At 41.5% G+C, this 57,671-nt stretch carries 31 protein-coding genes (2 of these 31 running past the window's edge); 27 read left to right on the forward strand and 4 right to left on the reverse strand.

Annotation, left to right across the window (positions count from 1 at the left end; translation table 11 throughout):
* The 4 genes in view from H148_RS0108425 to H148_RS0108440 are tightly spaced (at most 24 nt apart) and all read left to right on the forward strand, a layout consistent with a single transcriptional unit that may run on beyond the window.
* On the forward strand, positions 1-364 hold the 3' portion of the coding sequence (locus H148_RS0108425; RefSeq protein WP_083961614.1) for a TRAP transporter small permease. The gene continues 104 nt to the left of window position 1, outside the view; the window shows 364 of its 468 coding nt (coding positions 105-468); its start codon lies beyond the left edge, outside the window; its stop codon occupies positions 362-364.
* A complete protein-coding gene (locus tag H148_RS0108430) occupies positions 361-1,650 on the forward strand; it encodes a TRAP transporter large permease (RefSeq protein ID WP_425414071.1) in 1,290 nt (429 codons plus the stop codon). Before H148_RS0108425 ends, H148_RS0108430 begins: the two co-directional genes overlap by 4 nt.
* A 24-nt stretch (positions 1,651-1,674) precedes the next feature.
* A complete protein-coding gene (locus H148_RS0108435; protein WP_029034416.1) occupies positions 1,675-3,132 on the forward strand; it encodes a tagaturonate reductase in 1,458 nt (485 codons plus the stop codon).
* A gap of 5 nt (positions 3,133-3,137) precedes the next feature.
* Positions 3,138-4,754, forward strand: a complete 1,617-nt coding sequence (locus H148_RS0108440) for a UxaA family hydrolase (protein ID WP_029034417.1) — start codon at positions 3,138-3,140, stop codon at positions 4,752-4,754.
* A gap of 25 nt (positions 4,755-4,779) precedes the next feature.
* Here the strand turns inward: H148_RS0108440 and H148_RS0108445 are convergent, their stop codons facing one another.
* The gene (locus H148_RS0108445; protein ID WP_029034418.1) at positions 4,780-5,826 is read right to left on the reverse strand and encodes a LacI family DNA-binding transcriptional regulator; all 1,047 of its coding nucleotides are present in this window, start codon (positions 5,824-5,826) and stop codon (positions 4,780-4,782) included.
* 258 nt (positions 5,827-6,084) lie between these two features.
* Between H148_RS0108445 and H148_RS0108450 the strand changes: the two genes are divergently transcribed.
* The 18 genes from H148_RS0108450 to H148_RS0108560 all read left to right on the forward strand — a co-directional run bounded on the left by H148_RS0108450 (position 6,085) and on the right by H148_RS0108560 (position 42,332).
* Positions 6,085-7,527 carry a glycoside hydrolase family 28 protein gene (locus H148_RS0108450; RefSeq protein WP_029034419.1) on the forward strand — a complete coding sequence of 481 codons (1,443 nt, stop codon included), beginning with the start codon at positions 6,085-6,087 and terminating at the stop codon, positions 7,525-7,527.
* A gap of 104 nt (positions 7,528-7,631) precedes the next feature.
* The gene (locus tag H148_RS18835) at positions 7,632-9,467 is read left to right on the forward strand and encodes a pectinesterase family protein (protein ID WP_245583404.1); all 1,836 of its coding nucleotides are present in this window, start codon (positions 7,632-7,634) and stop codon (positions 9,465-9,467) included.
* 96 nt (positions 9,468-9,563) lie between these two features.
* Positions 9,564-11,390, forward strand: a complete 1,827-nt coding sequence (gene pelA / locus H148_RS18995) for a pectate lyase (RefSeq protein ID WP_083961618.1) — start codon at positions 9,564-9,566, stop codon at positions 11,388-11,390.
* Positions 11,360-11,722, forward strand: coding sequence for a cupin domain-containing protein (locus tag H148_RS0108480; RefSeq protein ID WP_083961620.1), 363 nt, complete (start codon positions 11,360-11,362; stop codon positions 11,720-11,722). Before pelA ends, H148_RS0108480 begins: the two co-directional genes overlap by 31 nt.
* Before the next feature lie 172 nt (positions 11,723-11,894).
* Positions 11,895-12,701 (forward strand): SDR family oxidoreductase, encoded by an 807-nt coding sequence (locus tag H148_RS0108485; protein ID WP_029034421.1) that lies wholly within the window; start codon positions 11,895-11,897, stop codon positions 12,699-12,701.
* A gap of 11 nt (positions 12,702-12,712) precedes the next feature.
* The gene (locus tag H148_RS0108490; protein WP_029034422.1) at positions 12,713-13,960 is read left to right on the forward strand and encodes a tagaturonate epimerase family protein; all 1,248 of its coding nucleotides are present in this window, start codon (positions 12,713-12,715) and stop codon (positions 13,958-13,960) included.
* A 915-nt stretch (positions 13,961-14,875) separates the two neighbouring features.
* Positions 14,876-18,955, forward strand: a complete 4,080-nt coding sequence (locus tag H148_RS0108500; RefSeq protein ID WP_169578556.1) for a hybrid sensor histidine kinase/response regulator transcription factor — start codon at positions 14,876-14,878, stop codon at positions 18,953-18,955.
* A gap of 638 nt (positions 18,956-19,593) precedes the next feature.
* A complete protein-coding gene (locus H148_RS0108510) occupies positions 19,594-22,704 on the forward strand; it encodes a SusC/RagA family TonB-linked outer membrane protein (RefSeq protein ID WP_037324866.1) in 3,111 nt (1,036 codons plus the stop codon).
* 11 nt (positions 22,705-22,715) lie between these two features.
* Entirely contained in the window at positions 22,716-24,305 is a 1,590-nt protein-coding gene (locus H148_RS0108515) for a RagB/SusD family nutrient uptake outer membrane protein (RefSeq protein WP_029034426.1), read from the forward strand.
* A 26-nt stretch (positions 24,306-24,331) separates the two neighbouring features.
* Positions 24,332-26,200: a hypothetical protein gene (locus H148_RS17535; RefSeq protein WP_051286314.1), complete on the forward strand. Its 1,869-nt coding sequence runs from the start codon at positions 24,332-24,334 to the stop codon at positions 26,198-26,200.
* A gap of 143 nt (positions 26,201-26,343) precedes the next feature.
* A complete protein-coding gene (galB, locus tag H148_RS0108525) occupies positions 26,344-28,812 on the forward strand; it encodes a beta-galactosidase GalB (protein WP_037324869.1) in 2,469 nt (822 codons plus the stop codon).
* A 58-nt stretch (positions 28,813-28,870) separates the two neighbouring features.
* Positions 28,871-31,249, forward strand: coding sequence for a glycoside hydrolase family 31 protein (locus H148_RS0108530; protein ID WP_425414074.1), 2,379 nt, complete (start codon positions 28,871-28,873; stop codon positions 31,247-31,249).
* Positions 31,250-31,375: 126 nt separating this feature from the next.
* The gene (locus H148_RS0108535; protein ID WP_029034429.1) at positions 31,376-33,379 is read left to right on the forward strand and encodes a glycoside hydrolase family 97 protein; all 2,004 of its coding nucleotides are present in this window, start codon (positions 31,376-31,378) and stop codon (positions 33,377-33,379) included.
* Between the two features lie 52 nt (positions 33,380-33,431).
* Positions 33,432-35,600 (forward strand): glycoside hydrolase family 3 C-terminal domain-containing protein, encoded by a 2,169-nt coding sequence (locus H148_RS0108540; protein ID WP_029034430.1) that lies wholly within the window; start codon positions 33,432-33,434, stop codon positions 35,598-35,600.
* Between the two features lie 9 nt (positions 35,601-35,609).
* On the forward strand, positions 35,610-37,847 hold the full coding sequence (locus H148_RS0108545) for a glycoside hydrolase family 3 C-terminal domain-containing protein (protein ID WP_029034431.1): 2,238 nt from the start codon (positions 35,610-35,612) through the stop codon (positions 37,845-37,847).
* 91 nt (positions 37,848-37,938) lie between these two features.
* On the forward strand, positions 37,939-39,450 hold the full coding sequence (locus H148_RS17540; RefSeq protein WP_037324871.1) for an alpha-L-fucosidase: 1,512 nt from the start codon (positions 37,939-37,941) through the stop codon (positions 39,448-39,450).
* Positions 39,451-39,472: 22 nt separating this feature from the next.
* A complete protein-coding gene (locus tag H148_RS0108555) occupies positions 39,473-40,927 on the forward strand; it encodes a cellulase family glycosylhydrolase (RefSeq protein WP_029034432.1) in 1,455 nt (484 codons plus the stop codon).
* A gap of 103 nt (positions 40,928-41,030) precedes the next feature.
* Positions 41,031-42,332: a serine hydrolase domain-containing protein gene (locus H148_RS0108560; protein WP_037324872.1), complete on the forward strand. Its 1,302-nt coding sequence runs from the start codon at positions 41,031-41,033 to the stop codon at positions 42,330-42,332.
* A gap of 99 nt (positions 42,333-42,431) precedes the next feature.
* On the opposite strand, the gene H148_RS0108565 is transcribed toward H148_RS0108560, so the two are convergent.
* On the reverse strand, positions 42,432-42,950 hold the full coding sequence (locus H148_RS0108565; RefSeq protein ID WP_029034434.1) for a DUF421 domain-containing protein: 519 nt from the start codon (positions 42,948-42,950) through the stop codon (positions 42,432-42,434).
* A 332-nt stretch (positions 42,951-43,282) separates the two neighbouring features.
* Here H148_RS0108565 and H148_RS0108570 point away from each other — a divergent pair, with 332 nt between their 5' ends.
* A complete protein-coding gene (locus H148_RS0108570) occupies positions 43,283-43,852 on the forward strand; it encodes a lipid-binding SYLF domain-containing protein (RefSeq protein WP_029034435.1) in 570 nt (189 codons plus the stop codon).
* 167 nt (positions 43,853-44,019) lie between these two features.
* Here the strand turns inward: H148_RS0108570 and H148_RS0108575 are convergent, their stop codons facing one another.
* Both H148_RS0108575 and H148_RS0108580 read right to left on the reverse strand, forming a co-directional pair.
* The gene (locus H148_RS0108575) at positions 44,020-44,796 is read right to left on the reverse strand and encodes a glucose 1-dehydrogenase (protein WP_029034436.1); all 777 of its coding nucleotides are present in this window, start codon (positions 44,794-44,796) and stop codon (positions 44,020-44,022) included.
* An 88-nt stretch (positions 44,797-44,884) separates the two neighbouring features.
* Complete coding sequence (locus tag H148_RS0108580; RefSeq protein ID WP_156877229.1) at positions 44,885-48,427, reverse strand: BamA/TamA family outer membrane protein; 3,543 nt, start codon at positions 48,425-48,427, stop codon at positions 44,885-44,887.
* Positions 48,428-48,865: 438 nt separating this feature from the next.
* On the opposite strand from H148_RS0108580, the gene H148_RS0108585 reads away from it, so the two are divergent.
* The 4 genes from H148_RS0108585 to H148_RS18735 form a co-directional block, all read left to right on the forward strand.
* Positions 48,866-51,628 carry a helix-turn-helix and ligand-binding sensor domain-containing protein gene (locus H148_RS0108585; protein ID WP_156877230.1) on the forward strand — a complete coding sequence of 921 codons (2,763 nt, stop codon included), beginning with the start codon at positions 48,866-48,868 and terminating at the stop codon, positions 51,626-51,628.
* Between the two features lie 379 nt (positions 51,629-52,007).
* Positions 52,008-55,220: a SusC/RagA family TonB-linked outer membrane protein gene (locus H148_RS0108590; RefSeq protein ID WP_029034439.1), complete on the forward strand. Its 3,213-nt coding sequence runs from the start codon at positions 52,008-52,010 to the stop codon at positions 55,218-55,220.
* An 18-nt stretch (positions 55,221-55,238) separates the two neighbouring features.
* Positions 55,239-56,951 (forward strand): RagB/SusD family nutrient uptake outer membrane protein, encoded by a 1,713-nt coding sequence (locus H148_RS0108595; protein WP_029034440.1) that lies wholly within the window; start codon positions 55,239-55,241, stop codon positions 56,949-56,951.
* Between the two features lie 28 nt (positions 56,952-56,979).
* Positions 56,980-57,671, forward strand: partial view of a hypothetical protein gene (locus tag H148_RS18735; RefSeq protein ID WP_211222984.1) — the 5' portion only. The gene runs 631 nt beyond the window's last position; only the first 692 of its 1,323 coding nucleotides appear in the window; it begins with the start codon at positions 56,980-56,982; its stop codon lies off the right edge, out of view.

A 57,671-nucleotide genomic window follows, 5' to 3' on the forward strand; every position in this document is an offset into this window, starting at 1 on the left:
CTCACCCAGTTCCTTTACCGAGGAACTCGCGAGATATCTCTTTATCTGGATAGGAATTCTGGGAGCTGCATACGCTTCAGGACAACAAACCCATTTATCAATCGATATTTTACCGCCAAAGTTGAATCCCAAAAACAGGATTAAACTAAGAATATTTATAAATATTCTGATCATCTTATTCAGTTTGACCGTGCTGGTTATAGGAGGAGGAAATCTTGTATATGTAAATGATCTATTGGGACAGTCTTCGGCAGCGCTCGGAGTACCATTATCCTGGGTCTACAGCATAGTTCCCATTAGCGGATTGCTGGTCATTTATTATAAAATACATGAAATAATTAATTCAAAAACGTATTTAGTATGATGTCAGAGGTTTTAATATTAGTGCTTTCCTTTGTGATCTTATTGGCAATAGGGGTTCCCGTTGCCTGGTCTATCGGGATTTCATGTGTACTTACTATCCTTGCATCTATTAATACCATTCCCGCTTTTACAACTGTTGCTCAGCGTATGGCTACAGGACTGGACAGTTTTTCGTTGCTTGCGATTCCACTTTTTATCCTGGCGGGACAAATAATGAATCAGGGAGGGATTGCAAACCGGCTCATTGCCTTTGCCAAGGCCCTCATGGGGGCTCTGCCGGGTGGATTGATCTATGTAAATGTTGTTGCCGCTATGCTTTTTGGTGCCATTGCAGGATCTGCTGTAGCCGCAACTTCAGCTATGGGTGGAATTTTGGGGCCGGCAATGGAGAAGGAAGGATATTCAAAAGAATTTGGTGCGGCAGTTAACATTACGTCTTCAACTACAGGGTTGGTAATTCCGCCGTCTAATGTGCTCATCGTTTATTCCCTTGCCAGTGGGGGAGTATCTATCGCCTCATTATTTTTAGCGGGATACCTTCCGGGTATTCTTATGGGGCTCGCTCTTATGCTTGTTGCAGCGGTATGGATCAAGAAAAAGAAGTATCCTGCCGGGGAACCTACGAATCTTAAGCATATTGCTGTTACTTTCTTACATGCCCTTCCCAGTTTGATGTTATTGGTGGTAGTTATCGGAGGTATCGTGACAGGAATATTTACTGCGACCGAGGCTTCAGGGATCGCTGTTTTATACTGTTTAATTCTATCTTTTATAAATCGCGAATTAAAGGTGAGTGATCTCCATAGCGTGTTTTTAAGCTCTGTAGGAACCACTGCAATTGTAATGTTACTCATCGCAACTTCCATGAGTATGTCCTGGGTGATGTCTTATGAAAATATTCCGCAGGCAGTTAGTGACGCTTTGTTGGGCTTGAGTGATAACATCTTTGTAATTCTTCTCATAATAAATTTACTCTTGCTCTTTGTGGGAACCTTTATGGACATGACTCCGGCGGTCCTGATCTTCACTCCCATTTTCTTGCCGGTAGTAACAGCATTGGGCGTTGATCCTGTGCACTTCGGAATTATGATGGTAATGAATTTATGTGTAGGATTATGTACTCCTCCCGTTGGTTCGGTGCTCTTCATTGGCGTTAGTGTAGCCAAAACCAGTATTCAAAAAGTGATTAAACCGCTAATACCTCTGTACGTGGCGATGTTTATAGTGCTATTGCTAGTCACTTTTGTGCCCGAAATTTCTTTGTGGTTGCCGAGATTGTTTGAGTAAAATTTATTTAAAAAGATTAGAAAAATGAAAAGATTAAATAGAGAAACGGCAGGAGTCACTTCAAACCTTCCAATAAAAGTCATTCAATTTGGAGAAGGGAATTTTTTGCGTGCATTTGTCAATTATCTTATTGATAAGCTAAATAAAGAAGCAGATTTTAATGCAGGTGTTGCCGTTGTTCAACCCATAGATGCAGGCTTGGTTGATATGTTGAATGAACAGGACGGCCTTTATAACCTGTTTATGAGAGGAGTTAAGGGCGATAAGGAAATTCAGGAGAAAAGGATGATCAGCTGCATTCAGAAATCAATCAATCCTTATAAAAACTATTCCACTTATCTTGATCTTGCCACCGGAGAGGACCTTCAGTTTCTTATTTCCAACACTACGGAAGCAGGCATTGCATTTGATGAAACAGATGAGCTTGAAAAAGTTCCTCATAATAGTTTTCCCGCTAAGGTCACTGCACTTCTGTGGAAGAGATACCAGCATTTCAACGGGGCTGCCGACAAAGGTTTGACCATTATCCCGTGTGAACTCATCAACCACAATGCAGATAATCTTAAAAAGATCATTTTGCAGTATGTTGATCTTTGGAAGCTGGATAATGACTTCCGAAACTGGATAGAACAGAGCAATACCTTTCATAATACACTTGTTGACCGGATTGTTCCCGGATATCCCCGAGCGGAAATTGACGAATACCAGAGTCAGCTGGAGTTTGAAGATAAACTAATTGTTACAGCTGAAGTATTTCTGCTTTGGGTGATTGAAGGGGGCGAGGCATTAAAAGCTAAAATTCCTTTTGATAAAATTGATGAGAATGTTGTCATCGTTGATGATATTCAGCCGTATCGTACGAGGAAAGTCAGAATTCTTAATGGTGCGCATACCACTATGGTGCCTTTCGCAATCCTTAGCGGAAAAGAAACTGTGAAAGAAACAGTTGATGATAATTTCACCGGAAAGTTTGTCAAAAATGCCATTTTTGAGGAGATAAATCCAACCCTGGATCTTTCTGAAAATGAATTGGACTCCTTTGCTTCCGAAGTGCTGGACCGTTTCAGAAATCCTTTTATAAAACATCAGCTGGCAAGCATTGCTTTAAATTCGGTATCGAAGTTTAAAGTGCGGGTTTTGCCCAGTTTACTTCAGTTTCAGGAGAAAAAATCGGCTTTACCGGTGCGACTGACCTTTGCTTTTGCCTGTTTATTAAGATTTTACAAAGGGACCTGGAAGGGCCAAAAATTGCCGGTTCAGGATGATCCTCAAATCATCGAATTCTTCAGTAAAGCATGGGAAATTGAAGACTTAGATGCTTTTGCTGAAAAGGTGCTTAATAAGGAAGATTATTGGGGGCAGGATCTTACGGCTATACCTGAGCTAAAAGAGCAGCTCGTGGTGGCATTGCAGGAGATGGAAGAAAAAGGCGTGGAAGAAGGATTTAGATCCTTCCGTGAAAAAACAACAGTGAAAAGTTAAGGAATATGCAGACGAAAATTATAAAAGTTCATCCCGGAGATAACGTAGCGGTTGCTCTCGCAAATTTGTGGAAGGATGAAACCCTACAGTTTGAAGGTACAGAGATTGAGGTGCTCACTGATGTTGAGGCCAAACACAAAATAAGTTTGGTGGACCTGGCAGTGGGTGACAAGATCTATATGTATGGGGTCCTGGTAGGTACTGCTACCGTTCCCGTAAGAAAAGGTGAAGTTCTAACTGTCGATAATGTAAAGCATCAGGCCGAACAGGCGCATCAAAAAACTGAAACTACTGGCTGGAATACGCCAGATGTTTCTCACTGGAAAAACAGAACTTTTAATGGTTATCACCGCCCTGATGGGCAGGTAGGGACAAAAAATGTATGGTTGTTTTTTCCGTTGGTTTTCTGCGAAAACAGAAATATAGAACTTCTAAAAGAGGTTTTTGAGAAGGAACTTTCCTTTAAAAAGCCTTCCCGGGAACGTTTACTTCTTCGAAAGCTAATTCAGGGGGAAGAGGTTCAGGAAACTCTGGTGCAGGAAGAAGAGGAAAATGACATTTTTGACAATATAGAAGTGAAATTCATCACCCATCAGGGTGGCTGTGGTGGAATAAGACAGGATTCAGCATCCCTTGCGAGGCTGTTGGCAGGATATGTCAACAATCCGAATGTGGCGGGAGCAACCGTACTTAGTTTAGGCTGTCAAAATCTACAAATTGATATTTTTAAACGGGCGCTGGAAAGGATCAATCCTAATATAGAAAAACCGGTGCTGCTTTTTGAACAGCAACAGGAGGGGACCATAGATGATATGATGAGTAAGATCATCAGCCAGTCTTATGCAGCAATTAAAGAGGCTAACGAGATTAGGAGAAAACCTGCACCGCTTTCGAAGATCAAATTAGGTTTAGAATGTGGGGGTTCAGACGGATTTTCGGGAATATCTGCAAATCCCGCTTTAGGTTATGCTTCAGATTTGCTTTCGGCATTGGGAGGTTCCCCTATTCTTTCAGAATTTCCTGAACTATGCGGAATCGAGCAGGAATTGATCAATCGCTGTGTCACCGATGATCTTGCTGAAAGATTTCTGAAATTAACGAGAGCTTTTGAAAAATCGGCAATTGATGCAGGATCTGGTTTTGACATGAATCCTTCTCCCGGAAATATTAAAGATGGTTTAATTACAGATGCCATGAAATCTGCCGGGGCAGCAAAAAAGGGAGGTACATCTCCAATTCAGGATGTTCTGGATTACGGAGATTATGTAACAAAACCGGGTCTTAACTTACTTTGTACTCCCGGAAATGATGTGGAAAGTACCACGGCCATGGTGGGGGCTGGTGCCAATGTTGTTGTTTTCACCACCGGACTTGGAACGCCCACCGGAAATCCAGTCGCGCCCGTAGTCAAAGTATCTTCGAATACTACCCTCGCCCGTAGGATGCCCGATATTATCGATCTCGACGCGGGAGGAGTTATTAAAGCTGAAAAAACCATTGAAGAAATGGGTGAGGAGATTCTTGAGTTTATTATTAAAGTGGCCAGTGGTGAAGTAACAACCAAAGCTGATGAGCTAAATCAGGATGATTTTATTCCCTGGAAAAGAGGGGTGTCTTTATAGAAACCTTTTCCTTTTTCTAAAGGATTTATTGAACTGCCACTTTTAGAAGGCTCCTGTCTGAAGAATTCCTAACAACGAGTTCGGGAGAAAGAACTACTTTTTTCTCAATAGTTAACTTTTGGGTGCTGTCCACTTGTTCAAGGAATACCTGTGCCGCAATCTTTCCCATTCTCAAGGGAGTTTGATCAATTGTGCTTATCGGTAATTCCATATATTTTGTAAAAGGTTCATTACTAAAGCCTGAAATACAAAAATCTTCGGGAATGCGTATCCCGAATTTCCGGAGTTCCTGAATAGCTCCCAGCGCTGTGTAGTCACTTGCAGAGAATACAGCATCGGGTTTTTTCTTTAGCTCCCACATTTTCCTGGCTGCAGCTGCGCCCGACTCTACGCTACTAAGGGTGGTAAAAATATAATCTGGATCTGCCTTTAAGCCATTGTCTTTAAGAGCGTTAACATAGCCGTCGTGACGATTTTTATAGATTTCGAGATTAAGATCTCCTGCAAAATGAGCAATACGTTTACAGCCCTGGGAAATAAGATGCTCTGTCGCTAAATAGCCTGCCTTAAAGTCATCAATTACTACTGAACTCACTCCCGGGATGTCTAACTTTCTATCAAAGAAAATCAAGGTTTTTCCTTCATTTAAAACTTTTCTGAAATGATCGGTTTTATTGGTGGTCTTAGAAATAGACATGAAAATACCATCCACTTGGGTGTTTAAGAGTGTATTAACCTGCTCTACTTCGGTCGCCATTTGTTCATGAGTTTGGCAAATGATCACGTGATATCCGTGAGGGCCCAGCTCTTCCTCAATTCCCCTGATAATGGAGGAAAAAAAGTTCCTGTTAATGTATGGAACAATTACGCCGACATTTTTGCTTTTTCCGCTCTTTAATGCCTGGGCAAGACGGTTTTGTTTGTAATTCATTTCCTTGGCTGCTGCAAAAACAAGCTCTCTTGTTTTACTGCTAATCTTAGGATTGTTGTTTAATGCTCTTGACACCGTAGCAGCACTCACATTAAGTTTTTTAGAAATGTCGTAGATGGTAACCTTACCGTTTTCTTTCATGGAATTGTAGTCCTTATAATGCAATAAATTGCATAACAAAGATATCAAAAAATGCAGTGACAGTGGCCAATTTGTTAAAAATTAATGGATTTAAATGAAGAGTTCTTACTTAAGTCTGAAATTTTGCCAAAGAACTCGTGCTATTAACCAAGTTTTAAAAACAAAATCTTGAAAACCCAGAATAAAACTCTTATTTTAGTGCAATCGATTACACCTAAACTAAGATGTTTGGGTATTAGAAATAAAACTCTATTTCAAATGAAAAATCTATTAAGATTAGCTTTTGGCCTTTTTATTGGCCTTTTAATCGTTTCCTGTAAGAACCAGAATGAACCTGTTGCCGTGAGTGCACCGCACCCGGCAGAAATTGATTTTGACGACCCATGGGCGCGTGCAGATGCTATAGTGGAAAGCATTATAGTGCCTGAGTTTAGAGATGAAGTGTTTAATATTCTTGACTACGGTGCATCGGCTGATGGTGTCATTAGCAGCGATGCTGCTTTTGAAAAAGCTATTGAGGCATGTGCCGAAGCCGGCGGCGGTGTAGTGCTCGTACCTGCGGGAGTATACCATACAGGTCCTATCCATCTAAAGAGCAATGTGAATCTTCACCTCGAAGAGGGTGCAGAAGTAAAATTTTCTACCGACCAGGCAGATTATCTACCGGTAGTTCATACCTCTTTTGAAGGTATGGAGCTTATGAATTATTCTCCATTAATTTATGCGTACAAACAACAGAATATAGCTGTTACGGGTAAAGGAACCTTCAACGGACAGGCTGGAAAGGATAACTGGTGGCCCTGGAAAGGTCAGGAAGAATATGGTTATAGGGATGGAGATGTCAACCAGCTGGATGCCCATAACCTGCCGCGCTTAAGCGAGATGGTGGAGAAGGGTACTCCCGTAGCAGAGCGTGTTTTTGGGGAGGGCCATCAATTCCGTCCTACTTTCTTTGAACCTTTTGAATGTGAAAATGTTTTAATTGAAGGTGTTACTTTTATAAATGCGCCGTTCTGGGTGATGCATCCTATCAAATCAAACAACGTAACGGTTAAGGATGTGAGTGTAATAAGTCACGGTCCAAACAACGATGGTTGTAATCCTGAATACAGTACAAATGTTCATATCACCGGTTGCCTTTTTGACACCGGAGACGATTGCATCGCTATTAAATCGGGTCGCGATAATGATGGTAGACGCGTAGGTATTAGCAGTGAAAATATTGTCATAGAAAACTCTACCATGAAAGATGGTCACGGAGGGGTTGTCATGGGGAGTGAAATTTCGGGCGGCGTACGAAATGTCTTTGTCCGTAATTGCACCATGAACAGCCCCAATTTGGATCGTGCCATCAGGATCAAGACCAATACCCGAAGAGGTGGTACTATTGAAAATATATTTGTTAAGGATCTTGAAATAGGCCAGGTAAAAGAAGCGGTGTTGAAGATAAATACCAAATACGCCATCTATGATAATCAGGAAGGGGAATTCCTTCCTACCATTAGAAATATCCTTCTCGAGAATGTGGAGGTAGAGAACGGGGGCGAATATGGAATTCTTATTATAGGGAGGGAAGAGTCTCCCGTTAGGAATGTGAAACTTAAAAATGTGACTATTAAAAGTGTAGAGGAGCCACTAAAAATAGAGCACGCGGAGGATCTTATATTTATAAACACTGTGATAAACGGAAAAGAGTATTAGGAAAAATCCACAGGAGTCCATTTTCGTTTCTTATAATTATTAGATAAGTGAAATCGTATTATACCTTTTTAATCCTTTTAACTTCCTGCTTCACATTTCAATCAGTGGCTCAGGAAAGGGAGGTAAAACCGTATAGTATTGCGACCACTTATGAAAAACTGAAGAATGAATATCCCTGGATTTCTCCTGTGGAATCACAGATTTCAGAAAGAATAGAGGCAAGTGAGAATGTGGTTTATAAAAGTACTTCGGAAAAAGATCTGGCTGCCGATATTTATCTGCCAATGGCTGAAAAAGGAGAAAAATTCCCTGCGGTTTTATTAATACATGGAGGAGGTTGGCTCACAGGAAGCAAAGAGAATTTACGACCCTTGGCACAGCAGCTGGCGGCTGAAGGCTATGTTGCCATAACTGCCGCTTACCGTCTTGGCACAGAAGCTACCTATCCTGCAGGTGTTATAGATTTAAAAGACGCCGTAAAATGGATGAAGAAAAATGCAGATCAATACAATATAAACCAAGATAAAATTGCCATTTTAGGAGCTTCAGCAGGGGCTCAACTGGCAACTTTACTGGGAGTAACTCCAGATTCCGAAACCTACAACTCCGGGAACTCTGAATTCTCAGATGAGGTACAGGCTATTGTCAATATCGATGGGATCGTATCATTCATTCATCCCAAAGCCGAAGAAGGCTGGATGGCTGCTACCTGGTTGGGAGGTTCAAAAGCCGACAATTTTATTACCTGGAAAGAAGCCTCACCTTTGGAATATGTCGACGGCAATACTCCTCCCACTTTGTTCATCAATAGTTCATATCCGAGATTTCATGCCGGGAGGGATGAGATGATTAAGATATTGATTGAAAACAATATTTACCACGAGGTGCACACTTTAGAAAAAACTCCTCACGCATTTTGGCTGGTGCATCCCTGGTTTGAAGAAACTGTTGAGCTTACCACAAACTTTCTCGATAGAATCTTTAGAAATTCCTCTTCAGCAAGAGAAAAAAACAGGGAAATATCAGTTTCAAAAGATGGCACTGCAGATTTTTCCAGTATTCAGGAAGCAATAAATTCTACGCGTGATCTGGGTCCCGGAGAAGTGGTTATCAAAATTGCATCCGGTATTTATAATGAGAAGTTGGAAATCCCTTCCTGGAAGCACCAACTTTCCTTGATTGGGGAAGACAGAGAAAATACAATTATTACAAACGACGACTATTCAGGAAAGATTGATTCACAAACAGGAAAGGAACTGAACACTTTTACTTCCTATACCGTTCTGGTGAGAGGTAACGATATAAAGTTTGAAAATCTTACTATCGAAAACACCTTTTGCGGAAAAGGACAGGCAGTTGCTCTTCACGTGGAGGGCGACAGGTTTGTTATAAAAGATTCCAACATTCTCGGCTGCCAGGACACGTTATACACAGCTACAGAAGGAAGCCGGCAATTATATTTAAACTGTTTCATTGAAGGAACTACAGATTTTATCTTCGGGGAAGCAACAGCGGTTTTTATCGAATGTACCATTAAGAGCCTGAAAAATTCCTTTATCACTGCCGCAGCAACTCCCCAAAATCAGGAATTTGGCTTTGTTTTTTTTGACTGTAAGTTCATGGCTGCCGAGGGAGTAAATGAAGTATACTTGGGCAGGCCGTGGAGACCGTATGCAAAAACCGTGTTTATCAATTCATATCTGGATGATCATATTCTACCTGAAGGCTGGGACCATTGGCCCGGAGATAAGATGTTCCCGAACAAGGAAAGAACTGCCTATTACGCCGAATATAATAGCAGCGGTCCCGGCGCTTCTCCCTCAACCAGAGCTATATGGTCTAATCAATTAAGTCCCGAGCAGGCACAAAAATACATTCTTAAGAATATATTTAGTGACGGCAGTGACTGGTACTGGGCCTCAAGAATTATGAATGAATAAAATTTTGCTTGGAAAAAATTTAACTTCTGTTATTGCCTTTTGCAGGAAGCATTTCAAATCTTTCTGCCTGAATACCAAGATTAAAAAAGCTCAACAATGAAAAATATAATTCTGTCCTTTATGATCCTTTGTACATTGACGATCGTGGCGCAGGAGAAGCCGACTCTCTTTCTCATTGGCGACTCAACAATGTCTGATAAAAAGGATCCTGAAGAAAATCCAGAGCACGGCTGGGGACAAATGCTTCCGGAGTTGATGTCTTCGAATATAAATATTGACAATCATGCCGTAAACGGCCGAAGTACCAGAAATTTTATTGCTGAAGGCCGTTGGGAAAAGGTAAAAGAGCAACTGAAACCGGGTGATTTTGTGTTTATCCAATTTGGACATAACGACCAGAAGGTAAACGATCCGGAACGCTATACCAATCCGTTTACTGCTTATCGTTACAACCTTGAGAAGTTTGTAAAAGAAACCAGGGATAAAGGAGCAACTCCGGTTTTATTTAGTTTCATTGTGCGAAGAAACTTCAATGAAAATGGAGTACTGGTAGATACTCATGGAGAATATCCTTTGGTGACACGAATGGTGGCTAAAGATCTTAATGTTCCATTTATTGACATGCAGTGGCTTACCGAAAGGCTGGAAACCGGGTACGGCCCGGTGAAATCTAAACAACTCCATCTTCATCTTGAGCCGGGAGAGGACCCTTATGAACCTGAAGGCATTCAGGACGATACCCATCTTTCGAAAAAGGGAGCTACTCTTGTTGCAGGTCTGGCCCTTCAGGAGATTGCAAGACAGGATCTGGAATTGAAAAAATATGTAGAGCAGGAAGTGTTGGAGCAGGAAATTCTTGACGGGAGATTTTACAGTCATCAAAATTCATCAGCCCAAAATATAGGACAGGTTTCCTGGAGAAAAGCACAAAATCAGGATAAGCAGTGGTACGCCTCTCAGGAAGCACAGCGAATTGCCGATAACGTTTTGCTATATCAGCATAATAATGGAGGTTGGAAAAAAAACATCGATATGGCAGTGCCTCTTTCGGAAGCAGAAAAGGAGGATTTAAGGGAAGAAAAATCAGATAAAATAGGAACTTCTATAGACAACGGAGCCACTTTTAGACAATTGCGCTACCTGGCCAAAGTCTATCATGCAACTAAAAAAGAGGAGTATAAAAAAGCTTTTTTGAAAGGTCTTGATTTTCTCTTTGGAGCACAATACGAAAGTGGAGGTTGGCCGCAGTTTTACCCTCTTAAAAAGGGATATTACGAGCACATAACATTTAATGACGGTGCAATGATCGGGGTGATGGAATTACTTCGGGAAGTAGCGCTGGAAGAGGAACCTTATAAATTTGTTGATCAAAATCGAAAAGAGAAGGCGCAAAGATCAATTGAGAAAGGACTTGAAGTCATTCTGTCCACGCAGGTAAAAGTGGATGGGGAGCCTACCGTGTGGAGCGCCCAGCATGATAAGGACGACTATTCTCCTGCCAAAGCCAGGGCTTATGAATTGCCATCTTTAAGCGGAAAAGAGAGTGCTGGGATAGTAGAATACCTCATGGAAATTGAAAATCCTTCAGAAAGAGTAAAAACCGCAATTCGTAGTGCAGTTAAGTGGTTTGAGGAAAAAAAGGTAATGGGCCAGAAAATAGTATGGATTGAAGACGCAGATGCTCCTGAAGGTAAAGACAGGATTATGGTAAAAGATCCTACCGGCGGCCCGTTATGGGGGAGATTCAATGAAATTGAAACCGGTAGGCCGATCTTTGTAGGTAGGGATGGAAAAATAAAATACCACTTAAATGAGATAGAAAGGGAGCGCAGGGTAAATTATAATTATATAGATAATTATGCTGAAGATCTCCTGAAAGAAAATTATCCCGAATGGGAACAAAAACATACCTCTCAAAAATGATAAACGGGAACATATTTTTTAAAGAAGCTGAAGCTGAATGGGAACCTGCAGGAGAGGGAATCTTGCGGCAAATTACCGGCTACAATACGCAGTTAATGATGGTCAAAGTGAAATTTGAAAAAGGCGCGGTAGGCTATGTGCATGATCATTTTCATTCCCAGGGCTCTATTGTGGCTTCAGGAAAATTTAAGATAACTATTGATGAAACAACTGAAGTTTTGGAAGCAGGCGACGGCTTTTTCGTGCCTCCAAACGCCAGACACGGGGCCGAATGTCTTGAGGCAGGGGTGCTAATTGATGTATTCAGCCCGGTGCGGGAAGATTTTCTGTAGTTGTCCTAATTAAAATTTCTCTGTATCTTAAGGAGGGGAAGGAGTAATTACATGACCTTCCAAAGAGGGCAAAATTTGATCATCTTTTCCAGCCGGATTAATGGGAACATCTGCGGAAGTTTAAAAATCGGTAGAATAGAGATTTGCTTCAGAAACAATAATCAGGAGTAAAATGAGTAATTTAAAAGATAAAGTCGCTGTAATTACCGGAGGGAATGGTGTTCTCGGTGGTGCCATTGCAATGGGACTGGCAGCCAAAGGAGTTAAAGTTGGTATTCTTGGCCGAAGCGAAGATACTGTACAGGCAAGAGTGAAGGAAATTGAAAACAATGGCGGAAAAGCCCTTGCACTGGTGGCCGATGTTCTCGACAAAAAGCTTTTGATCGCTGCAAAGGATAAAATAGAAGCAGCTTTTGGCAAAGTAGATATCCTGGTGAATGCTGCCGGCGGAAACCAGAAAGGAGCCACCATAACTCCCGATCAAAGTTTTTTTGACCTGGATCTGGATTCGTTTGATAAAGTAAATCAGCTTAATTTTAAAGGTACTGTGCTGCCCTCTCTGGTTTTTGCCCGCGGAATGGTGGAGCAGAAAAAAGGTAGCATTATCAATATTTCTTCCCTTGCTGCACAAAAAGCACTTACCAGGGTAATGGGATATTCTGCGGCAAAGTCGGCAGTTGATAACTTCACCAGGTGGCTGGCTGTAGAAATGGCTCAAAAATACGGAGATGGAATCCGAGTAAACGCAATCGCTCCCGGATTTTTTATTGGGGAACAAAATCGTGATCTTCTTTTAAAAGAAGATGGAACTCTAACCTCCCGTGGAGAAACTATTGTTAAGCAAACGCCTATGAACAGATTTGGTAAGCCTGAAGAACTGCAGGGTGCAGCCAACTGGCTGGCTGGTGACGGTTCCTCTTTTGTAACGGGAACTGTGGTCGCCGTAGACGGCGGTTTTGGGGCTTTTAGTGGAGTTTAAAATTCAGAAATATGGGAGTATTAGGAAAGTATTCATTCGGAGTAGGTGACAGGTTTGGGAAAGAAGGCAGAGCGCAACTTGAAGCCATATTGATGATCCGAAAGGAGGGAGTGGAGGTAACTCCGGTGTGGAACAAGTCGAACCGCGAACATGAAACTGTTGGTTCGGAACCCCAAAGTCTTCGACAAGAAGCAGATAAAGCAATCAAAGCCGCCGGTTTTGAAGGTGCATATTTCGTTGATGCAGATCATATCAATTTTACAACCGTAGATCCTTTTCTGCCTTTCAGTAACTTTTTCACAATTGATGTAGCAGAATTTATCGGCAAGCAGGCTCCAAAACAGGAAGAAGAGAGATTTCTAACTTTCTTCAAAAAGTATGCTGGAGAGCTCGCTGTTCCTGGGATAGAGCGAAAAATGCAGATCTCTAAAACCCACCTTCGGGAAATGCTGAACAAATTTCTCCTGGCTGCAAAGAATGCCGGTGAAGTTTACTCATATATTCAAAAGAATAAGAAAGAGGAGATCCATATAGAAGTATCCATTGATGAGGTGGAAAATCCACAATCTCCGGTGGAGCTTTTTTTTATTTTAGCAGCCCTGACTTTTTATAAGGTTCCGGTAAATACAATTGCTCCCAAATTCACAGGCAATTTTTATAAAGGCGTGGATTACGATGGAAAGGTGGAGAAATTCGAAAAGGAATTTGAAGAAGATCTAATGGTGATTGATTTTGCAGTTCAGGAGTTCGGTCTTCCGCAGGATCTTAAGATCAGTGTGCATACGGGGAGCGATAAGTTCTCATTGTATCCTTTGATTCACAATATAATTGAGAAGCACGATGCAGGTTTACATCTTAAAACCGCCGGCACCACCTGGCTTGAAGAGCTCATTGGTTTGGCGGAAAGTGGAGGAGAAGGATTTGATTTCAGTTTAGATTTATATAAAGATGCGCTGGAACGCTACGACGAGCTAACAAAAGATTATAAGTCGGTACTGTCAATAAATAAATCTAAATTGCCAACTTCCGAAGAATTCTCAACCGGAAAACAATTCGCAGATGCACTTCGTCATGAACCCAATTCACCGGATTATAATCCTAACTTCCGGCAGTTGTTACATTGCGCCTACAAAATAGCAGCAGAAAAAGGAGATCAATTTTTTCCTCTTTTAGAGAAGTATAGAGAAAGAATAGGAAATAACGTGACCGACAACCTCTATAGAAAACATCTAAAACCACTGTTCCTATTGAGCACATGAATTCAGCATTAACGCCTGAAAAAAGTTGGGAATGATAAGAAAATCAGGCCCTATTCAATACTTAATAATAAAATCGGATTTGTTATTAAATCCTTCAAAGAAAAAGATACTGCTCTTTCTACTAATCGAGCTCATAGACTTCCAAAAAGGTTTTAAGGGTACATTTAGATATTTCGCTTAAGAAGCGGCAGGTTGTGGTGTCGGCTTTATATTCCTGTTCAAGTGCGATTATTTAGCATAGAGGGAAATAGTATAATCTTTAAGTTCTACTATGTTTTCTTCTAGGTTTTCAAAAAACCATTTTGAATTATAATTCCCGGAATAACCTATCTTGTAATTTGCCACCAAATGCTTATTTTTATTATGCGATGTAAAAAATTTATTTAGATGAGTTCACAAATCGTCAACACTTTCGAAACTCATTTCACAAACTCAGCAGTCATGCAAGGTATGGGGAAAAGGTTCGATTCCTGGCGAGGCTACTTATAACGGTTTAAAAGAGTTACAAAACCCTGGGAATCAATTCGATTTTCAGGGTTTATTTTTACAGGAACTTATCAAATTTACACCTTACCTGATTTAAAAAAGAGCGTTAAAATTTTCACAACAATATTAATATGTCTTACATTTAATATCCTTTATGAAGAATGTGAAGCATAGATGTAACCGTGAGTGAATGTTAACGGTTCTCTTGCTTTAACTTTCTTTATTAGCCATAGCTTTTAGAAGGTGGTAAATTTTTGAACGCAACTAATTTTAGGAGCACCAAAATCTGTTTTATGAAACCTGTGGTATTTGAGGCAGGTCTTTTCTTTATAGGTATTGCTGCATAGAATCTTTACTATGAGATTAGTAGGTATAATTTTTCTCCTCTTCTCCTCAAACTTTTATTCTCAATCGTTTGAACAGAAAGGAATGCCCCAGACCCAATATCGATTTTCACATCTGGGTATTTCAGATGGTCTCTCTACAGGTTCAGTAAACTGCTTTTACAGAGATAGCAAAGGATTTTTGTGGATTGGAACTTCTTCGGGATTGAATAGGTTTGACGGTTATAACATTGAGATCTTCAATCCTGATCCTTCAGATACTTTAATTCTACAATCAAAGGATTACCACAAGATTTTTGAGGGGCCTTTTGGTAATCTGTGGGTTCAAAATGTCCTGGGTTTTAGCATTTTTGATTCTACTACGGAAAAATTTTCAGCAAATCAATTTGATCTACTTAAGAAAATGGGACTTCCTCAAAAGGAGGTAAAGGAAATGTATAAGGATTCAAAGGGAAATTACTGGTTTCTTCAGGAAGGAGAAGGAATTAGCAGATATTCAGCCAATACTGGGAAAGTCGATCGATATACCTCCTCCGGAGAGGAAGGTTCCGTAAGCACTAACGATATTTCATGGTTTTCTGAAGATTCGAAAGGGAACTTTTGGTTTATTCACACAAACGGGATTTTCGAAAAACTGAATGGGAAGACCCATGAGGTAGATTATAGGAATACAGAATTTTATGAAGCATTTGGAGGTGATCTTTACGATTACCGGCTAATTGTGGACAATGATAATGACCTTTGGATTCATCTTCATGAAGATTTTGGAATCTTTCATTTTGACGCAGAGAAAGATCTAATCAAAAACTATAATAAAAACACTACACCAATTAGCCTCAACAGCAATTTGATTAGGGATGTGGTAAAGGACCAGGATGGAAACATATGGATAGGGACAGATCATGGGGGGATCACTGTCATAAAAAAGGAGGACCTTACCGTTGATTACATAGTCACAAACCCCGAAATAGAAAACAGTTTATCCCATAACAGTCTAACTTCTTTATATGCCGACCCCAATGGGATCATTTGGGCAGGAACTTATAAAAATGGAGTTGATTATTATAATAAGAACATTAAGAGGTTCGCTCATCACCAGAATTTAATTTCAAATCCCGGCAGTCTCCCCTTTAACGATATTAACGTATTTGCAGAAGATGACAATGGCAATATCTGGATAGGCACAAATGGGGGAGGGCTTCTCTCTCTTGATCTTAAAACATGGAATTACAAGCAGTACCTGCACGACCCCGAAGATCCCACCAGCATTTCAAATGACGTTATTGTTAGTCTGCTTTACGACTCTCAGGGAAATCTTTGGGCAGGCACCTTTCTTGGCGGACTAAACAAATTTAATGGCAGAGAATTCAAGCACTATAATAAAAAAGATAAAGATCCCATAGGGATAGGAGGAAATAGCATCTGGGAATTATTTGAGGACTCCAGGGGGAATATTTGGGTTGGAACTCTCGACGGGGGTGTTGATGTTTTTGATCCCAAGACAGAAGAATTCCGGAACTCCAGTGAAAAAGGAGGGGTGTATTCTGTGCATTGCAATTATATTTCCGCAATAACAGAAGACCAAAATGGAAATATCTGGATTGGCGGGGTCAATGGTATAGATGTAATAAATCCTTTGACCGGAGAGTCCAAACATTTTCTAAATGACCCCAAGGACTGTGGAACTTTGAGCAGTAATCAGGTGCTATCCATTTTTAGAGATAGCGATGATAAGATATGGGTTGGGACACAGGAAGGACTTGATCTTTATAATCCCAAGACGCAGACGTTTTATCATTATACGGTTTTAGATGGACTACCGGGGAAAAAAGTGATATCGGTAAATGAAGATAATGAGAAGAACCTTTGGCTTTCCACGTCTTACGGTTTAGTACAGTTTAAAAAAAATAAAATTGAAAAAAGCACCGGCAGGATAGCTCCCAATTTTCAGAATTATGATGATGAGGATGGTCTTCAGGGGAAATTGTTTAATGAAAATGCTCTTTTCAGAACTAGGAACGGAACTCTCCTTGCAGGTGGACTTAATGGCTTCAACATGTTTAATCCTGAAAAATTTACTTTCAATAATGAGCCTCCCAATGTTGTTTTTACATCATTCGAGCTTTTTAATAAAAAAATAAAACCATTTCAAAAAATTAATGGAAGAGTTCTTCTGAACGCACCTATTCATCAAACGTCGGAGGTAAAACTCCAATATGATGAAAATCTTTTTTCGATAGAATTTGCAGCACTGGATTTTCTTCAGCCCTCTAAGAACAAGTACAGATACAAGCTGGAAGGGTTTGACCAGGAGTGGCAGGAAGTAGGAAGTAGCGATCGCCGTGTAACCTATACCAACCTGGATCCCGGCACATATGAATTTCAAGTGCAGGCTTCAAACAATGATAAGGTATGGAATATTGAAGATGCCAGTCTTATGTTAACTGTGTTACCTCCTTTTTATAAAACCACTTATGCCTATGTCGCCTATTTGTTTCTTGGAATCCTCATTTTACACTTTTCCAGAAGAAATATCATTAGGCGGCAGCGCAGGAATTTTTTATTTGAACAGGAAAAACGCGAAGCAGCCCATCTACATGAAATGGATTTGATGAAAATAAGGTTTTTTACCAATATTAGCCATGAGTTCAAGACCCCGCTTTCACTTATTATTGCTCCTATTGAAAAACTTAAAGCACGGGAGATCAATATAGAAGCCCGGGAACAGCTGGAAACTATTAATCGTAATGCTAAAAGATTATACGGACTTATCAATGAGATTTTGGATTTGCGCAAGGTTCAGAATACTCCTTTACTATCAACCTCCAGGGGAAATGTTATTGAGTTTGTAGAACAAATTGTTGAATCATTTAAAATCCTGGGAGAAAATAAAAACATTGATCTTAACATCCAATCGGAAACAAAGGAATTTGTAACCTCTTTTGATATGGACAAACTTGATAAGATCCTTTTCAATTTATTGTCCAATGCCTTTAAATTCACCCCTGAACAGGGAATTATTACCGTAAATTTAAGAATTGCAGACACTGCCACTACCTCCGGTAAAAAACTACTCCAAATTACTATTTCTGATACAGGAATAGGAATTTCAAGTGAGGACCAGGCAAAAATTTTTGACAGATTTTATAAAGTTCCACAGCCGGAAAATTATAACAGGTCTGGAAGTGGGATAGGCCTTTCTCTGGTAAAAGAATTTGTGGAGCTATACGAAGGTACCATTTCAGTACAAAGTGAGCTGGGGAAAGGTTCTGTTTTTTCTCTGAGTATTCCACTTGAAGACCTCCAGTGTCCTGACATGATCCGGGAGGAAACTGGTTCGGGGAATAAAGGGGCCAAAGTCGCGACGGTTAAAGGTGCTGTGGAGTCTATTGAAAACAGCGAAATCCCAAGGTTGTTAATTATAGAGGACGATCAAAACCTACTAACCTATCTAACTAAGAACTTCAATAATTCCTTTAAAGTTTTTGTAGCTGCAAATGGGCAGGATGGATGGAAAAAAGCATTGGCAGTTCAGCCAGATTTAATAATTTCAGATTGGTCTATGCCTGTGATGGATGGTACCGAGTTATGTACAAAAATACGCAACGACTCCAGGACCAGACATATTCCGTTCATTTTATTAACTGCCCATGCGGATGAAGAAAGTATTCTGTGTGGTTTAAAAACAGGCGTCAGCGACTACATTGTAAAACCTTTCAATCTTGAAGTACTTCATTCGCGTGTGCAGAATCTTATTTCTCAAAGGAAGTCATTGCAGCAGACTTACAGCAAAAAGATCGAGGTCGCAACAAAAAAGGTGGAGCTCGAACCCGAAGATGATGCTTTTATGCGCAAAGCTCTTAAAATCATTGACAAGAACATTGGGAATACTGAATTCTCTGTTGAAAAAATGGCAGCCGATTTGGGCGTAAGCAGGACATTTCTTTATAATAAAATGGTAACAAGGCTGGAGAAATCCCCTCACGAGTTGATTAGGGATATTCGTCTTGACAGGGGCAAAGAACTTTTATTGAAAAGTCAGCTCACCATCTCAGAAATAGCATTTGAGGTGGGTTATAACAACCCAAAATATTTCACCAAAAATTACAAGAAGAAATATAACGTATTACCCTCTGAGGTGAGAGCTCAGGTGCTCTGCAATTAATTATTATTTCTTTTAAACAGGATTTGTCTTTAAGGCTACTTCTTCCATTTTGCTTTCTTAAACTCACGTTTAATCTTGATAAGCTGCAATAAATCATACCAGGAACCCAAGGAAGGATTTTGTGGAGCATTTTATTTTTTAGGGAGAGCAATTGAGGATTCTGTACCTTCTTTTCACCTATTATAATTAAGATTATCTATCAGAAGAGATTTTCAAGATATTCTTTAATAAGACTTTTTAACCTCCTGCGCAGTCAATAATTTCTTGAATAGGGGACAATTTTTTTCAAAAAACGTGGAGTTAAAAATTGACTCAAAAATGGCAGTTCTATAAGAGAATTCGTCAATTTCTGTAACGCCCTTTAAATTTCTTTTATCATCCGTTAAGAAGAACTCAGGCAAACAAGGGCATCTTTGAATTCATTAATGTTTATAAGGGCTGCAGTGAAAGTCCGTGAACAAAAAGTCCTATCATATGATGATTTTATACTCTTATTTAAGGAGGGCATTGTGGACATTGCATCTAATTTAATAGATAAAGCGAAATCGTTTACGTTGAATGCAATATCAACCAAATCGAACCAAAAGACAATCAAAAAAAATCTAAACAATTAAATGCTTTATTAAACCTTATGTAAAATGAAGAAAAAAACTTTCACCAAATTGGGATTATTTAAAAGCTGCCTGGCCCTTCTTATAGGGTTTCTCTCAGTTTCTCCCGTTTGGGCTCAACAGAATACCGTCACCGGGACGGTATCCGGTTCTGATGGTTTGCCTATTCCTGGAGTTAATGTAATGGTAAAGGGCACCACTACCGGTACCACCACTAATTTTGACGGTTATTATGAAATTGATGTCGCACCAAATGCAGCATTAATTTTTAGCTATGTGGGATTTCAAACTCAGGAAATTCCTGTAAATGATCTTACCGAAATCAATGTTGTTTTGGAATTCGCTACATCTGAGCTTGATGAGATCGTTGTCATTGGGTACGGAACCCAGAGAAAGGCGCTGGTCACCGGTGCCAGTGTCCAGGTGGACGGGGAAGACTTACAGAATAGAAGTACAACAAGCCCTTTGCAGGCTTTGCAGGGTCAAACTCCCGGGGTGCAAATCACTTCGACTTCTGGACAGCCGGGCTCTGGTCTTAATGTGAATATCAGGGGATTGGGATCTACTGGTAGCAACAATCCTCTTTATGTGGTGGATGGAGTATTAACAGGAGATATCTCTTACCTCAACAGTGCCGATATTGAGTCAATTTCCATTCTTAAAGATGCGGCCTCGGCTGCTATTTATGGATCCCAAGCATCCAACGGGGTGGTTTTGGTAACCACTCGGGGAGGTAGAAAAAATTCTTCAAGAATTACTTTTGACTCCTATTATGGCGTCCAAAATGTAGAGAACCAAATAGAAATTCTTGACCCTTATGAGTACGGTGTTATTACCAATGAGGCGGCGCTGAATATGGGCAGGTCAGCAATTTTTAGCCCCGAGGATCTTGCTGAAATGGGAGAAGGTGTGGATTGGATAGATGAAATGCTGGTAGATGATGCAGTAACTCAGAACTATATTATAGGTTTTTCCGGAGGTAGCGAAATTTCTACTTTTTCTTCCTCTCTTGCTTATACACAGGAAGAAGGTATTGTGGGAGGTGAGGATTTTTCGAATTACGAAAGGGTCAACTTCAGGTTCAATTCAGAACATGAAATGTTTGACGGGTTAGTTACTTTTGGCGAAAACCTCACCTTTTCATATATCAACAGCAACGGGATTGCGGTTGGAAACCAATATAATAACACCCTTCGTGCAGCTTTCGGGACAACATCATTACTCCCAATGTATGATGAAGAAGGAAATTACTTCAACACCAGAGGTTCCGGTGAAATTTTGACAGGAGTGAGCAATCCATACGCAGCCATGGTGTACAATAACCAGAACGAGAACAACTCCCAGAAACTCCTTGGTAACGTTTACGCCGAAATCGAATTATTAGATGAATTAAGATTCAGGACCAGCCTTGGGTTGGATTATTTCGCAGGTGAAGGTCATTCTTACTTGCCTATATACGATCTTTCTGTTTATGCTTTTAGAGACAGGGACAGGGTGTATCAAAACCAGAGTAAAGGATATTCCCTTTTATTCGATAATCTTCTTACTTATAAGTTTGATTTAGCAGATGACCACCTTTTTGAAGTAATGGCCGGTACATCGGCCTATAAATTTCAGGGAACCTATATGAGTGGTACCAATGTCGACTTGATTTTCGATGATCTAAGACGTGCATGGCTTGATAACGCAAGAAGTAATGAAAGTGCACAAATGGATATAGGTGGTGGGCCATATGATGAAAATATGAGGATGTCCTATTTTGGAAGACTTAATTACAACTATAAGGATAAGTATCTTTTAAACACCACTTTTAGGGCAGATGGTTCTTCTAATTTTGCAGAAGGTAACAGGTGGGGTTATTTTCCATCTATTTCTGTGGGATGGATCGCTTCAGCCGAAGATTTCCTTGTAAATTCTGATGTAATCAGTTACTTGAAATTCCGTGCCAGCTGGGGACAGGTGGGAAATCAAAATTCAAGTGCTTTCCAATACCTTTCTCCGGTAAGTTTTAATAATATAAATTACATCTTCGGAAATGAAGAGGGGGTACTTACTTCGGGAGCTTTCCCCAGTAGACTACCAAACCCAGATTTACAATGGGAAACCTCTGAACAGACCAACTTTGGTGTTGACGCACGTTTATTCCAGAATACCCTTAGCCTTACTCTGGATCTTTACGAAAAAACCACTGAAGGCTGGCTTATAGTAGCTCCTGTTCCTGCCACAGCCGGTGCCGATGCGCCTTTTATTAATGGAGGTGACGTTACCAACAGAGGGGTGGAACTTGCAATATCGTTTAATAACAGTGTGGGTGATTTCAATTATAATATAGGTGTTAATGGAGCATACAACCAGAATGAAGTGGGTAACATTCCTACACCGGATGGAATAATTCACGGTGAGACAAACCAATTGTTTGACAACGCGCCCGAATTCTACCGTGCAGAAAGTGGTTACCCACTGGGATACTTCTGGGGACTTGAAACCGGAGGAATTTTCCAAACCGAGGAACAGATCAATAATTATGTAGCAAACGGAAGGCTTATTCAACCGAACGCGCAGCCGGGAGATGTTATTTACATTGACCAGAATAATGACGGGGTTATAAATGACCTGGACAAGTTAGATATTGGAGATCCTAATCCAGACCTTACCTATGGTTTCAATTTTAATGTTGAGTATAAAGGCCTTGATTTTACGCTCCTCGCCAATGGAGTGGCAGGAAACCAACTTGTGCAGTCATACAGGAATCAAACCAGTCAATTTGCCAACTACACAACTGCAATTCTAGAGCGTTGGACTGGACCGGGTTCATCAAATACAGTTCCCCGGGTGACTTTGGATAACAGGAATTATGCAAATTTTTCGGATCTTTATGTACAGGACGGGGATTTCTTGAGAATTAGCAACGTAACCCTGGGATACGACTTTGCACAACTTACAGATGAGTTTAAGGTTGACAAATTACGCCTTTATTTATCTGGTTTAAATCTTTACACTTTTACCGAATACAACGGTATGGATCCCGAAGTAGGATACGGTATCTCATCAGATAACTTTTCATTCTCCTCTGGAGTTGATCTGGGATATTATCCACGACCTAGAACTTTATTAGTAGGACTAAACGTAACATTTTAATAAAAAAAAGCATGAAAAGATTTAAAATTCCTTTCTTATTACTGCTCGGATTGCTCACAACGGTATCCTGCTCAAAGGATTTTCTTGATGCAGAACCTCTAACAGTACAAACCGATGCGAACTTTTATCAAACTCCCGAGGATGCATTCGCTGCTCTGGTAGGTGCTTATGATGGAATGCAGGCTGCCGTGGGAGGCGTAGCGGGATTGAGTTATCCCGTGGCCAGTATGGTATTATCAGACAACATGTATGGAGGTGTGGGAAATGCAGACCCATTTAATTTCCAGGCTGTAGACGAATTTGACATTAGTCGTGCCCCAACCTTCGCAAATCTATATGAACCATTATGGATTGCATATTATCGGGCGATCTACCGTTCCAATGTTTTGATTAGCAAAATGGACCAGATTGACTGGAGTGAAGATCCGGATCTACGCACACGATATGAAGCTGAAGCTCGTTTCATTAGGGCTTACATGTACTTCCAGATGGTAAAACTATGGGAGAATGTGCCACTATTAACAGAGCCTAATCCTGAAATTGTTCCACCGGCCACTCCAGATGAAATCTACGCTGTAATTGCAGAAGACCTTCTTTTTGGTGCCGAGAATCTTCCTATGGAGGATTACACTGCAATAGATGCAGGGAGAATCGATGTATGGGCTGCGAAATCTATGTTGGCACGGGTATACCTCTATTATACCGGTTATTACAGTCAACCTGATCTTGTCGGAATGGTGAGCCAGGCCGAAGTGCTTGCACATCTTGAAGATGTGATTGAGAATAGTGGTCATGGACTGGTCCCTGAATATGCCCAGCTTTGGCCTGCAGCTTCTCTGGAAGATTTTGCCGGAGAAAATAATCAGGAGATTGTATTTTCAGTGAAACATACCTTCACAAGTGATTATAATGGAAATACAGATGGTAATCACTGGATGGTCATGCTGGGAATGAGAGAATTCACTCATTACCCATACGCAAACGGTTGGGGAATCACCGTTACTCCTGAGCTTTACAATGCCTATCCTGACGGTGACAAGCGTAAAGAAGCCTCTATTATTGCAATCGAAGAAGAAGATATTCCATTTGATAAAATTGAAAATCAGCGGGAATATACCGGTTACTACACGAAGAAGTACACTCCAATGGCCACTGAAGACGGTGGAAGCCTTGCTGTGGAACTTGGTGGAACCGATTTTCAAATTGGTCAATACCAGGATTTCTATGTCATTCGGTATGCAGATGTACTACTTATGGCTGCAGAACTGGGAAGTGCAAATGCACAAAGCTACTTTGACCAGGTGAGGGAACGTGCTTACGGGGATGATTTCAATTCTTTGGCTGTGACTCTTGAGGGCATCCAGAGAGAAAGAAGACTTGAATTCGCCCTCGAAGGAATCCGTTACTGGGATCTGCTGAGAAGAGGAGTTGAAGAAGCTGCTGAAGAACTGGCGGTAAGTACGACCCTCCTTAATGGTGGTATTGAGGTGCAAAAAACAATTTCTGCATCAAATGTTATAACCACAAGGGGGTTGCAACAAATTCCCAATAATCAAATAACCTTGTCAGATGGTGTACTGGTGCAAAATCCAGGTTGGTAGACTAATTATCCTAAACTGAAATTATCATGAAAAAAATAAAAGGAATTTTAAGTTTCCTCCTGGTGTCAACGCTGGTTTTCACAGCCTGTCAGCCAGATGAGTACAGTCTGGGGGAGACTTTGGACCCCTCACAAATAGATTTTGAAGTCATTCAGGATTATGATATCGATCCGGGAGGGAACACTGTCATTCTAAAATTTAATACACCGGGAGCAACACCCGTGTGGAACTATGGAACGGGGAGATCAACCAGTGTTGTTGATACTATACGCTTTGCTTTCCAGGGAGAATATGTTATTGATCTGGATGTGATCACTCAAGGGGGTGTGGTAGATATGGAACCCGTCACTGTGACTGTAACCGAAGATAATCTTAGTTATGTGAACGATCCATTATGGACAGACCTTACCGGTGGTGTGGGAGAATCTAAAACCTGGTATCTTGACCTTAATGAAAATGGCGAATCCATTTACTTCGCCGGACCTCTGTATTTCTATGGAACAGACAATGGATGGCTTGCAGGAGGTATTGATGGTTGCTATGAAGAAGGTGGTGATTGCTGGAACTGGCAACCAGATTGGGCCGGTAACCAATGGCTAATGCCTGCGGGAGATTATGGATCTATGACCTTTAGCCTTGAAGGTGGACCATTTGTTACTGTAGATCATAACATGCTGCCGGCTCTGGGAGAACAAACAGGATCTTTTTACCTTGACAGGAATAGTTATACTTTATCTCTTACCGATGCCGAAATCCTGCACAACGAGAGCAATGATGCGTGCGTTGACGACTGGGGTAACATTAGAGTTTTCTCTCTTACAGAAGATACAATGCAACTCGGAGTCCTAAGGCGTGACGACTGCGATGGTGCTGCCATGCTCGTTTACAACTTTATTTCTGAAGAATATAAAGAAAATTACGTTCCGGTAGTTGAGGAGCCTACTATAGATGAAGGCTTTGATCCCGAATTTGCACCAGGTGAACTATTGCAAATGTTGACCGGCGGACCTTCTTCCGGAAGATATTGGGAGCTTGATGCCAGTGGAAATCCTGTAGACTGGCTGGCTTCAGGAATTGGATGGACAGAAAGTGCCGACAGCTCCAGAGATTGGGGTTGGAATGCAGATTGGGACGCAATGGCCGAAGGCTCCTGGATCAGGTTTGATCAATGGGGAGCTCAAACGTACACCAAATATAAGGATGGGCTTGAAACCTCCGGAACCTTCACCATTAATGAAGAAACCAACGAGGTTATTCTTGAAGAAGGAATGAGTCTTCTTGGGGTGGAAGGCCACTGGATGAGCCCTGCTACTAACGTTATCAAAGTTGTAAAGGCTTATGACGATTTCGAGACCAGGGGAATCTGGTTCGGTACCAGCTACAACAGCGAGACTGACGAATGGTTAGTTTTCCATTACATTTTAGGAAGTGACGGTGGCGACGGAAATGGAAATGGTAATGGTGATGGAGACGGTAACTCACAACCCACAGGATTAGATTTTGACAATTCCAAATTAGTAATTGGTGATCTTGAAGAGAATGGTAATCTTCGTCTGGAATTATTTAATGAGTATGGGTCTACCATGAATGATCCCGGTTTAGACCGCTCCCAAGTAGCTTTCAGTGACAGGATAGAAGTAACTTTCACCTTGAATGGAATCCCCACCACAGAGTCTTATGATGCAAAAATTTATTTTGCTGATGCCGATTGGTCTCCTCAGGGAGATGGAAATATTACAACTGTTAATGGAGATGGCACCTACACCGTAACCTTTGAAGCATCAAGTGCAGCTCAGGGAGCAATGGTTTTTGTCATAGATGTGGTTGGTTTAGCTGCAGATATAACCGATATGGATGCAGTCTCAGCTACCATTGAAGAAATTGTAATGTTTTAATCGGGTGATTCCCTTATAAAATGCTTAAATGCTGAAATTAAAAGAAAGAAGTTTTACAAATCTAAGGCTTCTTTCTTTTTGCTTCGGCTTACCAATATGAAGTCGGGTTTTTCTGAAAAGACCTTTTCTTAAATTAAATTTTGATGATCAAAAAGAGTTATTTTTTTCCTGCCTTATTCCTTTTTCTGAACTTTCTTTATTCTTGTGATAGTTCTTCTCCTGAAGAATTTCAAACTGAAAGAAAAACTTCTTTTAATGAGGACTGGCAGTTCAGGCTTGGAGATTCTCTCGAAAATGATGTTTCAGAAGAGGAATGGAGAACCTTAAATCTTCCTCACGACTGGAGTATTGAAGGGGAATTCAGCCCCGAGCATCCTGCCGGAGTTGGAGGTGGAGCTCTGCCCGGAGGTTTAGGCTGGTACAAAAAGAATTTTACAATTGCAGAAAGCGATAGCACAAAATTAACTACCGTAACTTTTGACGGGGTGTACCAGAACAGTAAGGTCTGGATAAACGGAAATTACCTGGGTAACAGGCCTAACGGTTATATTGGTTTTCAATACGATCTTACTCCTTACCTCAATTATGGAGATGAGCAAAATGAAATTCTCGTAAAGGTTGATAATTCAGATCAACCGAATTCCCGGTGGTATTCAGGCTCAGGAATAAACAGGAATGTTTGGCTGGGACAAACAAATAAATTACACGTGCCTCAATGGGGAACTTTTGTAACTACTCCTACCGTAAGCAAAGACAGCGCCCTAGTTCAGATAGAAGTTGAAGTGGCTAATAACTATAGCGGGGTCAAAAATGGCATTTTAGAGACCTCTTTATTTTATAAGGATCAGGAGGTAAATTCAGCGGCTGAAGAATTTGAAATTCAGGCGCAGGATACTTCCGAAGTAACTCAGCAAATAAAGGTTTTGCAACCTCAATTATGGTCGGTAGAAGACCCGCAACTTTATTCCGCAGTGACAAAAATTAAGGTTGACGGAGAAATTGTCGATGAATACACCACTCAGTTTGGGATCAGGGACTTTCGATTTGACCTGGAAGAAGGTTTTATCCTGAATGGGGAACAGGTAAAGATCAAGGGAGTCAATAATCATCATGATCTTGGTCCTTTGGGTGCCGCCGTCAATACAAGGGCTATTGAGCGCCAGCTTGAGATCATGAAAGAAATGGGAGTTAACGGAATAAGAACCGCCCATAATCCTCCGGCTCCTGAACTACTGGAACTAACAGACAAAATGGGCTTTATTGTAATGGCCGAGTCATTTGACATGTGGGAACAGGGCAAAACAGAAAATGATTACAGTAATTACTGGGAAGAATGGCATGAGCGTGATATGAGAGATATGCTCCTTCGCGATCGTAACCATCCAAGTATTTTTATTTGGAGCATAGGTAACGAGGTGCCCGAGCAATGGAGTGAACGTGGTGCAGAAATAGGACGGGAGCTGGCTCGAATTACAAAAGAGGTGGATCCTACCCGCCCTGTCACAGCCGGAATGAATCCCCCAATCCACACAGGCCAAGAGGACGTGACCCTACAGTTTGATGAACCTCAACAACCGAATGCTCTCGCCGGATCGGGTGCGCTGGATCTTATTGGTTACAATTATGCGCATCAAACTTACCCGAAACACCAGGTGAACTTTCCCAATACTCCATTTATAGCTACTGAAACTACTTCGGCTTTGGCTACGAGAGGTTATTACGAATTTCCTTCAGACACTATAAAGATCTGGCCGGTGCGCTGGGACATTCCTTTTGACGGAGGGAATCCCGATCACACGATTTCAGCTTTTGATCAGGTGAGGACGCCATGGGGCTCTACTCATGAAGCAACCTGGAAAGTCATTAAAAAACATGATTTCCTTTCAGGATTCTACATCTGGACAGGATTCGATTATTTAGGTGAACCAACTCCCTACGGATGGCCTTCCAGAAGTTCCTACTTCGGAATTGTGGATCTCGCAGGTTTTCCTAAAGACACTTACTACATGTACAAAAGTGAATGGACAGATGAACCTGTACTTCATCTTTTGCCTCACTGGAATTGGGAAGAAGGAAAAATTGTAGATGTTTGGGCATACTACAACAATGCTGATGAGGTAGAGCTTTTCCTGAATGGGGAATCTGTGGGTACAAAACGAAAAGAAGGAGATGACCTGCACGTGATGTGGCGATTTCCTTTCAAAAAGGGCACTTTGAAAGCTGTTTCCAGAAAAGATGGAAAAGTAGTTCTTGAAAAAGAAATAAAAACCGCCGGAGAGCCTGCCAAATTAGTTATGCAGCCGGACAGGAGTACCATCAAGGCAGATGGACAGGACCTGTCTTTTATAACGGTTGATATTACAGATGAAAATGGCACCCTTGCGCCAAGAGCCGATAATGTTGTTCATTTTGAGGTAACTGGCGGTGCGGAAATAATAGGAGTTGCCAGCGGTGACCCCACCAGTCATGAGTCTTTTAAAGGAACTTCACATTCCGCCTTAAGTGGAAAAGTTCTGGTGATAATCCGGGCCGGAAAAGAAGCAGGGCCGGTGGAAGTTACTGCCACTGCAGACGGTCTTCAGAAAGCAACAACAACGATTAATCTTGAATAGAAATATGAAATTTATAGCCCCAAACAATCAGAAAATGAGAAAGAGTTGGTTATCCGGCATGGCATTACTGGTAGGTACTTTAATTAGTCTCCCAGTCACGGCACAGCTTCAGGAAGTGGATATTTTGAACACTCCTGTGGACATCAGCGAAGATTTTGTTGACTACAACAATACTTTTTATTTTGCCGATGAACTAGTGGATTTTAATCCTCAAACCGGGATGGGAACAGTTAAGTACCTGCGGCACGATTACCAGACCAGGCAAGCCTTTAATAATATGCTTATGCGACCTGTGCCCGTTGAGGCTAATGAATTTCCAACGACTGAATACGAAGTCTCTCCCGAATTACCTCTCCAGATTCAATTCGTTTCTGACCGTACTATAAGGATAAAAATGGCCTCGGGACCACAATTCCATAAGCAGGAAGAATCTTTAATGCTAGTTGATGGTACTGCACCAAACCGCCCGGAACTTTGGAACTACTCAAAGATTGAAGGCGGTCACAGTTACTCCAATGAATACGGAAGAGTTGAAATTCTGGCTAAACCCTGGCATGTTAAACTATATGATGAAACCGGGAAATTGCTCACCAGTACCTTGCACAGTTCAGATGTGACGAGTACATATACTCCGGTGCTTCCGTTCTCTTATGTACGAAGGAACAGCGATTACTCTCGTAGTATGGCAGCCGTTTTGAGCCTTGAGCCGGGTGAAAAGATCTTCGGACTCGGAGAATCTTTTACTCAATTCAACAAGCGGGGTCAAAAAGTGGTTTTATGGGTTGATGATGCAAACGGGGTTCAGAATGAGACCATGTATAAACCTATCCCGTTTTACATGAGCAGTCGCGGGTACGGAGTCTTTATGCACACTTCATCTCCAATTACAGTTGACTTCGGAAAATATTTTAACGCCGCCAACAACATGATGATTGGTGATGATGTCGCCGACCTTTTCTTCTTCCTTGGAGAACCAAAAGAGATTCTTGACGAATATACCGACCTCACCGGGAAAGCAGAAATGCCGCCACTGTGGTCCTTTGGTTTCTGGATGAGCCGAATTACCTATTTTTCTGAAAAAGAAGGGCGGGAGATCGCTTCAAACCTTCGGAAATATAAAATTCCGAGTGACGTGATCCATTTTGATACCGGATGGTTTGATGTGGACTGGAGAAACAACTATGAGTTTGCTGAAGATCGTTTTGATGATCCCGTTGATATGATGAAAGACATGAAAGAAGATGGTTTTCACATATCACTTTGGCAACTACCATATTTTACTCCTCAAAATACCCTTTTTGACGAGATAGTGGAAAAAGAACTGGCCGTAAAAGACAGAAAAGGAAATATTCCTTTTGAAGATGCCGTATTGGATTTTTCAAATCCCGAAGCTGTGGAATGGTACCAGGGAAAACTAAAACATTTGTTCGATCAGGGTGTGGGAGTTTTTAAAGTTGACTTTGGAGAAGCTGCCCCGGCGACCGGGCAATATCATTCCGGCCGCACCGGTTTTTATGAGCACAACCTTTATCCGTTGCGTTACAACAAGGCCGTGGCAGAACTTACCAAAAAAGAAAAAGGTTATTCCCTTATTTGGGCTCGCAGTACCTGGGCCGGTAGCCAACGTTACCCATTACATTGGGGAGGAGATGCGGCTACAACAAATACGGCAATGTCGGCTACCCTTCGCGGGGGACTGTCACTTGGGTTGAGTGGTTTCAGTTTCTGGAGCCATGACGTGGGCGGCTTTGTAACAGCAGCGCCTGAGGGTCTTTATAGAAGATGGACTCCCTTTGGAATGCTTACTTCTCATGTGAGAAGTCATGGAGAGCCACCTACAGAGCCATGGCTTTACAACGAAAGTTTCCTTCAAGCCTTCAGGGAAGCAGATAACATGAGGTATGAATTGATGCCTTACATCTACGCCCAGGCAAAAGTAAGTGCAGAACAGGGATTGCCAATGATGCGCGCACTCTTCGTCGAATTTCCCGATGATCCAGGCTCCTGGTTAATTGATGATCAATACCTTTTCGGCTCCAGCATGCTGGTGGCGCCACTTTTTGAAGAAATTACCGAAAGGGAAGTATATCTTCCTCCCGGAAAATGGATCGATTACCAAACAGGTAAAGTGTACGACAGCGGTTGGCATACCATCAAAGCCGGGGACATCCCAATTATTGCCCTTGTGAAGAATGGAACGGTAATTCCGCATATAGAATTGGCACAATCGACTCAGGACATGGACTGGTCAAAACTAGATCTGAAGGTTTATGCAGCTGAAGAAACTAATGAGGCAACCGGAAAAATTTATTTACCTGAAGGAGATGCAGTGGAAACCATTTCGGTTTCAAAAAGAGGGAGCAATTTTGAAGTTACCGAAAATCCGTTGAATGGAAAAACCACCTTCAGAACGCAGTGGCAAAACCAGGAAAGGTAAACCAACCTTCATGGGATAGTCCTCCTGAGCTTATTTCAGGATCGCATTCTCCTGACCACCATATAAGATTAGAAGCAGAATTTTTATCGTAGTAAGCATATTTGAAGACAATTTAAGTAATAAAAAATGATCACCAGATTTATACTAATCCCCGCATTTGTTCTTTCGGTTTTTTCCTGTAATGAAGAGACAGCAAAGGTTCACGAGCTTAGTTCACCCGATGGCCAAAACAAAATAAAGCTTGAGCTCACCAATAACAATCCAAAATATTCTGTTAGCAGGGGTGAGACCGAAATAATCACCCCTTCAGAGATGGGTTTTGTTTTTAAAGACAACGACACCCTTGGGAATAATTTTGAAATCACCGGGATTGAAGAAACCTCAAAAGATGAAACCTGGGAACAGGTTTGGGGTGAAAAAAAGCAAATAAGAAATCATTATAATGAGATGGTTGTTAATCTTCAGGAGAAATCAGGAAAGCAGAGGAAACTTCAGCTGGAGTTCCGGGCGTTTGATGATGGAGTTGCTTTTAGATATGTTTTTCCGGAGCAGGGAATTGAGGACAGCATATTTATTATGGATGAACTTACCAGCTTCAACCTTAAGGATGACGGAAAAGCCTGGTGGATCCCGGCTTATCACGAACAACGCTATGAGAATTTATTTGAAGCTTCACCGGTTAGTGAACTGGATACGGTACACACTCCTCTTACGATCGAAAGCAACAGCGGACTGGCAATCAGTTTTCACGAAGCAGATCTCGAGGATTATGCCAGTATGACTTTGACTAATACTTCCGGAAATATTCTAAAGGCCGATTTAGTTCCTTGGGCAGACGGAGTGAAAGTGCGTACTACTAATTCATTTACTACTCCATGGCGAACTCTTCAAATTGGGGAAGAACCCATAGATCTTATAACTTCTTATTTGATTCTTAACTTAAATGATCCAAATACAATAGACGATACCAGCTGGATAGAGCCTGTTAAATATCTTGGGATTTGGTGGGGAATGCATATTGGGAAATACACTTTTTGGGAAGGTCCCGATCATGGAGCGTCTACTAAGAATGCTAAAGAACATATTGATTATGCCAACCAGCTGAGAATTGACCACTTATTGATCGAGGGTTGGAATAAGGGCTGGACGCCGGATTGGTACCAAAATGCGATGCATCAATTCAGTTTCACTGATGCTACAGATGACTTTGATCTTAAAGAAGTGACCGATTATGCTGCAGAAAACGGGGTGCAAATCATTGGCTACCATGAAACCGGGTCCAACATTGACAACTACCTGCAGCAGATAGACAGTGCTTTTGCATTGTACAACAAAATGGGAATTCGTGATGTGAAAATTGGCCACGTAGGTTCTATGCTAAATATGAAGGAATGGCACCATGGACAGTTCGGGGTAAATTATTTCAGATATGTTCTGAAAAAAGCTGCCGAATATAACCTCACGGTGCTTTTCCATGAGCCGATCAAAGACACAGGAGAAAGACGTACCTATCCTAATATGATGGCCCGTGAAGGTGCCCGCGGAATAGAATATAATGCGTGGAGTGAAGGTAATCCTCCCGACCATGTGACTATTTTACCATTTACTCGCTTCCTTGCGGGACCTATGGATTTTACCGCCGGAATTCTGGATGTTGAGATAAGCCAGGGCTACCCCGGAAGAAGGGTTCACTCCACTTCTGCCAAACAATTGGCGTTGTTAGTGACCGTGTATTCTCCAATCCAGATGCTGGCCGATCTACCGGAAAATTACGTAGGTAAACCCGAATTCCAATTCCTAAAGGATGTGCCGATAGACTGGGCAGACACAAAAATTTTAAACGGAGAAATTGGAGATTACATCACGACAGTAAGAAAGGATATCGACAGCGATGACTGGTATCTTGGCAGCATTACAGATGAAAATGCACGCGACCTGGAAATTTCCCTTTCCTTCCTGGATGATGATGCTAAATATGAAGCACAAATCTATGCGGATGCTGAAGGAACAGGACTTGACAATAATCCTGAAAAGGTGGAAATAACCTCCAGGGAAGTAACTGCATCAGATTCTCTAACTCTTGAACTGGGTGCCAGTGGTGGAACTGCAATAAGATTTAAGAAAATATAAGATAGCCGGGGAAAAGTCTGGTTAAGCACCGGCATCTCTAGAAATTAAAATCATGTTCAAAACTTTTAAATATATTCTTTTGTTTGTTTTTGCCCCAACCCTGTGGGCACAACAGGGCTATGAATATCCTTTTCAGGATCCATCTCTGGACACTGAAGAGCGAATCGATAATCTGCTGTCTGTGATGACACTGGATGAGAAGATTAAAGCTTTGAGTACTAATCCTTCAATACCAAGATTAGGCGTTAAAGGGACGGGACACGTGGAAGGACTTCACGGACTTGCCCTGGGTGGACCTGCAGGCTGGGAAGGCAGAAATCGGGAAGTACAGGTCACCACCACCTTTCCACAAGCCTATGGACTTGGGGAAACATGGGACAGGGAATTAATTCAAAAAGTTGCTGCGGCTGAAGGTCTTGAGGCCCGATATGCCTTTCAGAAATACAACCACGGCGGACTCGTTGTTCGTGCCCCCAACGCCGATCTCGCAAGAGATCCACGATGGGGACGTACTGAAGAAAGCTATGGAGAAGACGCATTTTTGGCAGGGGAATTAACAGTGGCTTTTGTAAAAGGCCTGCAGGGAAATGATTCAAATTACTGGCAAACCGCTTCTTTAATGAAGCATTTTCTGGCAAACAGCAATGAAGATGGACGTACTTATACTTCATCAGATTTTGATGAGCGGTTGTGGAGAGAGTACTACGCTTTACCTTTCAAAAAGGGCATTCTGGAAGGAGGTTCCAGGGCATATATGGCTGCTTATAATAAAGTCAATGGAATTCCTGCCACCGTTCATCCCATGCTCAAAAAGATCACGGTGAATGAATGGGGACAAAACGGGATCATTTGTACAGATGGTGGTGCGTTCAAGCTGCTCCTTTCAGATCACAAATATTATGAAGATAAATACCTGGGAGCCGCTGCTGTTATTAAAGCCGGAATCAACCAGTTCCTGGACGAATATACCGAAGCTGTTTACGGCGCAATCGCCAACGGTTACCTTTCCGAAGCTGATATTGATGAGGTAATCCGTGGAAATTATCGTGTCATGCTCAAGTTGGGAATGCTGGATCCTGCTGAAAATAATCTTTTCACCAAAATTGGGACCGGAAAAGATACTATCGATCCCTGGACTACTGAACAGCATAAGCAGTTGTCCTTGGAAGCAACCCGAAAGTCTATTGTACTTCTTAAAAATGATCCTAAACAGAACCTTTTACCGCTCAACAAAAATAGGATTAAGACCCTTGCCGTAATAGGTTCACGTGCAGATGAGGTGCTTTTGGACTGGTACAGTGGAACTCCGCCGTACCGGGTAACTCCTTTGGAAGGAATTAAAAATAAAATTGGTGAAGATGTGGAAATCCTTACTGCCGAGAACAATGCAGATGGAAAAGCTGCTGAAATTGCAGCAAAGGCCGACGTTGCTATTGTTCTGGTAGGAAATCATCCCACTTGTAATGCAGGTTGGGCCGATTGCCCCGTGCCAAGCGAAGGAAAAGAATCTGTAGACCGGCAGTCGCTTATTCTCGAATACGAAGACCTTATAAAAATTGTTCATCAGGCAAATCCAAATACGGCCGTAGTCCTTATCAGCAGTTTTCCTTATGCTATTAACTGGACAGAGGAGAACATTCCGGCTATAGTGCATATGACGCAGAACAGTCAGGAATTAGGCAACGGACTGGCAGATGTGCTTTTTGGAGACTACAATCCGGCAGGAAGACTCACGCAAACCTGGGTAAAAAGTATAACAGACCTGCCTCCATTGATGGACTACAATATCAGGAATGGAAGAACCTATATGTATTTTGAAGGTGAGCCGTTGTATGCATTTGGCCACGGTTTAAGTTATACCGACTTCAGGTATGAAGGAGTTGAGGTGGATAAAAATACTCTTCAGGAAGGTGAAACTGCTACTGTAAAAGTAAAAATCTGGAACACCGGGAAAATGGACGGCGAGGAAGTCGTTCAGCTCTACGTGAAGCACTTAGATTCTTCAGTAGAGCGACCTATTAAAGAATTAAAAGGTTTCCGACGAGTGCCGGTACCCGCGGGAAAAACTGTGACAGTTGACCTTCCGCTTAAAGCTGAAGATCTAACATACTGGAACGTCCATACACAACAGTTCGAATTGGAAGAAGGAAAAATTGAAATCCAGGTAGGTGGAGCTTCAGATATGGTCTCCAAAACTAAAATAATAAGCATTCAGAAATAAATATTGATTATGAGAAACAAATTATTAGCTCTTTCAGTTGGTTTTAGCCTTATCGCCTTTACAGGATGTCAGGATGGATCGGCAACTGATACAACAAATACAGAAGAAGCGAAGGAAAAAGACATTTTTGAGGGGAAACCCCTTAGCATGGAATACGAAGATGAAATTGACAGTTTAATTTCACTAATGACCCTGGAAGAAAAATCGGGAATGTTGCATGGGACAAGCATGTTTGCCACTTCAGGTGTTCCACGCCTGGGAATTCCGGAATTAACCATGGCCGATGGACCCCTGGGAGTACGTGAGGAGATCTCCCGGGACTCCTGGGCACCTGCAGGATGGGAAAATGATCATGCAACTTTCCTACCTGCCGGCGGCGGGCTCTCAGCAACGTGGAACCCTGAGCTGGCGTACACCTTTGGCAATGTCATAGGCGCAGAAACACGTGACCGCAATAAACATGTCCTACTGGCGCCTGCTTTTAATATCATCAGGACTCCGCTGGGTGGCCGCACCTACGAATACTTTTCTGAAGATCCATTTTTGAACAAGCAAATTGCTGTCCCGTACATAGTTGGGATTCAGGAAAATGATGTAGCTGCCAGTATCAAGCACTACGCCGTTAACAACCAGGAAACAAACCGTGGTACCGTGGATGTACTCCTGGACGAGCGAACCCTTAGGGAAATTTATCTTCCTGCTTTCGAAGCTGCCGTTGAACAAGGACATGCCTATAGCGTCATGGGCGCTTATAACAGATTACGTGGAGATTACCTAAACGAAAATGAATATATGCTCCAGGAGGTTTTGAGGGACGAGTGGGGTTTTAAAGGATTTGTGGTTTCAGACTGGGCTGCAATCCATAGCACGGTTAAGGCCTTAAAAGCCGGAGCAGATGTTGAAATGGGAACCAACGCACCTTTTGAGGAATACTATTTCGCCCAACCGCTTATAGAGGCTGTAAAATCGGGAGAACTTTCTGAAGATGAAGTAAATGAAAGTGTTAGAAGAGTGCTTAGGGTGATGTATAACATTAAAGCAATTGATTCCACTGGACGCGCTGAAGGCAGCCGTAATACTGAACAACACTTGAAGGATGTTTACAATATCGCTTCAGAATCTGTGGTTCTCCTAAGAAATGAAAAGGACTTGCTTCCCATAAATGCTCAGGAGATTAATAGCATAGCTGTGTTAGGAAATAACGCCACGAGAACCTATGCCCAGGGAGGATTTGGTGCCGGAGTTAAAACAAAAACTGAAGTTACGCCGCTTGAAGCACTTCAGAATAAACTACCGGAATCTGTTACAATAAATTACGCCAAAGGTTACGAGGAAAATTATGTTCCTGCGGAAGACGGAAACCAGAATTACGGCCGCCAAACTATTGATGAACTGGACGAAGCGATGGTGCAGGAGGCAGTAGAGGCTGCAAAGAAATCTGATATTGCAGTGGTTTTTGCCGGTTCCAACCGGGATTATGAATCTGAAGCAGCAGACCGTCGGGACCTTCAATTGCCATTTGGCCAGGAAGAATTTATCGACAGGATCAAAGCAGCAAACCCAAATACAGTCGTTGTAATGATTGCCGGTGCTCCTTTTGATCTTCGAAAAGTGGAAAAAGACGCTTCCACTCTAGTATGGAGCTGGTTCAATGGATCAGAAGGTGGAAACGCTTTAGTAGATGTGCTTTTAGGAAAAATTAATCCATCGGGGAAACTGCCATGGACTATGCCGATGGCATTGGAAGATTCTCCCGCTCATGCTACTAACAGCTTCCCGGGGGGCGAATCTGTAACTTATGAAGAAGGAATTCTGGTTGGTTATCGCTGGTTCGATACTAAAAATATCGATCCTATGTATCCCTTTGGCTACGGACTTTCTTACACAGATTTTGATTTTTCTAACGCCCGAGTAAATAAAACTGAAGCTTTTACGGACGATGAAACTATTCAGGTTTCTGTAGATGTTACCAATATCGGGGAACTTGATGGGAAGGAAGTGGTTCAGCTTTATGTTTCCAAAACAGATTCTAATGTAGAGCGTGCCGCTCAGGAACTTAAAGGTTTTGAGAAAGCAATGATCGCTGCAGGGGAGACAGAGACTGTGACTATTGAAGTGCCGGTAAAAGAACTTGCTTACTATAATATTGAAAATAAAAAATGGACCGTAGAACCGGGAATCTACACTCTAAAATTGGGGAATTCTTCCCGCAATATTTTGCAGGAAGTAAAGATTGAAATAGAGTAGGAAGTTTATAAAAGAAGTTTCAAAAATGCCCTTTTTGGATAGGCATTAGTTGAAGGTCAAAGGTTAACTAGTTTCGGAAGAAATAAAAATTATGCAATACTTAAAAAATACAGCTATCCTTTTCGTGCTATTGATATTGGCTTGTGGCCGTAGTAATCAGCAGGAAAGTGTTGATGAGCTTCAGAAGGAAACTTATGTTGCCGACTGGGATTCCCTTGCAAAATATGATGAGACTGCTGAATGGTTTAAAGATGCCAAATTCGGGATCTATTTGCATTGGGGAGTTCTGTCCGTTCCGGCGTATGCAAACGACTGGTATCCCAGGAATATGCACATAGAGGGTACAGATGAATATCGGCATCACGTGGAAACGTACGGAGAACATTCCGAATTTGGATATCACGATTACGTGCCCATGTTTAAAGCCGAAGAATTTGATGCCAATGCCTGGACCGATTTGTTTGTAAAGGCAGGTGCGAAATTTGGGGGGATTGTGGCGATTCATCATGACGGCTGGTCGAACTGGGATAGTGAGATCAACCCCTGGAATTCTGTTGACATGGGTCCCGAAAGGGATATTGTAGGGGAGCTGGAAAATGCCTTTAAGGAGCGTGATATGAAATTTGTCACCACCTTTCACAAGGCGAGGAACCTTCAAATTGCACAACAGGATTCTACAAAATGGCTGGATGACACCTCGTATTTTCCATACAATCCGGAGTTGCCGACTTCTTCCGAAGATTCTTTGCTGTCGATCATGTATGGCAATATTTTGAAGGAACAATTTTATAAAAACTGGCTGGGGGAATTAAAAGAAGTCATTGACAACTACAGCCCCGATCTTATTTATTTTGATAGCAAGCTCGACAAATTACCCGACTCCCTGAAGAGAGAATTTGTTGCGTACTATTTCAATCATGCTGAAGCCAAAGACAAGCAGGTGGTGATCACCCATAAAGAGGGAGAATTACCTAAATCTGTAAGTCTGGAAGACCTTGAGAAAGGACGAATGAAAGACAAGACTGAGGAATTCTGGCTTACCGATGAAACGGTTTCTGTAGGCAGCTGGAGTTACACGAATGATCTTGGCCTAAAAACTTCTGATGAAATTATTGACCTATTGGCCGATATCGTGAGTAAAAACGGAGCTTTAATGTTGAATATTTCTCCTAAGGCAAATGGCGTTATTCCGCAGAATCAGCAGGATATTTTATTGGAAATTGGAGAATGGCTGGATACCAACGGCGAAGCCATTTACGGCACACGCACATGGGAAGTGTATGGTGAAGGTCCTACTAAACAGGAGCGATCGGGAATGTTTCTGGACAAATTGACTTACACCGCAGAAGATGTGCGATATACCCAAAAAGGGGAAAACATCTATGCTATTTTCCTGGGATGGCCGGGGAATAATAAACGAGTCACTCTAAGCTCTTTTTCACAAGAAGTGCTGGGGACAAATGTTCCCAATGTTAATTCCGTTTCAGTTTTAGGTGGCGGGGAGATAGCTTATGAACTTAATGAACAAGGACTACATCTTACAACTCCTGCAAATACAATAAATGAAAAGGCATTTGTAGTCAGGATTTCAACCGGAGACTAACATTAACTTAATACTTTTAATCATGTTGAAGACAAAATTTACATCGTGGACATTCCTGCTACTAATGTTAGTAGCGGGTTTTACTTCCTGTTCGCAGGAGGATGATAACGACCCCGTAATTGTAGATCCCTCGCTCAGCGTTAGCCCTGCGGCTATGGCATTTAGTGCTGAAGGTGGGGCAAAAGGAATGCAGATATCCAGCAACACCCTCTGGACTATTACAGGAGTTCCGGACTGGCTAAGCCTTTCGGAAGTTGCCTCTGAAGGAACCTTGAATATTCAGGTTACCGCACAACCGAATGAGATGTTGGAGAGCAGAGCTGTAACTTTAACGATATCTGGAGATAATGGAGATCTTGTGGATGAAGTACAGGTAACCCAGGAAGCAGCCGAAGAAGAGGTGCCCGATGAAGGAGTTGAAGCTTCTATTCCACCGGATAATTCTGGGATGAGAGATATGACAAGTGTTCAATTATCAGATGAGATGGGAATTGGCTGGAACCTTGGAAATTCTCTTGAGGCCATAGGCGGAGAAACCGCCTGGGGAAATCCGGTCGTTACTGAGCGACTTATCGATTCAGTAAAAGCAGCAGGTTTCAATACCGTTCGAATTCCAGTAGCATGGAGTAAATTCTCAGATCCCGAGAATTTTATAATTCAGGAGCAATGGATGAATCGCGTAGAAGAAGTTGCAAATTATGTGCTGGATAATGACATGTATGCAATCATCAACATCCACTGGGATGGCGGATGGATGCAACCGACTTATGATGACCAGGATTATGTAAATGAGCGTTTAGATGCCATGTGGCAACAAATTGCTATTCACTTTAGAGATTATGACGATAATTTACTTTTTGCCGGCACCAATGAAGTTATGGTCGAAGGTGATTACGGCACTCCTACCGAGGAATATTATACCGTTCAAAACAGCTTTAACGAGACTTTTGTTAACACGGTGAGGGAAACTGGCGGTAGAAACCACTACAGGCATCTCGTAGTACAGGGATTTAATACAAATATCGACCATACCGTGAATTATGTTGTTGTTCCCGAAGATGTTGTAGACAACAGGTTATTCATGGAAGTTCACTACTATGATCCCTACAATTTTACGCTGAATGAAAATAGTACAGTTTACCAGTGGGGTGAAGACGCACCGGAATCTGAAGATTGGGCAAATGAATCTTATGCCGATAGTCAATTTGAAAAAATGAAGACCAATTTTATCGATCAGGGAATTGGAGTGATTTTGGGAGAATATGGCGCTATTAGGAGAGAGGGAGTTGAAGGACATGAAGCGTATCGGGAATATTATAATGAATATATAACCGCGGCTGCCCTGGAACACGGATTGGTACCGGTATACTGGGACAACGGAGATGTAGATGATCTCGGTTTTGCCCTTTTTGACAGGAGTACGGGAGAAGTTCTTTATCCCGGGCTACTGGATGTTTTAATGGCCACAGAAAATTAGTTGTTAGTTAGTTTCTAATTGTTGAAAAGCTTATTCTCCTCCTGTGGGGGAGAGTAAGCCTTTTCTTTTTTTCTACTTTAGTCATTCATTTTAGATTCTGGATATGCTACAAAAGATATTTAATTCACAGAAGTACGTAGTGATAATGCTTCTGCTGGTGACCACACTGGTATCAGCTCAGAACCCTTCTAATTCCGCACTTACTTCAGCAGCTTCTGTAGCGGAAGCGGGGATGAGTGAATCGCGACTGGATAAAATTGATCAAATGCTCAAAGAAGCTATTGCTGAAAAAGAAATTCCGGGAGCTGTAGCTCTAATAGCGAAAGATGGCAAGATTGTCTACCATAAAAGCTTTGGAACGGCTAATGCTGAAGGCAGTGAACTGCAAAAAGATGACATTTTCAGAATTGCGTCTCAAACAAAAGCTATAACCTCGACTGCCGTCATGATGTTGTGGGAGGAAGGGAAATTCAGGCTGGATGATCCCATTTCCAAATATATTCCGGAGTTTAAGGATCCTCAGGTCATTGAAACCTTTAATGAAAAGGATTCTACTTATACTACAAAACCGGCAGGTAAGGAAATAACTATCCGGCAGCTACTCACCCATACCTCCGGCCTGGGATATGGCAGAATAGATTCTGATGAAAAAATTAGAAAAATATACGCTAAGGCGGGGATTGTTGACCTTTTTACCACAGATAATGTAAGCATTGAAGAGAATGTGAAGAAATTAGCAGAATTGCCACTGTACGCAATGCCCGGTGAAGAATGGCACTACAGCGAAGGTCTTGATGTGCTTGGTTATTTTGTGGAAAAGATATCAGGCCAAGCATTTGACCATTTTTTAAAGGAAAGGATTTTTGAGCCCTTGGGAATGGACGATACGCAGTTCTATATTTCTGAAGAAGATGAGGATCGTCTTGTAGCCGTGCAGCACAAAAAAAATGGAGAATGGCAGAATTTTCCCATTACTTTTTACGACCCCGATTATCCTTTCAAAGGTGCAAAGGAATTCTTTTCGGGTGGGGCCGGGCTTACAAGTACTGCGGAAGATTATGCCCGTTTTCTTCAATTGTACCTGAACGGGGGTGAACTTAACGGCAACAGGATACTAAGCAGGACCACTGTAGATCTTATTCTGAAAAATCACGCAAAAGAACTTTTTGGAGATCCAAATAAAGATCACGGATTGGCATTTTCAGTCCTGAATGAAGAAGGAGCTCGAACCGGAGGTTTGGGAAGTGAAGGCACATTCGACTGGGGAGGTTATTTCAACACCCAGTATTTTGCAGATCCCGAAGAAGATGTGATTGGAATTATTCTAAAACAAACTCAGGGAGACACCGGCGATGAAACCGGATGGAAGTTCCGGCAGATGGTGATGGCGAGTATTTCTGATTAGATCAGGAAGTTGTCTGGAGAGAATTCTCCGATATAAAGAACTTCTAAAGTTGGAAATGCAGAGCTTTATTAGCCACTAAAAGATACTGGAATTATAATTTTACTGTTTAACATCTTCCATCAGCCACTTTTCCACCTCCTGATCTTCCTGTCCATGTAAAACCGAAATATCGCCTGTTGTTTCAAATACTACAGCCTTGACCTGGGAAAGTTGGATAACATTTGCCTCCCGTAGCTTCGCACGCAGGTCTCCTTTTGTAACTCTTGCTTTTTTTAAATTCTCTTCCAGAACCCGGGAACCCTTCATTAATAAAAATGGTTTATTCTCCACAAGCTTTCCGAAGGAGTCAAACCTTCTTAAATAAGCAACCAGCTGCTGTAGAAGATAAACAGATGCAAGGCCAATTATTCCTGTTACAAGATTCACAGAGGCTAATAAAAGAGTACTACCTATAATCGATCCAATCGCAATGGTCATTGCGAAATCAAAACTGGACATCTTAGAGAAGCTTCTTTTTCCTGCAATCCTGGTGAATAAAATCACAGCACAGTAAATTCCTACTGCCGACAAAAAAACGGCTAATAAAGATCCGCCTGAAATACCAAAATATTTGTCCATACCGAGTAATTTTTAGTATAAGGATAGTTGTACAAGATAATAATTCCTTTCAGTTCCAATGGGAGCTAAAGCTTTTTAGTTTTAGTCCTGATTGAGCTCCCTGAATAAAATCTTGTTAGGCACCAATAGATTAGATTCAAAAGAAATATTTAGCTGCAAAATTTAAATAATCTAACCCCATTTTGATGTCCAATTGAAGCCGGATATCCTTTTTAACTATCGAGGGCCATGAGAGCATCAAACCTTAAGATTTCGTGAAATAACGTGCGGTTAACAGTCTTGCGGGTTATTATTCAGTACTTTAAGGTTATAACCTTAAAACAGATATAATTATGAAAAGAATATCTTATAATTTTTACAGCGCACTTATAGTTTTGATGCTACTCTTTACCTCGGCCAATGTTAGTGCCCAGGATAGGGATATGCTAATGGACATGGAAAAGCGGGAAGTAATACAAACTGATGCGATGGATGCGAAAGCTGCTTTTAAAAGGGCCAATCCAGAATTGGAAAATATGCTAAATGAAGCTGCCGGTTATGCAATTTTTCCTAATGTAGGAAAAGGAGCCTGGATCCTAGGTGGTGCAGCAGGAAACGGTATTGTTTATGAAAACGGCGAAGTTGCCGGTTATGCTGAGCTTAGACAAATAGATATAGGATTCCAGTTTGGAGGAAAGGCTTTTAGAGAATTGATTGTTTTCCAGACTCAGGAAGCTCTCGACACGTTCAAGGAAGGTAATTTTGAATTTGGCGGTAGTGCTTCTGCAGTGATCTGGGATGAAGGAGCGGGTGAAGCCCTTACTTTTGAAAATGGTGCCGGAGTAGCAATTATGCCCAAAGCCGGACTTATGGCAGGTATATCTGTAGGAGGTCAGGAGTTTGACTATCGTGCAGTTGAATAAATGCCTAAGAAAACTCACTTTTTAAACCGGATCGTTTTGATCCGGTTTTTTTATGCGTTCAATAGAATCGGCTTTTGGTCTTATGTGGTTGCAGTTTTCAGGAGGATAATCTGAAGTAGAAATTAAAATCCTACTGGCTACTGATTACTGACCACTGCGTACTATTTTTAGGCTCCCTGTCCCACGTTCTGCATCAATCCGCCGTCCATGACGTAGGTGGAGCCGGTAACGTAATCGGAATCTGATGAAGCAAGAAAAACTGCAAGTTTTGCTATTTCTTCAGGTCTTCCTGCGCGTTTCATGGGGATGTGTTGCACCTGATCCTCCCTTTTTTCCCTGTCTTCAACAGCCTCCTGATTCATCGGGGTGAGGATCATTCCGGGTGCGATATTATTAACATTAATTCCTTCTTCTGCCAGTTCCAAAGCGAGAACGCGCGTAAAGTTGCGAACTGCACCTTTAGAAGCGCAGTATTCTGCTGTTCCCGGGGCAGGAATCTCTTCATGAACAGAGCTTACATTAATGATCTTTCCTTTTTCTTTTTGCTTTCTTAGCTCCTTTATAAATCGGCGGGTACAGAAAAAGGTGCCGTACAGATTTATTTTAATGGCTTTATCCCACTTTTCCGTTGGCATCTCCGCTACTTTATAACCCTGCCCGTTAATAGCAGCGTTATTCATTAAAATATTCACCTTTCCGAATTCTTTCAAAGCCTTGTCAAACATGTTTTCCACTTCCTTTTCTTCAGAAATATCAACTTTAAGAACCATCCCTTTTCTTCCTGCTGCTTCAACTTTTTGGAGGGTTTCTTTGGCACCTTCTTCATCGGTATGATATGTTACCACTACGTTCGCTCCTTCTTGTGCAAAAGCAATTGCTGAAGCCTGTCCTATTCCCGAATCGGAGCCAGTGATGAGTGCTACTTTTCCTTCTAATTTTCCCATGGCTATGTCTTTTATGCTATTTTTCAATAGCTTATGAAGCTAGTAAGTAATCCTTAAAGCAGGCGTTAAGGAAAAGGTAATTTCAAAATCAAAACTTGAAGTTAAGCATCATGCTCAGGCGATTTCCGTCACCGCCATGATAAAAGCCGATATTCCCGGTTATTGCAAGGCCGGCACTTATCCAGACGGAACCTCCGTAGTTGTTGTGCCATTGCTCTGAGTTTTCACCAGGCGTCCAGACCCGTCCATAATCGAATCCTACAGTAGCTCCATAAACAATGGGTATAAACCGGTTTTCCCATAATCCTAATGCGGTTCTAAGATCGGTACTGTGGTAAAAGGCTTGTTTTCCATTAAAACGGTGATTCCTGTAGCCCCTTAAATTTTGATTTCCGCCAATAGTGGCAGCATGGTAGATTTCATAATTATCGCCAAAAATGGCCTCTCCCCCTACTTTTGTAGCAAAGACTGCATAGCCGCTGGAGATTAAGGGATAATTAATTGAAACTGACGGTTCCAGATAAGCAAATTTATTTCCCGCACCGTCTATGCTACTCTTGTAGCCGCTGGTAAGCCTAACATCAGATCCCAGGCTGGGGAAGGCAGTTGTGTTTTTACTATAAAAACGGTAGTTAGCTTCTAGGCCGGCATATAATTGAGAGTCAAAAATGTCATTTTCGGGAGGTAATATTTCCCCGAGAAAAGTATCGGGGTCATATTCCACCTTGAATGATTCAACCAAAGTCCTTAAATCAAAAATACTTCCGGCATCGTTGCGCCAAATAAGAGCAGGCGAAAAATGCCATTCTTGGATCTTTAGCCGGTTGTAGTTTCTATTTACTTCCTTTCGAAAATATTCAGCTTCACTTCCGCTTCCGAAGTAATTGAGGGTATAATTGGGGCTGGTATACCGGGCGGTAATTCCCAGGTTCCAATTGTAAAACAGGTGTGCAAATTCTCCGTTATAGTTTAAAGAAAATCCATTGGTATCATAATAATAGTTGGCCAAAAGCTCATGTTGAGCCTGGAACGGATTATTAACCAATCCATATTTGGTCCAGATAGCTTCAGCGCCCAGGGTGAAACCTAAATCGGTTTCAAAATTTACGTAAGGAAGTGCCTTAAAGGTGCTGTATTTAAATTTTTTATAGTAAAAATTATTAATCTTGTAAGAATCCACCAGGAGTTTACGGGAACCCGGCTGCACGATCTCATTTTTGGAACTTTTAAAATCGTAGAGTTTTACTTTCTTTTTATTCTGAAAGTCGTAAACATCCTCTCCCGGACCTCCCAGTACCCTAATCTTAACGGGATCATCGCCCTCTCCTGAAACTATGAAAGTATCCTCACCGGACATTCCATAGATCCAGATCTCATCTGTCTCATCTGAATCGTAAGTGTGCATGAAGATCTCTTCGCCTTCTGATGTTTGTGTGATCTCGGTCATTCCGTCTTCTTTCCTTAGGATCTCGAATTCTTCATCTTCATCTGTACCAGTGATCACAATGAACTCATTCATACGCTCGTAATATTCGCGGGCGATCTCCATAAGATTACCACGACGAGCTTTTAGCTTTTGTTTAATATCCTCTATGCTTTGATCCTGTGCTGCTTCAGGCAATTCAGCAAAGGCAGCAGCGATTTGTTCATCTGTAATTTCATTTTGAATAAATTTCACTTGTTGTTCCCAGGTTTCCCAGTCACTCTGGAAAAGGATTTGCAAGTCTAATGGATAACCGGACCAGTTAAACCATTTTACATTGTCGATATCTTCATCATACGTCTGCATCTTTCTTAGATTTGGCACTGCCAGTTTAATGGCATCAATAAGCGGTCCATCGTATTTAGAGAAAGCCTGATCCCTGTCGCGGGGAATAGGAACAAAAAGCTTGGATCCATCTTCTTCATATTCTGCCCATCGCCAATTGTCCTGGTGACGATCCCAATCCCCAATTAACATATCAAAAAGCCGGGCTTTGATATATTCATTTCTGTCTACACCTGCTGTGGGTTCTTCCCCAAGTTCTTCCAAAAGGTCAAAGGTGCTAAGGATGTCCTGGGGTTTCCTAAACTGTGGGAAATCCTTGTTCTCGTCCCCTGCGTGTGCCTGTAACTCATAAAGCTCATCTCCATATTCATCATTATGGATCCCGAGTGCCGGTTGTCGCGGTACGTAATAGATTTCCGGTTGTATGTGAGGTAAACCCAGAGCTTCGGCGAAGTTGTCAAGAGCAAACTTCGCATAGGGATGGGAAGTAGTAAAATAATCCAGTACAAGGCGCTGGGGGAAGGTGTTGTTGATCCTGTCGCCCACAAAAGAAGTAGGGAGGAGATCTGCTTGTATATAGCGGGTGGGACTTTTGCGCAGAGCCCGGAGCGTATATTCATGTTCATCTTCATTGATAAATCGAATGGAACGGGATTGTTGACCGCCACCTTCCTTGATAGGACGTAGTCCGTCGTAGATAGTATCCAGGAGCAGTACCGGCACCTCAATATTCCTGCTGTAGACTTCGCGGTAGTGGTCTCCCCATAGAAAACGGTAAAGTCCGCTCTTGCTGGTTTCTTCGGGAGTGTAAATGGAAGCCGAAAATGTGTTCCCAATTTCCTCCCATTGGTTTTTTTCCAATTCTATTTTAGTATTTCTTTCCCTCGGAATTTCTTTACTGAAAAGTGGCTCTTCAGCTGATGCCTCAGCTTGGAAAAATTCTACTTTGGAATTGCCGTTTTTGAATACTGTAAGTTTAGCATAGCCGGGTTCTTCGGAAGCAAAGTGATCTTCTTCTGTAGCTTTGGCAGATTCAGTTTCTGCGGCGGTGGCGCTAATGATTTGCGGATTTCTTCCATTGGATAGATACTGTAGATTTTTGTGATTTCCTGAAACAAAGATCACATCGTCGAATTGGCTTGCAAGCGTTTCCACGGTCTGCCGAAATTCACGGTACAGGGGATTTTCAAATTTCTGTTTCGAAAATGGGAATAATTTGTTCAGAAATCCTGGAGTAGTATTACTCAGTATAGGATGATGTAACACTACTATTTTGAGCTTTCCAAAGTTATCCTTTAAGTCATCTTTCAATTCGATAAAGAATCTTTCCCTGGTTCTAATGTCACATTTCACATTGAATTCACTGCTAAAATCCCAATCTTCCAGGTACCATTGAGAATCAACGATGATAAGGGCGATTTCATCATTTACCTGGATCTCTTCCACAGGACAACCATCATCTGGTAAAAATTCGCGATTGCTGTTTTCCTGTAAAAAGCTCTCCAGGTCATCCAGACTTTGAGGTGCAGATTCATTCCATTCATTTTCACCGGGAGTAAAGATTACATTTCCGTTGAAGTTATTTAAAGGCTGTAGGAGGTTCTTTGTGAGAAATTCCTGAGTTTGTTCCCTTTCCTGTTCTCCTTTAGGATAGCCCTGGTTCGGAGTTAAGTTTCCCGGCAGGAGGAGGGTTGCATCTTCATCATCCTGAGAAGCTTCCGAAATTCTTTCAAAGAGGGCAGGAGTGGCCATATCGGCACCCGGTGCTGTGTTTGATAGAATATAAAAAGTATGGGAAACACTAGAGGTATCTGCTTCCTGTACCTGTGCCTGTGCGAGTGAAAAGGAGGAAACAAGAAGCAAAATCAAGATTTGATAACAAACGGACCTGAAATAGTGGTCGGGGGAAACCAATTTTTGGATCATATAAAAATTCCGGTTTAATTTTTCTTTTTGTGAGAACCTTCTGCTCCACAAAAGTTCCAATTTCTAAAAAAAAGTAACCAATCTATTGCAGTTTAACCAGTCTCTAACAATAAAAATGGGTTTTCCTAAAGGAAATCCTAACCTATAGGTGCGAAAAGTGGCAAAAAGGAGGACCTTTTAGTAATCTTTACTTTTTAGAATATCTATAAAATCCATTTCTATCTTATAAGGTGATGCTTAAGGAAGGAGTAGATTTAGATAAAAAAAGATGACTTAATTTAAATAAGGCCACTAAAATAGAATTCTCTAAAAGTTTTCTTAAATCCAAATAGGAGTTATATTTGTTTTACAGGCTTCGAATTAAATCTACCACTGTTGAGACACCTCTTTTTACTCTTTTTGTTGCTCAGCCTTACACTTGAGAGTCAGGAACTTCCACCTGTCACAAATTTTTCTCCCAGTCAATATGGCGCCGGAAACCAGAACTGGATGGTTTCTCAGGGAGCTGATAAGAAGATCTATGTCGCAAATAATTCAGGACTGCTTCAATTTGATGGGGAGCACTGGAACCTTTATGAAGTTCCCGGGGAAACCGCTGTCCGTTCAGTTTTGGCTACAGAGGATCATATCTACACCGGAGCCTATATGGAATTTGGTTTTTGGACGGCAGAAGAAAATGGAAGGCTTGAATATACTTCTTTAAAAGATTCAGTAGTTACGGGTCTTGTTGACGGAGAACAGTTCTGGGATATAAAGGAGGTGGATGATCACATTGTTTTTCAGAGTCATCAGCAGCTCTACAGCTTTAATAAGAAGACCGGAAAAGTGACCACTGTGGTTACCGAAAGAAATATTTCTAACCTTTTCGGGGTAAGGAATAAAATTTATTACCAGGTAGCTGAAAAAGGCCTTTTTGTCATTGAAGATGGAATTGGAAGATCTTTTGTTTCGGAAGATGAGATCGGGAACAAACAAATTGTAGGTTTATTTCCTTATTCGGATGATAAGATGCTGGCAATTACCCGTGATGACGGAGTCTTCATTATTACCGGGAATAAATGGGAAGCCTTGCCAATAGAAAATTATCCTACCTCTGTAAGTTTTTTTTCAGCCCTTTATCTAAGGGATGGTTCCCTTGCTCTTGGAAGTATAGGGGAGGGACTATACATTTTAGGTATGGATGGAATAATGCAGTACCACCTGTCTCAACCCACCCTCCTCAACAATACCTTACTTGCCGTCACCGAAGATTCGGAAGGGAATATTTGGGGTGGACTGGATAATGGTATAGCGGTTATTAACAAAGAAAGTCCCTTTCGCCTTTTTGTGGATACCTTCGGAAAAATTGGAACTGTGTACTGTAGCGTGGTGGTAGACGGATTGATGTATTTAGGAACAAATCAGGGACTTTATTATCAGGATGCTGAATCTGAAGGTCCCTATTCCCTAATTCCCGGCACCACGGGCCAGGTTTGGAGCCTTAATTATATTAATGGGAGCCTGTATGCAGGACATGACAGGGGGACTTTCAAAATTGAAGGAACTGATGCTGATTTGATTTGGGATGGTCTCGGGACCTGGACAGTTAAGAGAATCGGATCGGGAATTTTACAGGGACATTATAATGGCTTGAGCTATCTCGGGGATGATTCTCCAGACTCCACGGCACATTATCTTGAAGATTTCGATCTGTCTGTACAGCATATGATCGTTGAAAATGATTCGATCATTTGGATAAGCCACTATCATAAAGGGATCTTTCGCCTTGAGCTGGATGAAGAATATTCGAAGGTGGAGAACATTGAAAATTTTAAGATAGAGGAGGAATCCGGTCTGGGTCCAGAGATCTTCAGGTTTGAAGACAGCATCTATTACTCAACAGAAGAAAGGGTCTACATGTACGATAGAGGTAGAAACAGTTTTACTGCCAATAATGAACTAAACCATCTAAGCAGTGAAAACAACAGGATAAGTGGAGCTTCTGAGGTCCTTAGCGATGGTAGTTGGTGGACCTTTGGTGTTGACAAGTTATTTTTTGTCACCCGGGATCCTTTTGAACAAAAACTTGTAGAACGGGATATCCCATTGCCCCTTGAAAACCGAAATATCAGCAAAGGGTTTGAAAACATATCTCTGATAGGAAAAAACCAATATCTGGTAGGGTCTAACGGAGGGTATATCGTATTTTCTTTGCCCCTCGCAGAGATTCCGTCGGGAGAACTTGTTATTGGTGCAGTCGGGACTTCCGCCACAAGAGAAAATTACTCCTTCAATGACCTGCAGGAATCGGGGTTAGACTTAGATAGTCAAATTAATAACATAGCTTTTGCTTTTAGTATTCCCAATTACCAGAGCTTATCCAGGATTGAGTACAGTTATCGGCTACTTAATTATTCCGGGACCTGGTCGCAATGGAATCTTTTAGGTGCGGCGAAATTTGAAAATCTTCCCGCCGGTAGTTATACCTTTCAGGTAAAGGGGAGAACGAATGACAGGGAAACGGGAATAGTAAGTTATGAGTTTTCCATAGCCAAACCCTGGTATTACAGTAGTCTCGCCGTGGCCGGTTATTTCCTCCTGTTTATCCTGGGCTTGCTGGGAATACATTATACGTACCGAAGGAGGCATGAAAAAATCATCAGGGAAAGAGAGAAAAACCTGAGGATGAAAAATCTTGAAGCCGAGCAGCAGATCATCAAACTTCAGAAGGAACACCTGGAAAAAGACATGGCGGAAAAGAATGGCCAGCTGGCTGCCTCCACTATGGCGATAATAAAGAAAAATGAGTTCCTCTCCCATCTCAAGCAGGAGCTAAAGGGAGCCGAGAATCCCAAAGTAAAAAGTGCTATAAAGACTATTGACAGTGAGCTAAGGGAAGAAGACAACTGGAAGATGTTTAAAGAAGCCTTTAAGAATGCCGATAAGGAATTCTTCGACAAAATTAAAAATAAACATCCTGAACTTACTTCCAACGATCTTCGTCTTTGTGCGTATTTAAGATTAAATCTTACTTCCAAAGAAATTGCTCCGCTGATAAACATTTCTGTAAAGAGTGTTGAGATCAAACGTTATCGATTGAGAAAGAAACTAAACTTGCCCCGGGAGGTCAATTTAACAGACTATATAATCGATTTATAGCCTTAACACCACCCAATATTACCTTAACACCACCTCTACATTAAAGGAAATAAATACATTTCTATCTTTTTTTGTATTTCCTTTATTATTAAGTATTCCCTTCTTTTCATCAGTAATTTTAGGGTGTTTGGGTTATCTATACAAGCAACTTTTCTCATGTAGATTTTTTGTAAAGGCGTTTTCTGGATTTTCTTCTTGTTAAGTTAATATATTAGTAACATAATTTTAACAAGCAATTGAGTTCCCAATTTGTGTAATCCCCATTTTAACTTAACTGTGATTTCGTTTCCCGCAATTCGCAAACGATTTCGATTACCGGATGTGCTTTTGGCCAGAATCAATTCAAAATTTATGCACCAACAACTAAATTTAACAGTAAATGAAAATTAAGAATTACTTAATGATTTTATTTATGTTCGTTTCGACCATGATTTGGGCTCAAACGGAGATAATTACAGGTACAGTGATTGATGATTCGGGAATGCCCTTACCTGGGGCCAACGTGATCATCAAGGGAACCTCTACAGGTACCCTTACCGATTTTGATGGAAATTTTTCCATAGAAGCAGCTCCTGGAGATGTGCTGGTTATTTCCTACATAGGTTATACACCACAGGAAGTGGTAGTAACAGATGCCAATGAAATACAAATAAGGTTAACGCAAAGTGCTGCTGCTCTGGAGGAAGTAGTGGTGGTAGGTTACGGTACTCAAAGAAGTGCTTTAGTAACAGGCGCAACAAGTAATGTTTCAGGGGAAGATATTGCCTCTCTTAATCCTGGAACTGCTATGGAGGCACTTCAGGGGGTTGTGGCAGGTGTTAATGTTACCAGGAACAGTGGGGCACCAGGAGCAGGTACGAGAATTACAATCCGAGGTCTAGGAACTATAGGAAATTCTAATCCCCTGTACATTGTCGACGGTGTAGCTGTAGGCAACATAGATTATTTGAACCCTTCAGATATTGAATCCATTAACGTCTTAAAAGATGCAGCTTCTGCAGCTATTTATGGTTCGCGGGCAGCAAACGGTGTAGTTCTGGTAACTACAGTAAAAGGTCGCAACAATAGGGAGGCTCAAATTAGCTACGATACTTATTATGGTATCCAAAACATTTACAGAAATCTGGATCCTCTTAATGCACAGGAGTATATGTACATTATGGACGAAGGGCGTGTGAATGACGGATTGGCACCAAATGATTGGGAAGCAATGCTTAAAAACAATACCTGGTTAAATAATAATTACCCCGGATTAGGTACTCAGCTTGGGGAGGAAATCTGGACAAATCTGCAAAACGGATGGGAAGGAACCAACTGGATTAATGAAATGACGCAGGAAGATGTTCCAATGGTAAGTCATGCTATCAACATTACAGGAGGTAGCGAAGATATTATTTACTCCGTTGGTGCTTCTTACCTCGATCAGGAAGGTATTATAGGTGGTCATATTACAGATGCCGGGTTTAAGAGATTTACAGCCAGGTTGAATACCGAAATGGTATTGAAAAAGAACGATGAACACGCCATTATTACAATAGGAGAGAATTTCACCTATACCAATATTGAGAACAGAAGTGTAGCAACCGGAAATATTTATTATAATGACTTACATAATGCTCTGGTTCAAAATCCATTAATGCCTGCTTACTGGCAACCTGCTATCGACAATAACGTAAATGAATTTGGTTTCACACCTACTTTAGGAGGTATAAGCACAAATCAAACTAACCCTTTGGCTGTAATGTTTTACCGTCATAATTATAATTATGGTAAGGGAAATAATATTGTGGGTAATGTATTTTTAGAAGTTGAACCAATTATGGATTTAAAATTCAGGTCTTCCTATGGTACCAATGCGTGGTTTGGGCATAACAGATCAATGAATCCGACTTATCATTTAGGAGTACTATATCAGGATGATGTCGACGGTGCTCAACAAGGCCAGTACTTTGGGAATGACTGGACATGGACGAACACTCTTTCATACGATTTCAGAGTAGGTGATCATGAATTAAATGCCCTGGTCGGTACCGAATTACTTCAAAACCAAATCAATAATGAGGTTGGTGGTTCCAGGAATAACCTGTTATTTCCAGGCGATCCACGGTATGCTTATGTAAATAATACTCAAAGTCCTGAAAGTATCAACGACATAAATACATGGGGTGCTGACTGGGCTGCCGGTGGTGGTGGTTTGATGTCCTACATGGCAAGAGCACAATACAACTATTTAGAAAAATATCTCTTTAATGCAACAGTACGTGTAGATGGTTCTTCAAACTTTGCAGAAGGTAACAGATGGGGAACATTTCCTTCTGTGTCTGCAGGTTGGGTATTTACAGAAGAGGATTTTATGGGCGATACTTCAGAGCTACTTATTAATTATGCTAAGCTTAGAGCGAGTTGGGGACAGAACGGGAATCAGTCAATTCCTAACTTTATCTACTCCTCGCAAATTGCCTACGTATTTCCGGGATATTTCTTTGGGGATACAAAACCGGTTTCAGGAGTGACAGCCTATCCTGAAAGGGTTACGAATCCTGATGTGACCTGGGAAACTTCAGAACAATTAAATATTGGTTTAGATGCCCGTATGTTCAATTCAAGACTTGGACTAACATTAGACTGGTACAAGAAAACCACGAAAGACTGGTTAGTAGAAGCACCTATTTTAGGAACATTTGGTGCTGGAGCGCCGTTTATCAATGGTGGTGATATCCAAAATACGGGTTTTGAACTCGCAGTAAATTATAATGATAGTTTTGGAGATTTTAATTATGGCATCACTTTAACCGGAGCCCATAATAAAAATGAGGTTACGAGAATTGCCAATGCAGAAGGTATAATTCAGGGGCCTAGTCATGTTCTTTCTCAGGGAACTGCACCAATTTCTAGAGTACAGGTGGGGCAGCCAATCGGTGTGTTCTATGGCTACAAAGCCGATGGAATTTTACAAAATCAGGAGGAAGTTGATGCTTACGTTGGTCCAGATGGAACTCCATATTTTAATGATCAACGTCCCGGAGATGTGCGTTTTGTAGATCTAAACCAGGATGGGGTTATTAATGATTTGGATAAAACCTTCCTTGGGAATCCTAATCCTGACTTTGAGGCAGGTCTCCAGTTGAATCTCGAGTATAGAGGTATTTATGCTAATGCAACACTAACAGGAAAATTTGGACATCAGGTAATGCAATCTTACCGTTCTTTCTCCGATCAGTTTACGCAGAATTATACAACAGGTATTTTCGATCGTTGGCATGGAGAGGGAACTTCTAACACTCTTCCCAGACTGAGCTCTACTTCAAACAGAAATACCCAATTCATTTCTGACATTTTTATGCATGATGCAGATTATGTAAGAGTCAACAATTTAACCCTGGGCTATGATTTTGGCAATATGTTTGAAGCTGCAACGATAAAAAATCTGAATGCGTATATATCTATAAACAACTTACATACGTTTACCGACTATGATGGAATGGATCCTGAAGTACGTTTTGGACATGACACAAGTTGGGCATCAGGTATTGACCTGGGATTATATCCACAGGCAAGAACAGTAATGTTTGGATTGGGTGTTGACTTTTAATATAAAAAAATAAGAATTATGAAAAAAATAAAATATTTTATAGCTCTTTCGACACTGCTTTTTGCAGTTGGTTGTGAAGACTATTTAGAGACAGACAATATTTACGGAAAAAGTTTGGAGACCTATTACAGCACTCCAACTGATATTGAGGAGGCTATGGCCGGGGTTTATAACGCTATTTACGTGCTTACTCCGGAGGGTAGTGAACCAATTGCTGCAAACCTAATGTCAGACATGATGTTAGGTGGTGGGGGACCAGACGATGCATCTGCTAAAAGGGTTGATAATTTTATTGACCCTGCAGAAGATACTTATCGAAGTATGTGGACTCAGTCCTACAATGGTATTGCCAGAACCAATGCAATTATTGAGAAAACGGCAGAAGCAGACTTTTCTTCATACTTTCCTAGTGCAGAAGAAGCGCAGCAATTTAAAGATCAGGCAATCGGGGAAGCACTTTTCATGAGGGCGTTTTTCTACTTTAGATTAGCTAAATTCTTTGGAGGGGTTCCCTTAATTACTGCAGTGGATGACCCTAAAGATGTTCCGAGAGCGTCTTATTCAGAAACTTTTGCACAAATTGCTTCTGACTTAAAATTGGCCATAGAAACTTTGCCTTCTACGCCGTTCCCTACTATTCCGACTGCTACTTATGGTCATGCCAATAAATGGGTAGCTGAAGCTTATATGGGCCGGGTGTATTTATTCTACACCGGATATATGACCCACATGAACGACACTCCTACAAACACATTGCCTTTGGTTGACGGTGGATCTATAGGTGCGTCAGAGGTTACTGCTTATTTGGAAGATGTAATCAATAACAGTGGCTATGCTTTGGCTTCAGACTTTAGAAACCTTTGGCCATATTCTTATGTAAATATAGCTGCAGGAAATGATGAGATTTTGCCATGGGCTGCAGAAGAAGGCTTATCCTGGGTAGGTCAGGATGGAGCTAACCCAACTTTCGGTACCGGAAATTATGAATCCATGTTTGTTCAGAGATTTTCCTTTGGTGATTGGGGATGGAATAATGGGAACATCTATACAAACAGGTTGTCTTTATTTGGTTCAATACGTGGTAACTCCTTAGTTCCTTTTGGAGAAGGTTGGGGTTGGATGACGGTAAACCCAAGATTATGGGCCAATTGGGACGATGAGGACCCAAGAAAGCTAGGTTCTATTCTTCAGGTAGGAGAACCAAACCAGGGAACTGGAAATTGGTCTCTTCCTAATAACCAGGATCATTTCACCGGATTCTACAACAAAAAATACACAGCTCTTCAATACCCTAATGAGGCAGGCACTGTACAGGGAATGTTTGTACAGTTATATGGCTGGGGTAACGCAGATATGCAGTTAATGCATGCCCAGGACTTCATTTTCATGCGTTATGCTGACGTGTTGTTGATGCATTCTGAAATTACAGGTACTGCTGATGGAATGAATGCTGTAAGAGAGAGAGCAGGTTTAGATCCTATTGGTTACTCCTTAGAGGCTTTAAAGCAAGAGCGTTTACATGAATTCGCATTTGAAGGTCTACGCTGGTTTGACTTGGTACGTTGGGGAGATGTTGAGTCAGCATTTAATTATACTCTCAATGTCAGTAATTCAGGTGCGGCTGCTACTTATCAGGTTAATTACAGACCTGAAACCAAAGGCCTTGTTCCAATACCGGAAAGTGAAATTAGATTGTCTAACGGTGTTTATGAGCAAAACCCGGGTTGGTAGAAAAATGATAAATCAAAAATTTATAGAGATGAAAATTAATAAAATAGGGAGTTTGTTTATCGCTTCTTTGGTTCTGCTTTTCTCTGGCTGTGAACCGGAAGTAGATGAGATGAATTTAGACAACACCACCGATGTGGCAGGTGTAGAATTGATAGCTACCCAAAGTACTCCGGGCGGTAATAAAATTACCTTGAATATGGATACTCCTGGTGTCACGGGGTATTGGGATTATAATCTTGGTAAAGCCCTGACTAACAAAACTACCATTGTATATCCTATTCCGGGAACAGCCACTTTTACTTTTGTGGGAACTTTAGGTGCTGAATTTTTTACAAAAACAATTGAGGTTGAAATAGAGCAGCTGGATAATGCTTTAGATCAGGATTGGTATGATCTCGTTGGGGAAAACACAGCAGAAGGTAAGACCTGGGTTTTTGATGGAGGTCCCGCGCCCGATGGCGGATTGTGGTGGTTCATGTCTCCTCCAGGAGATAAAGCTGGTGCTTGGACTGTATGGTGGAATGCTGCAGGAACCTGCTGTCCACCGGCTGATGCAACAGGCGAAATGAAATTTGACCTCGGTGGTGCTGCTAATTTTACTTATTATGCCAGTGAAGGGGCTGATGCACAAATGGGAAGCTTTGTTCTTGATGTGGCTAACCAGCAGTTAATAATTAATGATGCAAATATTTTAGGAGCTGAAGCACCACGAGGAAATCC

Origin of the sequence: Salinimicrobium terrae DSM 17865, from assembly GCF_000424665.1 — a bacterium.
Lineage (GTDB): Bacteria > Bacteroidota > Bacteroidia > Flavobacteriales > Flavobacteriaceae > Salinimicrobium > Salinimicrobium terrae.

Coding starts and splice junctions, on each gene's coding strand:
- H148_RS0108430 (WP_425414071.1), top strand. CDS start 361: ATGATGTCAGAGGTTTTAATATTAGTGCTTTCCTTTGTGATCTTATTG.
- H148_RS0108435 (WP_029034416.1), top strand. CDS start 1,675: ATGAAAAGATTAAATAGAGAAACGGCAGGAGTCACTTCAAACCTTCCA.
- H148_RS0108440 (WP_029034417.1), top strand. CDS start 3,138: ATGCAGACGAAAATTATAAAAGTTCATCCCGGAGATAACGTAGCGGTT.
- H148_RS0108445 (WP_029034418.1), bottom strand. CDS start 5,826: ATGAAAGAAAACGGTAAGGTTACCATCTACGACATTTCTAAAAAACTT.
- H148_RS0108450 (WP_029034419.1), top strand. CDS start 6,085: ATGAAAAATCTATTAAGATTAGCTTTTGGCCTTTTTATTGGCCTTTTA.
- pelA (WP_083961618.1), top strand. CDS start 9,564: ATGAAAAATATAATTCTGTCCTTTATGATCCTTTGTACATTGACGATC.
- H148_RS0108480 (WP_083961620.1), top strand. CDS start 11,360: ATGGGAACAAAAACATACCTCTCAAAAATGATAAACGGGAACATATTT.
- H148_RS0108485 (WP_029034421.1), top strand. CDS start 11,895: ATGAGTAATTTAAAAGATAAAGTCGCTGTAATTACCGGAGGGAATGGT.
- H148_RS0108490 (WP_029034422.1), top strand. CDS start 12,713: ATGGGAGTATTAGGAAAGTATTCATTCGGAGTAGGTGACAGGTTTGGG.
- H148_RS0108500 (WP_169578556.1), top strand. CDS start 14,876: ATGCCCCAGACCCAATATCGATTTTCACATCTGGGTATTTCAGATGGT.
- H148_RS0108510 (WP_037324866.1), top strand. CDS start 19,594: ATGAAGAAAAAAACTTTCACCAAATTGGGATTATTTAAAAGCTGCCTG.
- H148_RS0108515 (WP_029034426.1), top strand. CDS start 22,716: ATGAAAAGATTTAAAATTCCTTTCTTATTACTGCTCGGATTGCTCACA.
- H148_RS17535 (WP_051286314.1), top strand. CDS start 24,332: ATGAAAAAAATAAAAGGAATTTTAAGTTTCCTCCTGGTGTCAACGCTG.
- galB (WP_037324869.1), top strand. CDS start 26,344: ATGATCAAAAAGAGTTATTTTTTTCCTGCCTTATTCCTTTTTCTGAAC.
- H148_RS0108530 (WP_425414074.1), top strand. CDS start 28,871: ATGGCATTACTGGTAGGTACTTTAATTAGTCTCCCAGTCACGGCACAG.
- H148_RS0108535 (WP_029034429.1), top strand. CDS start 31,376: ATGATCACCAGATTTATACTAATCCCCGCATTTGTTCTTTCGGTTTTT.
- H148_RS0108540 (WP_029034430.1), top strand. CDS start 33,432: ATGTTCAAAACTTTTAAATATATTCTTTTGTTTGTTTTTGCCCCAACC.
- H148_RS0108545 (WP_029034431.1), top strand. CDS start 35,610: ATGAGAAACAAATTATTAGCTCTTTCAGTTGGTTTTAGCCTTATCGCC.
- H148_RS17540 (WP_037324871.1), top strand. CDS start 37,939: ATGCAATACTTAAAAAATACAGCTATCCTTTTCGTGCTATTGATATTG.
- H148_RS0108555 (WP_029034432.1), top strand. CDS start 39,473: ATGTTGAAGACAAAATTTACATCGTGGACATTCCTGCTACTAATGTTA.
- H148_RS0108560 (WP_037324872.1), top strand. CDS start 41,031: ATGCTACAAAAGATATTTAATTCACAGAAGTACGTAGTGATAATGCTT.
- H148_RS0108565 (WP_029034434.1), bottom strand. CDS start 42,950: ATGGACAAATATTTTGGTATTTCAGGCGGATCTTTATTAGCCGTTTTT.
- H148_RS0108570 (WP_029034435.1), top strand. CDS start 43,283: ATGAAAAGAATATCTTATAATTTTTACAGCGCACTTATAGTTTTGATG.
- H148_RS0108575 (WP_029034436.1), bottom strand. CDS start 44,796: ATGGGAAAATTAGAAGGAAAAGTAGCACTCATCACTGGCTCCGATTCG.
- H148_RS0108590 (WP_029034439.1), top strand. CDS start 52,008: ATGAAAATTAAGAATTACTTAATGATTTTATTTATGTTCGTTTCGACC.
- H148_RS0108595 (WP_029034440.1), top strand. CDS start 55,239: ATGAAAAAAATAAAATATTTTATAGCTCTTTCGACACTGCTTTTTGCA.